The organism is Pseudoflavonifractor sp. (assembly GCF_050943825.1).
GTDB lineage: Bacteria > Bacillota > Clostridia > Oscillospirales > Oscillospiraceae > Pseudoflavonifractor.
The window spans coordinates 1-41990 of record NZ_JBMNPX010000023.1 but is presented as its reverse complement, the minus strand read 5'-3'; the positions used below and the strand labels follow the sequence as shown (position 1 = coordinate 41990).

The 41990-nt window shown below is 57.7% G+C and carries 37 protein-coding genes, 1 tRNA gene and 3 pseudogenes; 28 read left to right on the top strand and 13 right to left on the bottom strand.

Features of this window, described 5'->3' with window-relative positions; genetic code table 11:
- The first annotated feature begins 178 nt into the window (after positions 1–178).
- Positions 179–517: a helix-turn-helix domain-containing protein gene (locus ACOX7T_RS13640; RefSeq protein WP_341349256.1), complete on the top strand. Its 339-nt coding sequence runs from the start codon at positions 179–181 to the stop codon at positions 515–517.
- A gap of 363 nt (positions 518–880) precedes the next feature.
- On the opposite strand, the gene ACOX7T_RS13635 is transcribed toward ACOX7T_RS13640, so the two are convergent.
- The gene (locus tag ACOX7T_RS13635; RefSeq protein WP_033117929.1) at positions 881–1522 is read right to left on the bottom strand and encodes a hypothetical protein; all 642 of its coding nucleotides are present in this window, start codon (positions 1520–1522) and stop codon (positions 881–883) included.
- A 383-nt stretch (positions 1523–1905) separates the two neighbouring features.
- On the opposite strand from ACOX7T_RS13635, the gene ACOX7T_RS13630 reads away from it, so the two are divergent.
- The 10 genes and pseudogenes from ACOX7T_RS13630 to ACOX7T_RS13585 form a co-directional block, all read left to right on the top strand.
- Entirely contained in the window at positions 1906–2169 is a 264-nt protein-coding gene (locus ACOX7T_RS13630; RefSeq protein ID WP_349231755.1) for a hypothetical protein, read from the top strand.
- A gap of 128 nt (positions 2170–2297) precedes the next feature.
- The gene (locus ACOX7T_RS13625; protein ID WP_433443707.1) at positions 2298–3038 is read left to right on the top strand and encodes a recombinase family protein; all 741 of its coding nucleotides are present in this window, start codon (positions 2298–2300) and stop codon (positions 3036–3038) included.
- A 359-nt stretch (positions 3039–3397) separates the two neighbouring features.
- Positions 3398–4117 carry a LytR/AlgR family response regulator transcription factor gene (locus ACOX7T_RS13620; RefSeq protein WP_058962749.1) on the top strand — a complete coding sequence of 240 codons (720 nt, stop codon included), beginning with the start codon at positions 3398–3400 and terminating at the stop codon, positions 4115–4117.
- On the top strand, positions 4114–4479 hold the full coding sequence (locus ACOX7T_RS13615; protein WP_058962748.1) for a hypothetical protein: 366 nt from the start codon (positions 4114–4116) through the stop codon (positions 4477–4479). The genes ACOX7T_RS13620 and ACOX7T_RS13615 overlap by 4 nt, the downstream gene beginning before the upstream one ends.
- A 344-nt stretch (positions 4480–4823) precedes the next feature.
- Positions 4824–6290 (top strand): helix-turn-helix transcriptional regulator, encoded by a 1467-nt coding sequence (locus ACOX7T_RS13610; RefSeq protein ID WP_087389012.1) that lies wholly within the window; start codon positions 4824–4826, stop codon positions 6288–6290.
- Between the two features lie 423 nt (positions 6291–6713).
- Positions 6714–7676 carry a hypothetical protein gene (locus ACOX7T_RS13605; protein WP_204704451.1) on the top strand — a complete coding sequence of 321 codons (963 nt, stop codon included), beginning with the start codon at positions 6714–6716 and terminating at the stop codon, positions 7674–7676.
- 60 nt (positions 7677–7736) lie between these two features.
- Positions 7737–8087 (top strand): hypothetical protein, encoded by a 351-nt coding sequence (locus tag ACOX7T_RS13600; protein WP_087389011.1) that lies wholly within the window; start codon positions 7737–7739, stop codon positions 8085–8087.
- Positions 8080–8967: a mechanosensitive ion channel family protein gene (locus tag ACOX7T_RS13595; protein WP_433443703.1), complete on the top strand. Its 888-nt coding sequence runs from the start codon at positions 8080–8082 to the stop codon at positions 8965–8967. Before ACOX7T_RS13600 ends, ACOX7T_RS13595 begins: the two co-directional genes overlap by 8 nt.
- Before the next feature lie 3 nt (positions 8968–8970).
- A complete protein-coding gene (locus tag ACOX7T_RS13590; protein ID WP_195607910.1) occupies positions 8971–10155 on the top strand; it encodes a hypothetical protein in 1185 nt (394 codons plus the stop codon).
- 183 nt (positions 10156–10338) lie between these two features.
- Positions 10339–12888: pseudogene (locus ACOX7T_RS13585) on the top strand (DUF6273 domain-containing protein); the annotation flags it as partial.
- Here the strand turns inward: ACOX7T_RS13585 and ACOX7T_RS13580 are convergent.
- From ACOX7T_RS13580 to mtaB, 3 genes are all read right to left on the bottom strand, one after another.
- Positions 12843–14144: a hypothetical protein gene (locus tag ACOX7T_RS13580; RefSeq protein WP_433443700.1), complete on the bottom strand. Its 1302-nt coding sequence runs from the start codon at positions 14142–14144 to the stop codon at positions 12843–12845. The pseudogene ACOX7T_RS13585 and the gene ACOX7T_RS13580 sit on opposite strands and share 46 nt — an antisense overlap.
- A gap of 130 nt (positions 14145–14274) precedes the next feature.
- A complete protein-coding gene (locus ACOX7T_RS13575) occupies positions 14275–15141 on the bottom strand; it encodes a helicase-related protein (RefSeq protein WP_433443698.1) in 867 nt (288 codons plus the stop codon).
- Between the two features lie 345 nt (positions 15142–15486).
- A complete protein-coding gene (gene mtaB, locus ACOX7T_RS13570; RefSeq protein WP_433443695.1) occupies positions 15487–16791 on the bottom strand; it encodes a tRNA (N(6)-L-threonylcarbamoyladenosine(37)-C(2))-methylthiotransferase MtaB in 1305 nt (434 codons plus the stop codon).
- 207 nt (positions 16792–16998) lie between these two features.
- Between mtaB and ACOX7T_RS13565 the strand changes: the two genes are divergently transcribed.
- The 7 genes from ACOX7T_RS13565 to ACOX7T_RS13535 all read left to right on the top strand — a co-directional run bounded on the left by ACOX7T_RS13565 (position 16999) and on the right by ACOX7T_RS13535 (position 23586).
- Positions 16999–17244, top strand: coding sequence for an HPr family phosphocarrier protein (locus ACOX7T_RS13565; protein ID WP_433443693.1), 246 nt, complete (start codon positions 16999–17001; stop codon positions 17242–17244).
- A gap of 119 nt (positions 17245–17363) precedes the next feature.
- Entirely contained in the window at positions 17364–17942 is a 579-nt protein-coding gene (gene yfbR, locus ACOX7T_RS13560) for a 5'-deoxynucleotidase (protein WP_433443691.1), read from the top strand.
- Between the two features lie 21 nt (positions 17943–17963).
- Positions 17964–18233 carry an ACT domain-containing protein gene (locus ACOX7T_RS13555; RefSeq protein WP_294549206.1) on the top strand — a complete coding sequence of 90 codons (270 nt, stop codon included), beginning with the start codon at positions 17964–17966 and terminating at the stop codon, positions 18231–18233.
- Positions 18234–18243: 10 nt separating this feature from the next.
- A complete protein-coding gene (locus ACOX7T_RS13550) occupies positions 18244–19602 on the top strand; it encodes a PFL family protein (protein WP_433443689.1) in 1359 nt (452 codons plus the stop codon).
- Between the two features lie 356 nt (positions 19603–19958).
- Positions 19959–21293 carry a glucose-6-phosphate isomerase gene (locus tag ACOX7T_RS13545; protein WP_433443687.1) on the top strand — a complete coding sequence of 445 codons (1335 nt, stop codon included), beginning with the start codon at positions 19959–19961 and terminating at the stop codon, positions 21291–21293.
- 401 nt (positions 21294–21694) lie between these two features.
- A complete protein-coding gene (locus ACOX7T_RS13540) occupies positions 21695–22108 on the top strand; it encodes a hypothetical protein (protein ID WP_433443685.1) in 414 nt (137 codons plus the stop codon).
- 116 nt (positions 22109–22224) lie between these two features.
- A complete protein-coding gene (locus ACOX7T_RS13535; RefSeq protein ID WP_433443683.1) occupies positions 22225–23586 on the top strand; it encodes an MATE family efflux transporter in 1362 nt (453 codons plus the stop codon).
- A gap of 46 nt (positions 23587–23632) precedes the next feature.
- Here the strand turns inward: ACOX7T_RS13535 and ACOX7T_RS13530 are convergent, their stop codons facing one another.
- From ACOX7T_RS13530 to ACOX7T_RS13510, 5 genes are all read right to left on the bottom strand, one after another.
- Positions 23633–23998 carry a hypothetical protein gene (locus ACOX7T_RS13530; protein ID WP_433443681.1) on the bottom strand — a complete coding sequence of 122 codons (366 nt, stop codon included), beginning with the start codon at positions 23996–23998 and terminating at the stop codon, positions 23633–23635.
- A 121-nt stretch (positions 23999–24119) separates the two neighbouring features.
- Positions 24120–24215 (bottom strand) — tRNA-Sec (locus ACOX7T_RS13525).
- 25 nt (positions 24216–24240) lie between these two features.
- The gene (gene selB / locus ACOX7T_RS13520) at positions 24241–26130 is read right to left on the bottom strand and encodes a selenocysteine-specific translation elongation factor (protein ID WP_433443679.1); all 1890 of its coding nucleotides are present in this window, start codon (positions 26128–26130) and stop codon (positions 24241–24243) included.
- Positions 26127–27524 (bottom strand): L-seryl-tRNA(Sec) selenium transferase, encoded by a 1398-nt coding sequence (selA, locus tag ACOX7T_RS13515; RefSeq protein ID WP_433443677.1) that lies wholly within the window; start codon positions 27522–27524, stop codon positions 26127–26129. Before selA ends, selB begins: the two co-directional genes overlap by 4 nt.
- Positions 27525–27830: 306 nt before the next feature.
- A complete protein-coding gene (locus ACOX7T_RS13510; RefSeq protein WP_433443675.1) occupies positions 27831–28106 on the bottom strand; it encodes a helix-turn-helix domain-containing protein in 276 nt (91 codons plus the stop codon).
- Between the two features lie 181 nt (positions 28107–28287).
- Here ACOX7T_RS13510 and ACOX7T_RS13505 point away from each other — a divergent pair, with 181 nt between their 5' ends.
- The gene (locus ACOX7T_RS13505; RefSeq protein ID WP_433443673.1) at positions 28288–30075 is read left to right on the top strand and encodes a stalk domain-containing protein; all 1788 of its coding nucleotides are present in this window, start codon (positions 28288–28290) and stop codon (positions 30073–30075) included.
- A gap of 57 nt (positions 30076–30132) precedes the next feature.
- Here ACOX7T_RS13505 and ACOX7T_RS13500 read toward each other — a convergent pair whose 3' ends face one another.
- On the bottom strand, positions 30133–30621 hold the full coding sequence (locus ACOX7T_RS13500) for a phosphatase PAP2 family protein (protein WP_433443671.1): 489 nt from the start codon (positions 30619–30621) through the stop codon (positions 30133–30135).
- 79 nt (positions 30622–30700) lie between these two features.
- Positions 30701–31117 carry a hypothetical protein gene (locus ACOX7T_RS13495; RefSeq protein ID WP_148316414.1) on the bottom strand — a complete coding sequence of 139 codons (417 nt, stop codon included), beginning with the start codon at positions 31115–31117 and terminating at the stop codon, positions 30701–30703.
- 222 nt (positions 31118–31339) lie between these two features.
- Between ACOX7T_RS13495 and murI the strand changes: the two genes are divergently transcribed.
- The 3 genes from murI to argS all read left to right on the top strand — a co-directional run bounded on the left by murI (position 31340) and on the right by argS (position 34485).
- Positions 31340–32155: a glutamate racemase gene (gene murI / locus ACOX7T_RS13490; RefSeq protein ID WP_433443668.1), complete on the top strand. Its 816-nt coding sequence runs from the start codon at positions 31340–31342 to the stop codon at positions 32153–32155.
- 84 nt (positions 32156–32239) lie between these two features.
- Entirely contained in the window at positions 32240–32683 is a 444-nt protein-coding gene (locus tag ACOX7T_RS13485; protein WP_006575270.1) for a DUF1934 domain-containing protein, read from the top strand.
- Between the two features lie 53 nt (positions 32684–32736).
- Positions 32737–34485, top strand: a complete 1749-nt coding sequence (gene argS / locus ACOX7T_RS13480) for an arginine--tRNA ligase (RefSeq protein ID WP_433443664.1) — start codon at positions 32737–32739, stop codon at positions 34483–34485.
- Positions 34486–34533: 48 nt separating this feature from the next.
- Here the strand turns inward: argS and ACOX7T_RS13475 are convergent, their stop codons facing one another.
- Positions 34534–34812, bottom strand: a complete 279-nt coding sequence (locus ACOX7T_RS13475; RefSeq protein ID WP_433443661.1) for a hypothetical protein — start codon at positions 34810–34812, stop codon at positions 34534–34536.
- A 268-nt stretch (positions 34813–35080) separates the two neighbouring features.
- Here ACOX7T_RS13475 and ACOX7T_RS13470 point away from each other — a divergent pair, with 268 nt between their 5' ends.
- The 3 genes from ACOX7T_RS13470 (at position 35081) to ACOX7T_RS13460 (ending at position 37887) form a co-directional block, all read left to right on the top strand.
- A complete protein-coding gene (locus ACOX7T_RS13470; RefSeq protein WP_433443659.1) occupies positions 35081–35932 on the top strand; it encodes a transketolase in 852 nt (283 codons plus the stop codon).
- A 1-nt stretch (position 35933) separates the two neighbouring features.
- Positions 35934–36884 carry a transketolase family protein gene (locus tag ACOX7T_RS13465; protein ID WP_433443656.1) on the top strand — a complete coding sequence of 317 codons (951 nt, stop codon included), beginning with the start codon at positions 35934–35936 and terminating at the stop codon, positions 36882–36884.
- Between the two features lie 175 nt (positions 36885–37059).
- Positions 37060–37887 (top strand): HAD family hydrolase, encoded by an 828-nt coding sequence (locus ACOX7T_RS13460; protein ID WP_433443653.1) that lies wholly within the window; start codon positions 37060–37062, stop codon positions 37885–37887.
- Positions 37888–37962: 75 nt separating this feature from the next.
- Here the strand turns inward: ACOX7T_RS13460 and ACOX7T_RS13455 are convergent, their stop codons facing one another.
- Positions 37963–38826 carry an AraC family transcriptional regulator gene (locus tag ACOX7T_RS13455; RefSeq protein ID WP_433443650.1) on the bottom strand — a complete coding sequence of 288 codons (864 nt, stop codon included), beginning with the start codon at positions 38824–38826 and terminating at the stop codon, positions 37963–37965.
- Between the two features lie 450 nt (positions 38827–39276).
- Between ACOX7T_RS13455 and ACOX7T_RS13450 the strand changes: the two genes are divergently transcribed.
- The 3 genes and pseudogenes from ACOX7T_RS13450 to ACOX7T_RS13440 all read left to right on the top strand — a co-directional run.
- Positions 39277–40644 carry a carbohydrate ABC transporter substrate-binding protein gene (locus tag ACOX7T_RS13450; RefSeq protein WP_433443647.1) on the top strand — a complete coding sequence of 456 codons (1368 nt, stop codon included), beginning with the start codon at positions 39277–39279 and terminating at the stop codon, positions 40642–40644.
- 115 nt (positions 40645–40759) lie between these two features.
- Positions 40760–41647: pseudogene (locus ACOX7T_RS13445) on the top strand (carbohydrate ABC transporter permease).
- A gap of 13 nt (positions 41648–41660) precedes the next feature.
- Positions 41661–41990: pseudogene (locus ACOX7T_RS13440) on the top strand (carbohydrate ABC transporter permease); the annotation flags it as partial.

The following is a 41990-nucleotide window of genomic DNA, read 5'->3' as shown; positions in this document are numbered from 1 at the left end:
GCATTCAGCAGTGAGAACCGCTCAATATCCTGATAAAAGTCTGTTTGTTTCAACGAACGCCTCCTATATGACAATCTCATTACAAATGTTCAAAATCGCTTGCCATTCCGAAATATATCGGGTATTCTGAAATACTCCGCTGCGGCGGAAATCATCCTGATGAATGGAGGCGATCCATATGTCCATGATTCAGTTCCCTGTGATCGATCCTGTGGCCACTGGGGCGAATATTTGCCGGCTCCGAAAGGATCGCGGCCTGACAGTCCGAGATCTCCAGCACTATTTCGGATTTGAGGAGCCGCAGGCCATCTACAAATGGCAGCGAGGGCAGAGTCTTCCCAGCGTAGATAATCTCTACGCACTGAGCGCTTTGCTCCAGGTGCCAATGAACGAAATCATCATCCCCACTTCTCATATCGTCTCTTTCGAGCAGCAGGCAGCCGTCTGCTGCTCGGGTCATTTTATCGGAGGATTTCTTCAGGTGCAGTGGGCATGGCAGAACTTCAAAACCGCTTAGACCCTTATCCACTTGTCCAACCTGGGGCCCACCGCGACCCAGCTGAGTCACAGGCCTCCCCCAGGTGAGCAAGCGACTTGAAAAAAGATTTTCACATCATTACTATGTGTACCAAGGGAGCGTAAGATTGAATTCTGCATTTAAGGGTAAACGTGTGGAAGAAATGGTGGCAATGCGCTGAACGCAGAGGGAAACGCCTGGCGTTCCTTTCATCATGAGTTATGAGCTCATTTCACATTCATGCAAATGCTGTCCATAATCTGCTGGAGTTGCGCAGCCTCATAATTCATCTGCGCCTGAACCGATCATCACGACCTATCCATTCTGCCACGCCCACCACACCCGAAAGTGTGGTTCTGAAAGTTATGCAACTGCCGCCTTTTCAATGAAGTCGTTGAGGATCTCCTCAAAGCTGTCGTTGATATCGAAAGGAGCTTCGTAGGCCACCTCGGTATTGACCAGGCACTTATCCAAGGCCATGGAGATCTCGTCTGCCTTCTTGCTCAGCGCCGTGGCCATGCCCCGGATCTTATTCCGGTCGAAGTCGATGGTGGTGACCTGGGTGGCGTCACACCGATAAGAAACCTGGTTGCCCTCACCATTGAAGCGGAATCCGGATCCGCCGCCGGCGATGGTCTTTTCGCTGTTGCGGAGCGTGGTCATATGCCGGAAAACTTCGGCCAGTTCCTGGCGCTGCCGGTTCAGGCCGACCTCGTTGTCCATATCCAGATCCAGTCCGCTCTTGGCCGCATGAATGGCCTTGCTCAGCTTCTCCCGCTCCTCCATCAAAAGCATAATGAAGGCCGCCACTTCGTTGGCGTGCCCGGCATACTCGCTGGGCGCAGTTTCCTCCACCACGGCATCCAGAGCATCCGACATGACCTTACTGCGCAGATGGGTGGTTTTGACTTTGACAATGTTGCGCCGGTCCTGCAGGATGCTGGTGGCCTCACACATCAGGTTTTTGAGTTTGTTTTGAAAACGGAATGCATCTTTCATGTTCATGGATCATACCCCCTATGTCATGTCCGACGGAACGATTTGATGGGTTAAGCATACCGCGAACGCGCTTCGTTGTCATTGAACTGCTGGTTGAATCGCTCCCTCACAGTATCAAAATAAACCTACCTTTGAAGTGTCTCAGTCTTTGTTGCTGAAAGATCGATCTCGGCGTAAATCATAGTACTAGTTAAAACGATGGTTTAATCTAATACTCCAGCAAATAGGAAACAGGCCCGCCTGCGTATTATCGCAAGGCCGGGCCTGTTTCTATAAACTACAGTTCTCCTTTTATCACACCACAACATCACACCACGCAAACAACACCACGACTTACGGATTGACGATGCTTGGAGGAGATGCGATAATGAACCCGGGAGGTGCTTAACGTGAATGATGAAATTTTGTGGGCTAAAATTCAACAACATCAAGGTGAAACCTTTTATACAGTCCGAAAAAAGGAACTCGTGTATGAAGTAGTTGGCGATATGTTATATCACAATCTTACTTCAGCAGGAATCCCACGGAGTGATTTTGTCAAGGCTGCTTCGCTTAATCCAAAGAACACGGCAGCATTACATTCAAAAGTGCGTGGTCCATCCTATGTGTATGCCATTATAACGGATCCTCGCATTAAGTGTGATGCTGAGTAACTCTTATCCGGAAAGGTTATGTTGCATATTTGCTGGCATTCTCGTATTACTAATTAGAGTTCAATGGGCGTGAGGAACGAAAATATGCGATATGGATATTGCCGGATTACAGGGGTGAAACAAAGCATATGAGATATGGTTATTGTAGGACATCGAAACCCAAGCAGAGCATCGAGAGGCAGATCCGAAATATCAAGGTTGCCTACCCTGATGCTGTCATTGTGCAGGAGGTTTTTACCAGGACGCGGCTGGATCGGCCAGAATGGCTGAAACTGATGCGCAGAATCCAGCCTGGGGATGAGATTGTCTTTGACAGTGTTTCCCGTATGAGCGGAGATGCCAAAGAAGGGTTTGCCGCCTATGAAGAGCTGTATCAAAAAGGGGTAAACCTTGTTTACCTCAAAGAACCCCACATCAATACTGAGACCTATAAGAAAGCATTGGAAAACAACATTCAACTGACCGGCAGCAATGTGGACTACATCTTGGAAGGTATCAATCGTTACCTGTTGGAACTGGCCAAGGAACAGATTCGACTGGCCTTTGAGCAGTCCGAAAAGGAAGTCCAGGATCTGCATCAGCGCACACGGGAAGGAATTGAAACTGCACGCCTGAATGGGAAACAGATTGGACGTCAGAAGGACAGTATCGTCGTCACGAGGAAAAGCATCGAATCGAAAGAAGTGATCAAAAAACTCTCCATGGAATTTGACGGTAATCTCAGTGATGTGGAAATCATGCGCTTGACCGGCCTGGCTCGGAATACTTATTACAAATATAAAAGTGAACTCCGGGATGAGAATATACTCTCCAGGCACTCCCGGCAAAGATCTTCCGCCGACACAATCCGGCGGCCAGTATCCACATAGAGCGGTTCGAGACCAATGGCCAGCCAAACATAGCCGACTTTATCCGACCATAACAGTTCATAATCCGGGCACTGCCGAAGATGTTCTGCAAACACCCGCTGGACTTCATCAAGTTCCTTTTTTTCAACTTCTGTGTAGATCATAGCTTTCTGCCTCCCAAATTCATTTTAGTGTATCCAATTTTTACAGCCAATTGCGAAGTGCTGGCAGACACAGTATAATAAAAAATCAAGGCAGCGTCTTGGCAAAAGAACAAATTTCTTTGTACTGGTGGTCCTCAGCTTTTTCTCAGCAAACAAAGTGCTTTTTGCAAATAGTTTATTATGTTGCGTTATATTGGTGCGGAAAGGTGGGGAAAAATGATACGGATTGCGATATGTGACGATGAAGAACGGGCCGTTGCTTCGACTGAAAAAATCGTCAAGACTTGCTTACAAGCGCAAGGCATCGGCTGTGAAATAACGACCTATACCCAAAGCCGGAACTTGCTTTACGACATAACCGATGATGGCTTTTTCTATGACCTGATTTTGCTGGACATTGAAATGCCGGGGATCAGCGGCATGGAAATCCCTCAGCAGGTCAAAGGGTTTCTGCCCAATGCCAGAATTATCTTTGTGACCTCACATACGGAGTATGCGATTGATGCATTTGAACTGTCCATTTTCCGCTATGTGCCGAAAAATAATCTGGAAACGAAGCTGACCGCCGCTATAACTGATGCCGCAAAACTGATTGAGTTGGAGGCTGGACAGGAATACACGATTCAGACCGCAAACCACATGGAGAAGATTCCCTACAAGGATATTTTCTATATCCAACGGGACGGCAAGAATTCCAGTATCGTGTCCAGCGTTGGAACTTCAAAAGTACGAAAGAGCTTGCAGCGGGTATTTGATGAACTGAATGCACCGGAATTTATTTTTATTGACCGTGGTTATATCGTCAATATCGTCCAGATTATGAAGGTCAGCGATAGCATTGCCATACTGAAAAACGGCGATCAGCTACCCATCAGCCGCTCCCACTTGCAGGAAGTCAAGCGACAAATCAATCAATTTTGGGGGGCGCATATATGATGGATTGGGTACGGGTGGTTTCTTGCCTTTTCACCAATGAACTGCGCCTGTTTTTAGGGGTTTATCTCGTGGCAAGGCTGACGGATTTTTCTTTGGAGCGGAAAGCATTGTTGCTGACCGGTGCTGGTGGATGCCTTGCCACCATTCTGCAAGCGGCGTCGTTACCCACCATCGGCGTAATGGCCGTTGAAGTATTGGTTATCACTGCGGTTGCATGGTATTATCAACGGAAAAAAATGAATTATAAGATAGCGTTGTTAGCGTATCTTTTTGACTGCGTTGTGGTCTTTTTTGATTTGTTTTCGGGAAAAGATCATCCGCTGTTGTGTTGGATTGTACCGCCGCCGAAAGACCTGTGTTAAGCGCGTAAGGGAAACTATAAGGGAAAACTTTATGGCCGATACGCACGGACCACACAGCCCCGGGACACCAGCGGGAGGCCATTTTTCGGATCGGCTTTGATCTTTGAAAATCACTTTTCTGACGTTTCTTGTTGTGGTATAATATTTCCTCCCGTATTATGTGTTTGGAATCAGTTGTAGTTCCCTGACGTTTCTTGTTGTGGTATAATGGGCCGTCAGAAATTACAATAAAGTATAGCCACTTGGACAACAAACAAGAAGTAAAACGAGAACGGCCCCTAAGATGGTTACAGGTGCCAGAGCAATGATATGAGTGCAGTATACTCATGCCATATGGAGGAGCAATGGAGAGAAGGAAAACGCAGGCTATGGCGTCGCATAGCGCCATATTTTTATTGCTGAGTATTTTTACATTTGTGTTTCTTGGTTCGGAATATCTATATGTCAATATGGTCTCCCGCATTGTCGAGGAAAGCCAGACGGTCATTGCACAAAATTATGCGCTGGGCGTCAATGCCCTTGGATTTCTTATATACCCGCTGATAAACCGCTCTGTCCGCGAGAGGAACAAGACGATCCTTATATTTTCCCTATCGTTCCTCTCCATTATCTGCATATTTTTGATCCAACAGCACATCTCGTTTTCCGTCACGCTTGCGGCAGGCGTGGTTCTGTTTCTGTTGCTGGGCGTTTTTGGCGGCTCCGTTCATTATCTGGCTGCCTGCACGATCCGGACCGAACGCATAGCCGGCCTGGTGGGAATCTCCTACGCGGCCGGCATCCTGCTACAGTACGCAAACAACAATTTGGTAAATATAGAGATCGCGGAGGCCGCGGTACTCTCTGTTTCCCTTGCGGTACTGAGTGTTTTGATCATGCGCACACGCCGCATCCACAAAGAAGCACTCGCATCGGATGAAACGGCGCCGCTCCGAACCGCGCTCCGCCCCGATGAAATGTCCAGAAAGAAAATACCGGCGGGACTGCTCCTGGTACTTCTGGTGGCCCTGATGGCCTGCGTATTCAGCACATTGGATAACGCGATCACCCTGGGCCATGCGGCGGGCACGATGGACATCGGGCAATGGCCCCGTATGCTGCTGGCCCTGAGCGGCCTGGCTGCCGGTTTCCTCTTTGATATCCGGAAAAGAAAATATATGACGCTGATGATGTACTGCGTGATGGTGCTCTCGGTGCTGTGTGTGATTGTTCTCCGGTGGGGCGGGCCATTCCTGACCGGAGTAGCGGTCGCCTATGTGGCCTCCGGATTTTTTGTCGTGTTTTTTACCACCAGTTTTTTGGAGCTCGCTGCCTGTATGCGCCTGCCGGACCTCTGGGCCGGCATGGGACGGGCGGTGAATAATCTCGTGGCGGCGCTGGTTACCAACGGCTCGGTGACGCTGCTCCTTGCCGGCAGGAGTATTACGCTGATCGTCCTCATGCTGGTGCTGTTTGTCGCGGCCAGCATCCTGATGTTTGCCTACACGGTCAAGGCTCATGCCGTATTGGCGCCGCCCCCGGCTCCGGCGGCGGGCTACACGCCGAAGGAAAAGTTCTCTTCCTTTGCCAGCCTCTATTCATTGACTGACCGGGAGCGGGATGTGCTGCAGTATTTACTGGTCTCGGACGGCAGCGTGCAGGATATCGCGCAGCAGATGGCCCTTTCCCGTCCTGTGCTGTATCGCCATATCAGAAGCCTGAATGAAAAGACCGGAACCCAGAGCCGGATCGGCCTGCTGCAGTTCTATTATGAGTGGATGCCGGAGAACAAGGGCGTTACCCCTGAAAAAAGCCCGGATTTCAAGGCGTGAGACAAATGTACCCCCCCTGTCATTCGAAAAAAACGATGTAAAATAAAAAAAGAGACAAATGTAACCTTATATTTTAAGGCCATCTATGCTACGCTTTCCACAGATACTGGCGCAGCATCCCGGCCTACGACAAACCGCGTCAGGATCTCCTGGCGCGGTTTTTTGCGTCCACCCCGTCCGCAGCGGTGTGGGACGCTCAGGCCAGGCAGTCGCTGTATAAGGAGGAAATGAAATTTGAGAAAAACAGGATCTATTTTAGTGGCCCTGCTGCTCCTGTTTGGCCTGACTGCCTGCGGCGGTCCGGGAAACGAACCGGAGAGCGAAAGCGTGCCGAAGGGAGATGGTCAGATAACATCGGAGCCTGCCCCATCTTCCCGGGAACCCGCGGTGTCGATCACGGAAACGGCGGCCAGGACTGTGGATTTGGAACTGTATGAAACCCCAGATTTCAGCATCCAGATTCCCAAGGGCTGGACGGTCACCAGCGGCGGTACAGGGATGTATCACTCCATCCGGATTCAGGACCCCGCTGAGCCCCTCAATCAGATGTTCGTTCTCTTGAAGGCGGATATCCTGCTCCACAGTCAGGAGGGAAAGGACGCCTGGACCTATTATTCCGGCGTGACCGGTATGCCTGATATGCAGATATTTGCCCAGGCTCCCGTGCTGTCCAGCCCATCTACAGAGAATTTTTATCAGATCTTCCCGCAGTACGCCGACTTTGCCGCCCAATATGGCCCCGGCTATGCCGGCTATACCTTCCCCCAGTTTGAGGCCTTCACTGTGACCGAGCGTTTCCCGTCCACCGGCAGCCTGAGCGCCTACGCGCTGGGCGATGAGCTGCTGCGGGCCACCTTCACCGAAGACGGCAGAGAGGGAGAGGGGATGTTTGCCGCGTCGGTCGTGGATTTTGGCAGTGTTCCCATCGCGGCCGGCCCGCCGGTAGGCTACCAGCTCCCCCAGGCGGACGGCGGGTATTATATGGCGTATAACATCATGGCGGTCACAGCGGCCAAGGACACCTTCGTTGAGTGGGAGGGCATTTTGACCGAGAGCCTCGGCACACTGGAGTACTCGGAAAACTTTGTAAACGCCACCATCCAGGCGGGGCAGGAAGTGGTACAGCAGGCCATGGACTTCAGCCGAAATGCAAACGAGGTGCTGAACGGGATCATGTCTTCCTGGAAGGCGCGAGACACCAGCGTGGACATCCAGAGCCAGAAGCAGAGCGACGCCACATTGGGATATGAGCGCGTTTACGACACGGAAACAGGTGATATCTACCGGGCGGAGAACGGCTGGAGCGACAGCTATTCTGGGGAGCGCTATCAGCCGGTGACGGAAGACGAGATGTACGTACAGCCCATCAGCGGCTATATTGAGTGAAAACTGCCCTGCTTACAACGACAGGTAGCTGCATTTTTTTAACGAACAGGAGGAGCGTGAATGAATTATAGCATCTCGAAGATCATCCCATATGTCCGTCGGTATGTGCTCCTTGGAATTTATGACGTGCTGGACGGCGAAAGAGTGCCTTATCAAAAGAAAGAGGACACGGTCGTGGCCAAAGCGGAGGTATACGGCAATCTCAGCACCTTTTCTATCTCTGCCGAGGAGCAAGAGATGGGGACCGAGCTGAAGGTCACCATGCTGCAGTCCTGCGTGGGATTGTCTGAGCAGGGAAAAGAGCGGGCCATGACCGCTGTGATGGATCGAATCGTACAATATCTGGAAAACGAGCTTTTGATGAATAATCGCGCTGCTATAATAATGCCGCAGGAGGATAAATATGGATAAGAAACGTGCAGGAGTAATAAAGCTTTTGATCTTGGCAGTGGTACTAGTCGCTGCGATAATTACCGGTTTTTTAACTGGGGCAATACAACCAGATGCGCTTGCTTCCAGTTGGGCGTTTAGTGCCGATGTGTTGCTGCGCCTTGTTATCATGATGGCAGGGGTACTGTTCGTGGAATACCTGGTAGAGCTTATCTTGGGATATTGCAAGCCAGAGGCACATCGTGCCCGGTCGGTGATTACAATTATCCGCAGCCTGTTGAAATACGCAGCTGCCATCGTTATACTCTGTTGGGGCCTGACGATCATTGGAGTAAATATTACGGTGGTATTGGCCAGCGTAGGGGTACTGACGTTGATCGTTGGGTTCAGTGCAGAGAGTCTTATTGCTGATCTTGTAACTGGCCTATTTATGCTCTTTGAAAATCAATACAACGTGGGAGACATTGTGGAGATAGGGGGATTTCGTGGGACAGTGACCGATATTGGCATTCGCACGACATCAATTACCGATGCCAGCGAGAACATCAAAGTCATCAATAACGCGGATATGCGCAACATTTTAAATCGATCTGATCGCGTCTCAAAGTCTATTTGCGATATACCTATTCCCTACAAGACCGACTTGGAAGACTTGGAGGCAGCTCTTCCAGGGCTGCTTGATGAGATCTACAAAGCACATAGTGATGCAATGAAAGCGGGGCCTGTCTACTTGGGTGTGCAAAGTCTGGCCGACAGCGCTGTTATACTGCGTTTTTGTGTGGATGTGAGAGAGGAAGATATCTACTCAGCAATCCGAATCCTCAATCGAGAGCTGTTGCTAGGCTTCCGTCGGCTGGGAGTGGAGTGCCCCTTCCCGCAGTTGGATGTTCACAGCAGATAGGCTATGAAAAGGAAAGATGTGCGGCATGAGCCGCCTTTAGAGCATAAGCTTCCGTCAGAGGATACTTTACCTGAACAATTTCCTCTGCCAGAGGAGTATATGATCCCGCCGGAACCTTCTCCTGGACCAGAACGCGCACCGTTACCTCCTGAGTTTCACAGCAGCGGAAAAAACAATTCGTTTAGGATGAAGCGCAAGAACATATGGCGTATGGCAACTATGTTGTTCTCGCTGATATTGTTGGCCGTTGCGGTGTATGAGGCCGGATTGCCAGAAGCTGGAGATATGACCTCTTCTATCCCACCCGACGATGCAACGCAAGTACAGCCTAATGATAATTCTATGCAGGTTCCGCCATCAGCAGAGGAACTGCCCCCAGACCCACCCGACGATGCAACGCAAGTACAGCCTAATGATAATTCTATGCAGGTTCCGCCATCAGCAGAGGAACTGCCCCCAGAGCCTAAAGAGGAAAGCTCCATTTACACCGCTACCATAGGCGGCTCTTACGGCCTGATCGATGTGACCCTGGCGGATCCTGAGACCATTTCATCGGCCAAGATCACCATGTTCGATCAGATTTCAGGAGAAACATACTATGAAGATCAATTTGGTGCCGGTATTCCCCAGGAGGATATTAAGACCGGGCATTATAGCACTACATATTATAATTATGTACCGGATTTTGAAGCCTACTGGGCGGCCAACGGCGAGGGCGCTTTCCCTGACTTTGCGTTCACACTGACCATCGAGCGGACAGACGGAGAAAGCGAGGAATACGCGTCCGAGCATATGGGAGACGGCCCGAGCTCCATATCCGTGCGGTACGAAAAGGATGCCGGCGCGGTGAAGGTCCGGCTGTATAACTTGCTGGGCGAGGATTTCATCCCCGTGGTTTGCGGCGCGCCGGAAGACGCTGCGGGCGAGACGGTCAGCGTGACGGTGTTCGTGGACGGCCAGCCCATCCCACAGGAAAACTACACGGTTGCGGATGAAACAGAGGAAAGCCAGGTGTCCCATATGGATACTCCGGATGAGGTGGAGACTGTCACAGATTATATCCGAGTGATCACCGCCACACTGCCGCAGCCCATTTCCGCCGATGCCAAGGCGACTGTCGCGCTGGATATGGAGTTGAACGGGCACCGGTTTACCTACAAAAATCCGATTATAGATCCGCTGGTCTGACACTGAAATTGACAGAAAGGAAGGAGTGGAGAAAATGGTAAAAAATGGGGCAGGAAGCTGCTAAGGTATATGGGAACTTTGTCTTGACGAAAGCCCCGAAAAGAGAGAAAAGGGATATTACGGGAGAAAAACCCGCGATAGAATAAAATCAAAGGTGTGAAGAAAAGGACAGGAGGACAGACCATGAAACCAAAAAGCAAACTACTAAGTTTACTGCTTACAATCTGCCTTGTTGTAGGACTTATGCCGACAGCGGCGTTTGCGGCAGGAACAGATACAGGAAAGGCGATCCAGCTTGTAGACAGCGGAACCGCCGCAAATATCGGCGGCGGACAGGCAGACAACATTTATTTTGGCACCTATCAGCAGAGCAGCGACGGAAGCGGCGGCTATAACACCGACCCGATCAAGTGGCGGGTGCTGGAGAATGCAGACGGGCAGCTGTTCCTGCTTTCCGACCAGAATCTGGACGTATTTCAATATCATACAGATAATGAGAGCGTAACATGGGAAACCAGCACCATGCGCTCCTGGCTCAACGGGTACGACGCGTCGCATAATACCGGCGGCGATAGCGGGATTGATTATACCAGCGATAACTTTATCGGCACCGCCTTTTCTGCCAAAGAGCAGGCGGCCATCGCAGATACAGAGGTTTTCAATGACGATAACCCAACTTATGGCACAGAGGGCGGCAACAACACCACCGATCAAATCTTCCTTTTGTCGATTGCGGAAGCGCAGAACAGCAGCTATTTTGCCGATAACAGCAGCCGTATTGCGACCAATACAGCCTATGTAGCAGGCGGCGGGAAACTCGGTTCAAGCTATATGAACGGTGTCGGCGAAGCCGGCTACTGGTGGCTGCGCTCCCCCGGCGACCTTGATCACCGCGCGGCGGGTGTGAGTGTCGACGGCGGCGTGGGTAGATACGGCCATAGTGTGCGCATCGCTTACAACGCCGTTCGTCCCGCTTTTAATTTAGATCTGACATCTGTCCTCTTCACATCTGCCGCCGTAGGCGGCAAAATCCCCGCCGCTTCCAGCGGCGGTAATCAAGGCGGCGAAGCCGCCGACGCGATTTTTGAAATTGGCGATTATGACGGCAGCGAATGGAAGCTGACGCTTTTGGATAATAGCCGCAATTTTGCCGTAACGGAAGAAGCCGCCAGCGGCAAGCCCGGCGATACCATTACGCTGAATTACACCGGGGCAACCACCGGAACAAATGAATATATCTCCGTTATCATTGCGGATAGCAGCGGCGCACAGTATTATGGCAGAGTGGCGCAGCCGACCGCTACGGACGGCAAAGTGGAGATTACCATTCCGAGCGGACTTGCAGACGGAACCTATACCCTATATGTGTTCAGCGAGCAGTACAACGGCGGCGAACAAGACGATACCAAACTGACTGATTACGCCAGCGCGTTTGAAACAGTTGCACTTACCGTTTCCAGCGATACCACCGCGTCCCCGGCTGCGCTGGACTTTGGCAGTAAAACAGTAGGCTATACGGAAGCCCCCGCCGCGCAGACGGTAACGCTCACAAATACGGGAAACCAAAATGTAACGGTAACTTTGCCCGCCAGCGCGAACTATACCATTACGGCGGGAGAGGGCTTTGCGAATAGCACCGCCACCCTTGCCCCGAATGGGACAGCGGCCTTTACCGTCCAGCCGAACACTGGGCTTACCGCGGGCGACTATGATGAAACGCTGACCGTTTCCGGCGGCAGCGATGTGAGCGCCAGCATAGAACTCTCCTTTGAAGTGCTTGAAACCTATACCCTTACGGTCGATCTGAACGGCGGCAGCGGCAGCACGATAGGCGGCGAATATACCGCGGGCGAGGTTGTCAATATCGACGCGGGGAGCCGCAGCAATTACCGCTTTGACGGGTGGACTTCCTCAAAGGGCGGCAGCTTTGCCGACGCTTCCAGCGCAAGCACCACCTTTACCATGCCCGCAGCCGACACGACGATTACGGCAGCTTGGAGTTATATTGGCGGCGGTGGAAGTACGACGGATTATTACCGCCTGACCTTTGAAACAAACGGCGGCAGCGAGATTAGTTCCATTCGACGCGCCGAGTATACGACAATCGACCTCACCGACTATACCCCGACCCGCGAGGGCTACGAGTTTACAGGCTGGTATGCAGACGAGAATTTGACGGAAAAAATCACGAGTATACGCCTTACCCGCAACACGACGGTTTATGCGGGCTGGGAAGAAATCAAGGAAAATCCAAGTACAGGCTTTGAAAATCCGTTTACCGATGTTTCCGAAAGCGACTGGTTTTTCAATGATGTGAAGTTTGTCTACCAAAACGGCCTGATGAATGGAACGAGTGCCACCACGTTCAGCCCGGAGGGTACTACCAGCCGGGGCATGATCGTCACCATCCTCTGGCGTATGGCAGGAAGCCCCGACATGGAGGACAAGATTTGGGGCTACCCCTTTGCCGATGTGGACGCCACGGCCTATTACGGCACAGCGGTCTACTGGGCGCGGCTAAACGGCATTGCGGGCGGCTATGACGATGCTACCTTCGGCCCCAATGACCCCATCACCCGGGAGCAGATGGCCGTCATGATGTACCGCTATGCCCAGTACATGGGCTATGACACCACCCAGGGCGGCATGGCCATCCGGGAATATGCGGACTACGGCCAGGTTTCCTCTTATGCGCTGGAGGCCATGGACTGGGCCAACGCCACGGGTATTGTGACCGGCACCAGTGAAAGCACCCTCTCCCCGCAGGGGCAGGCCACGAGAGCGCAGGCGGCAGCTATGTTCACGCGGTTTTGTGAGCAGTACGCAGAAAAGTGAATCATTGAGAGCAAAGGAGAGGGGAGCGGTTCGCCGTCCCCCTTTCTCCGTATGAGGAGGCGCCTATGACGAGCAATAACCAACGCCGCCTGCTCCTGCTGCTGAAGCTGCTGTATGAACAGACGGATGAAACCCATTTCGTATCCGGTGCGGACATTCTGAGATATTGGGAGGATGCGGGCATCCGTGCCAACCGGAAGAATGTGTACGGAGATGTCCAGCTCCTGCTGGACGCCGGCCACGATATTATCCGCGTGAAAAGCAAACAGAACCGCTACTTCATCGGTTCCCGTATTTTTGAACTGCCGGAACTGAAGCTGCTGGCGGACGCTGTGGCGTCCTCCCACCTTGTCACGGAGAAGAAGAGTGCGGCCCTGCTCCAAAAGCTCGGCCGGCTTACCAGCGTCCACAATGCGGGACATCTGAACCGCCCCGTCTATATGGAGGGTACAACCAAGCCGGACAACGAGGCCATCTACTATGCCATTGACGCTATCCAGACCGCCATCCATATGCATTGGATTTCCCGATACCGGGTTTTCCGACGTTGGATTATCCGATGTTGGATTTTCCAACACCGGGTTTTCCAATCCCGGCTGTTCTCCCTGTGCTGCCTCTGGCCGGGGCTGGGGCTGTTCGTAGATGGTATAAACCATGTCGGCCATCTTGCCCCTGCCGTCCCGGTTCTGCTGGCGGGTGATGTACCTGGCCTTTTCCAGCTCCCACACCGCTGTCCGTATGGCGTCGATGCTTTCCCGGTTGATAAGGGACAAGCCTTTCAGCGTATAGTCCCAATCTTCCGGCAGGGACAGCATTTGCGAAAGCAGGCCCTTGGCTTTCAGGGACAGGTCTTTGTTCCGCAGGTGATGGTTGGACATCACCGTGTAGCCCCGGTTTTTCTCTACACGAAAAACTGCCATCTCGTCGTCAACTCCTTTCACTTGGAATAAAACCGCGTCGTAGGCGGTCAGCTTGCCCGGCTGGTAGGGACACTCTGCATACACGCAAAACTGATACTTCCAGCCGGGGCGGTAGAAACGGCAGTCGCCGCAATCCTCCGGCGCTCCGGCCTCGCCGCTGTCGTAGTGGTCGAAACCGGGCTTGCCTTGCATGAGATGTTCAAAGGCGCGGTCGCTGCCGGAAGTGAAATACATGGCGTCGCCTCCTTTCTGGTTTTGGGCGCAAAAAAGCGGCGTCCTTTTCTCCCTCAAGGGGATCAGAGAACGCCGCTTCTGCGGTGTCGTATTCAATTTTAATCTGATGTGCTGTCTGGGACGGAGCATTTCACGGGAAGTAGTAAGCGTGTCGAGGCTCATTCCAAAAGTAGTAATTTGCAAAGTGATTCTCCCAGAGTTCCCCCATTTGAACAGAATAAATCTTACCATGATTTCTGATTCGGATGTCTGATCCTCGTGAGGGGTTACGGCTCGCCTCAACCCGATCACTGACAAAACCAAGCGGGGTTGCATAATTACCGAACGCAGCAAGAAACTCCTGTTCAATCTCTGGCGGGACATTTACATAGTTTTTTGTGAGCATTGCTTTGGGACGAACGATCAAAATAGGGATGCCATACTTGTTCTTAAGATCCTTGGCTAAGAGAATAAAACCGCTTTTCGTTCTGTTTTCCAGATCGCTGTCTTCAAAGAGATAAGCGAAAGAATCTGGAGCCACAAGTAGATTCCTGTGATTTTTAACACTGTATATACTATACAACTTCTTTAACATTTCACGAAGCTGATATTGCTTCATTTCGGAAATGCCATTCAAGCTCTTTACATAGCGCATATCACTGCTGAAGAAATCCATGTGTGCTAAGCCAACAATACTATTATCACGAGCTGCACGACCCACTTCCTGCACATAATCAGAGAGGTTTCCCGATGGTGCAAAGTGGATAATGTGCTTTATATCTTTGACATCTATGCCCATTCCAAAGGCTTTCGTACAAATCAATGCAATTGCTTTGCCATCTCGATAGTCCCGTTCTGTTATTTTGCGTTCAGCGTCATGGATCTTTGAATGATACCTCCGGATCTTGATCTTATATTCGGTTGGCAACGCACCATAAATGGAATCTACTTGCGAACGGTAGGGACAATAAACAAGAGTTTTTTCTCCTTTAGAAACATATTTGATTATCCAAAACATTCAAATATTACGCATATTTAAGTAATGCTGTTGATGAATGGATACTTGCGAAAAGCTCAGCACGATGAAAATAACCTCAATATTGAGGTTACAGTAGAGGTTATTTCAGATTTCAAAGTGAAAAAAGCCAGTGTTTTCAATGGTTTCAAACGACAGACTACAAAAAGTACGGTCTGAAGGCCGCCCGTCGCGCTCCCCAGTTCAGCAAGCGCTGATTTTATATCTGCAGCTTCAAAAGCGCCGCCCATACGGGCGGCGCTTTTTTCATGAAACAGGCAGAGATTCAAAACACGGCGACTGCCTGTTGAGACAGCCGCCGTCGTGTTTATACATTAATATAATGATTCAGAGAAGTTCGCCCAGCAGGCCGTCTCCATGAAGCCCAGTTATTTTTACATCCCGGATTACATTGTGTAGTCTCTCGCCCTGGGCCATGACCTCCACATAGTTGGGGGCGTGGCCACGCCACAGGCCGTTCTTCTCCTCCTCAAAGAGGACGGGGAGGGATGTGCCCACCCACTGCTCCAGGTAGGTGGTCTTGAGCCGGGCGGCCAGGGCACCGGCACGGGCGGCCCGCTCCTCCTTGACGGCGTTGGGCACCTGGTCGGCCATCTTGGCGGCGGGAGTTCCGGTGCGGCGGGAGTAGGGGAAGATGTGCATGGCGGAGAAGGCGCACTTTTCCACAGATTCCAGGGTGGATGTGAATTCCTCCTCGCTCTCGCCGGGGAAGCCCACAATCAGATCCGTGGTGATGGCAGGGCGGTCGAAGAATCCGCGGAGTAATGTGACACTCTCATAATACCGTGCGGTATCATATTTCCGGTTCATACGCTTCAAAACGGCGTCGCAGCCGCTCTGCATGGACAGGTGGAAGTGGGGGCACAGATTGGGCAGGGCGGCGGCACGGCGGCAGAAATCCTCCGTGATGGTGCGGGGCTCCAGGCTGCCCAGCCGCACCCGCAGCTCGGGTACAGCGCGGCAGATGCCCTCCACCAGGTCGATGAGGCTGGTGCCGTCCTTGAAGTCATGGCCCCAGGAGGAGATCTCAATGCCGGTGAGGACAATCTCCCGATAGCCGTCCCGTGCCAGCTTCTCCGCCTGCTCCACGGCGGCGGAGAGGGGCAGAGAACGCACCGGTCCCCGGGCGTAGGGGATGATACAGTAGGTGCAGAAGTTGACGCAGCCGTCCTCCACCTTGAGCATGGCCCGGGTGCGGCCCTCCAGGCCGCCGGCGGGCAGCTGCTCAAAGCTGCGGTGGGTCATGATGTTGTCCACCAGCATCTCGGGGACCAGCTCCGCCTCCGCCCTGACCAGGCCGGAGAGCCGCTCCACCTCGTTGAGAAAGACCAGCCGGTCGCCGGTGCCGGAGACCAGGTCCACCCCCAGGGCGGCCACGTCGTCGGGCGCGGTCTGGGCGTAGCACCCGCAGACCGCCACCACCGCCGCCGGATTGCGCTTTTTGGCCCGGCGGATGGCATTGCGGGACTTCCGGTCGCTCACCGCGGTGACGGTACAGGTATTGATGATGTAGGCGTCGGCCTCGTCCTCAAAGGGGACCAGGGTGTGGCCCCGGCGGAGCAGCTCTGTCTCCAGGGCCTGGGTCTCGTACTGGTTGACCTTGCAGCCAAGAGTGTAAATTGCATATCGCATGGTTATCCCTCTCAAGATTCCGGCTCTCCGGCCTTTCTAACTCTGGTGCAAACGGCGAAAATATCGGAGAAACGGAATTTATGTTTGTAATTTTCGGGGGTGGTGCTATAATGGTAGCGGATTCCGTAAGCAGAATCTGCCGTTCAGACTATTTTATCAGTCCGGCGGCGGATTGTACAGACCAAAAGCACAGGAGGCAAAAATACCATGCAGACCTTTTTTGTTTCGCTCACTTCCATCTCTGATGTAAAGAAGTTCGTGGACGCGGCTACCCGCTGCGCCGCTGAGATTGACGTGCTGTCCGGCCGCTATGTGATCAACGCCAAGTCCATCATGGGCCTGTTCTCCCTGGATCTGGCCAAGCCCGTGAAGGTGGAGTTCCACGGCACCGACGCCGAGAGCGAGACCTTCCGTAAGGACATCGCCGCACTCATCGCGGAGGACGGGGAGTAATCCCCAGCCTCCGGAGCCGCTCCGCGCTCTGCTTCCGCAGGGATGCCGGAGCCGACCGGGCGGAGCCCCCAACATGGGGACTCCGCTTTTTGATAACTGAGACAGAGGGAGGGAAAGGCATGTCCTACAACTTTTTCGCCTATATTGCCCGGATGAAGTATATCAGCCGCTGGGGGCTCATGCGCAATGCGGTGCAGGAGAACATCCAGGAGCACTCCCACATGGTGGCGGTGCTCGCCCATACGCTAGCGGTCATCCGCCGGGACGTGCTGGGCGTGGACTGCGATCCGGGCGCTGCCGCCGTGGCGGCCCTGTACCACGACGCGCCTGAGATTTTTACCGGAGACCTTCCCACCCCTGTGAAGTACTACAACCCCGAGATCCGGGACGCCTATAAAGCAGTGGAGGCGGTGTCGGCGGACAAGCTGATGTCCATGCTGCCGCCCGAGCTGCGCCCCGCTTACGCCCCCTGGCTGAGAGAGGACTACGACCCGTCCCTCCATGCGCTGGTAAAGGCGGCGGATAAGCTCTCCGCCCACATCAAGTGCGTGGAAGAGGTCAAGGCAGGCAACAATGAGTTCCGCCAGGCCGCCGGGCAGACACTGGAGGCCGTGGAGGCCATGAGCCTGCCGGAGGTGGACTATTTTATTGAGCATTTCCTGCCCGCGTTCGGGCTTACACTGGATGAACTGCAATAATTGAGAGAGGTTGTGAAGCAAATGCGAGCCATCGTCACCGTCATCGGCAAGGACCAGGTGGGCATCATCGCCTCGGTCTGCGCCCTGCTCTCCGAGCACAACGTCAACGTTCTGGACATCAGCCAGACCATTCTCCAGGGGTACTTCACCATGATCATGCTGGTGGACGCCTCCCAGACCACCGTCCCCTTCGCCCAGCTGGTCACGAACCTGGAGCAGGCCGGCAAGGAGAAGGGTGTGGTCATCCACGCCCAGCGGGAAGAGATCTTCAACGCCATGCATACCATTTGAGGTGCCCGCCATGCTGAATCAACACGACATTCTGTCCACCATCAATATGATCAACCAGCAGCACCTGGATATCCGTACCATCACCATGGGTATCTCCCTGCTGGACTGTGCCGACCCCGACCCCAAGGCCGCCTGCCGTAAAATCTATGACAAGATCACCCGCCGGGCAGAGAAGCTGGTGTCCACCGGCGAGGATATCGAGCGGGAGTTCGGCATCCCCATCGTCAACAAGCGTATCTCGGTGACCCCCATGGCCCTGGTGGCGGGCGCCTCCGAGACCGAGGACTTCGTCCCCTTCGCCAAGGCCATGGACGACGCGGCCAAGGCGGTGGGCGTCAACTTCATCGGCGGCTTCTCTGCCCTGGTGCAGAAGGGTGCCACCTCGGGCGACCGGCGGCTCATCGCCTCCATCCCCGAGGCCCTGGCCACCACCGACTTCGTCTGCTCTTCCGTCAACGTGGGCTCCACCAAGGCGGGCATCAATATGGACGCGGTGGCCGAGATGGGCCGCATCATCAAGGCTACGGCGGAGCGTACCGCCGACCGGGGCGGCTTCGGCTGCGCCAAGCTGGTGGTGTTCTGCAACGCGGTGGAGGACAACCCCTTTATGGCCGGCGCCTTCCACGGCGTGGGCGAGGGGGACTGCGTCATCAACGTGGGCGTGTCCGGCCCCGGCGTGGTGTACCACGCCCTCCAGGACGTGAAGGGCCAGCCCTTCGATGTGGTGGCCGAGACCATCAAGAAGACCGCCTTCCGCATCACCCGTATGGGCCAGCTGGTGGCCCAGGAGGCCAGCCGCCGGCTGGACGTGCCCTTCGGCATCGTGGACCTGTCCCTGGCCCCCACCCCCGCCATCGGCGACTCTGTGGCCCGCATCCTGGAGGAGATGGGCCTGGAGGTCTGCGGCACCCACGGCACCACCGCCGCCCTGGCGCTCCTCAACGACGCCGTCAAGAAGGGCGGCGTTATGGCCTCCTCCCATGTGGGCGGCCTGAGCGGCGCCTTTATCCCCGTCAGCGAGGATGAGGGCATGATCGCCGCCGCCGCCTCCGGCGCCCTCCACCTGGACAAGCTGGAGGCTATGACCTGTGTCTGTTCCGTGGGCCTGGACATGATCGCCGTCCCCGGCGACACCAGCGCCGAGACCATCTCCGCCATCATCGCCGACGAGGCCGCCATCGGCATGGTCAATTCCAAGACCACCGCTGTGCGCATCATCCCCGGCCCCGACACCAAGGTGGGCGACACTGTGGAGTTCGGCGGTCTGCTGGGCTCCGCGCCGGTGATGCCGGTGCACCCCTTCGGCTCGGAGAAGTTCGTCCAGCGCGGCGGCCGGATTCCGGCTCCCATGCAGAGCCTGAAGAACTGAGACGGCCGCTGCGGGGCCCCATCAAGGATGGGGCGGTGCTTGCGCCGTACAAGCGTTTTCCCCGGAGGGGAAAACCTTGGCGCAGGCGGAATTCACTTCCGCCGAGCATGTGAAATGAATTCAGGGTTCCCGGCCGGGCAAGCCCGGCAGGGATGGCCGTATCCCGGCCCCCATGCAGAGCCTGAAGAACTGAAGAAACAACCCGCTCTAACGGGATGCACTCCGGCGCGGCGCTGAAAATGCTCCGCGCCGGAGTGCTATTTTCAGCTCATTTTCCTCTAGGAAAATGAGCCGGTTTGGTGTATACTTTTGCCACTGGGAAATCCCATGTGATACTGATGAGGAGGCTGTTTGATATGCCCAAGGTTGACGCATCCAACGCGCTGAGTTTCCTGCCCGAAAACTGGCTGACTGGCCGGGAGGCCGCTCTGGCCGAGGCCCATGCCATGCTCCAGGAGGGCCGTGGCCCCGGCTCCGATTTCCTGGGCTGGGTCCACCTGCCCGAGAACTACGACAAGGAGGAGTACGCCCGCATCAAGGCCGCCGCGGCCAAGATCCGCTCCGACTCCCAGGCCCTGGTGGTTATCGGCATCGGCGGTTCCTATCTGGGCGCCCGCGCCGTCATCGAGCTGCTGGCCTCTCCCAACTATAACCTGTGCAAGAAGGACGGCCCCGAGATCTACTTCGTGGGCAACGGCCTGTCCACCGACGCCATGCTGGAAGTGATGGAGCTGCTCAAGGGCAAGGACTGGTCCATCAACGTCATCTCCAAGTCCGGCACCACCACCGAGCCCGCCGTGGCCTTCCGTATCTTCAAGGCTCTGCTGGAGGAGAAGTACGGCAAGGAGGGCGCCAAGGGCCGCATCTACGCCACCACCGACGCCCACAAGGGCGCTCTGAAGGGTCTGGCCGACGCTGAGGGCTATGAGGAGTTCGTGGTGCCCGACAACGTGGGCGGCCGCTACTCCGTCCTCACTGCCGTGGGCCTGCTGCCCATTGCCGCTGCCGGCATCGACATCGACGCCATGATGGGCGGCGCCCACAAGGCCATGGAGATTATGTCCAAGCCCGGCCTGGACAACCCCGCCTGGCAGTACGCCGCTGCCCGCAACGGCCTGTATGACGGCGGCAAGAAGATTGAGCTGCTGGCCTGCTATGAGCCCTCCTTCCGCTTCTTTGCCGAGTGGTGGAAGCAGCTCTACGGCGAGAGCGAGGGCAAGGACGGCAAGGGTATCTTCCCCGCCAGCGTGGAGTTCACCGCTGACCTGCACTCCATGGGCCAGTATATCCAGGAGGGCGAGCGCCACCTGTTTGAGACCGTGGTCCGCTTTGCCGAGTGCGACGGTGAGATCACCATCCCCAACGACCCCGACAACGTGGACGGCCTGAACTTCCTCTCCGGCAAGCCCCTGTCCTTTGTGGCTGAGAAGGCCTTCCAGGGCGTGGTGCTGGCCCATGTGGACGGCGGCGTGCCCAACCTGTCCGTCACCGTGCCCAAGCGCACCCCCCGTGCTGTGGGTCAGCTGATCTACTTCTTCGAGTACGCCTGCGGCCTGTCCGGCCACCTGCTGAAGGTCAACCCCTTCAACCAGCCCGGCGTGGAGGCCTACAAGAAGAACATGTTCGCCCTGCTGGGCAAGCCCGGCTATGAGGACCGCAAGGCCGAGCTGGAGGCCCGTCTGAACGGCTGAGCCGCATTCGGCCTTGCGAGCGCCGCGGATGCGGCGTCCCAAGCGTTTTGCGGAGCAAAACCTTGATGCGAGGGCGGATTCACTCCGCCCCGCAGATGGAAGAAACGGGGTCCCCGCGGAATCGGGGATTCCGTGGGGCCGAGCTGGAGGCCCGTCTGAACAAGGACTGAGCATAGCTGCCTGAACAAGGGTTAAAAGGAAAAAATTGTGTCCAAAATGATACTGCCCGGACGGATTTTCCTCCGTCCGGGCAGTATTGGTTAAGCATGCCAATGCGGGCACGGGGAAACATGAAATTTTAGTGAACTTGTGCAAACTGGTTGCAATCCGACCGGATAAATGGTAACATAGAGGCACAAGGCCGGAGGCGTTCCGGCGTACAATGTAAGGAGTGATAAACTATGGTGAGAGTGATCATGGGTGTCAAGGGCACCGGCAAGACCAAGCAGATGATCGAGCTCATTAACTCTGCCGTGCATAGCGAGAACGGAAACGTGGTCTGCATTGAGCGCGGCCCCAAGCTGACCTACGATATTCATTATAAGATCCGCCTCGTGGAGGCTTCCCACTACGAAATGAAGTCCTATGACTTTATGAAGGGCTTTATCAGCGGCCTGTATGCCGGCAACTACGATATTACCCATGTCTTCATCGACAGCCTGACCAAGATCGTCCCCTCCGAGCCCAATGATGCCGCGGTGGAGGACTTCCTCGACTGGCTCAACAGCTTCAGCGAGAAGAACAACATCAAGTTCACTGTCACCATCAGCGCCGATGCCGACCTGGCTACCGAGGGCGTGAAGAAGTACTTCTAAGCACACCGTATGCCAGCGCCCCCGGAGGGCTTTCCCTCCGGGGGCTTTTCCACGCCCAACGGAACCAAAAAACGGAAAAAGTGCCCGATACAGCGGGCCGGAAAGGGGAGAAAACCATGCAGCAGGATCTGACCAAGGGCCAGGTCACCCGATCCATGCTCCTCTTTGCCCTGCCCATGATATTGGGCAATCTGCTCCAGCAGCTCTACAATGTGGCGGATACCCTGATTGTGGGCCGCTGCCTGGGGCCCGGGGCCCTGGCGGCGGTGGGCTCCTCCTACACCCTGATGACCTTCCTCACCTCCATTCTCCTGGGGCTGTGCATGGGCAGCGGGGTGTACTTCTCCATCCTCTTCGGAAGCCGGGAGGAGGAACAGCTGCGGGAGAGCATCTTTGTCTCCTTTGTTGTCATTGCCGCTGCCACAGCGCTTCTCAGCGGGGTGGTCATAACCCTGACAGACCCCATCCTCCATGCCATTCAGATTCAGACCCAGGTGTATGACATGACCCGGGCCTATGTCCGGGTTATCTTCCTGGGCATTCCTTTCACATTCCTCTACAACTACTTCGCCTCGCTCCTACGGGCCATCGGCAATTCGGTGGTCCCCCTGGTATTCCTGGGGGTGAGCGCGGTGCTGAACATCATTCTGGACCTGGTGTTTGTGATGGTCCTGAGCCGGGGTGTGGCCGGTGCGGCTGAGGCCACGGTCATCTCCCAGGCTGTCTCGGCGGCCTGCATTGCCCTGTATGCCTTCCGCAAGGCGCCCCAGCTCCGTCCCCGCCGGTCCAACCTGAAGCTGCGGCGGCGGACTGTGGGGAAGATCTTCTCCTACTCCTTCCTCACCTGCGTCCAGCAGTCGGTGATGAACTTCGGTATCCTGATGATCCAGGGCCTGGTCAACAGCTTCGGCGTGGATGTGATGGCCGCCTTTGCCGCGGCGGTAAAGATAGACTCCTTCGCCTACATGCCTGTCCAGGACTTCGGCAACGCCTTTTCCACCTTTATTGCCCAGAACTACGGCGCCGGCAGAACAGACCGCATCCGGGCGGGCATCCGCTCCGCCGTAATCACCGCACTGGCCTTCTGCGTGGTCATTTCGGTGCTGGTGTTTGCCTTTGCCGGACCGCTGATGACCATCTTTGTGGAGCCGGAGGAGACCGGAATCATCGCCATCGGCGTGGAGTACCTGCGTATTGAGGGGGCCTGCTACTGCGGCATCGGCTATCTTTTCCTGCTCTACGGCCTCTACCGTGCCCTGGGCCGCCCCGGCATGTCAGTGGTACTCACCGTCATCTCCCTGGGCACCCGGGTGGCGCTGGCATACCTGCTGGCCCCCATCCCCGCCATCGGTCTGCCCGGTATCTGGTGGGCCATCCCCATCGGCTGGGTGCTGGCTGACGCGGTGGGCTTCGGGTTTTACCGGCTCAGAGAGAAAAAGCGGCTGGAACAACTGGAATATGCGTCCCCGGCGGTGTAAAAAAAGCCCGGCCCTGTATGACAGGGCCGGGCTTTCTGTATGCAGATTAGAACATGGGGCGGGAATTTTCGCTGAGGACCGCGTTGATATAGGACTCCAGGGGAGTGGGCATGGCGGCGCGGATCTGCTCGTAGAGACGGGTGAGGGTGGAGTCCCCCGACTCACCGAAGGGGACGGGAGACAGGCCGGAGGCGGGGATGATCTGGCAGACGGCCTCTTCCGTCTCCTCATCCAGGAGGAGGAAGATGGTGCCGCCCTTGTAGTCGGCCTGGAAGGACTTTTCGGCGTTGACGTCCTCAAACCAGCGGTAGCTCTCCGGCGTGAGCCGGCTCCAGGAGAGGGCACCGTCCTTGGTCAGAGCGGAGATGGTGGAGAAGAACTTGTTGGAAACCACGTTTTCACTATGGGTCATCGTTCCATTGCTCCTTTCAAGCGGGGCTGCTGCCCCGGCAGAATCACCATTGGCACCAAACAGTATAACATAAAAATCGGGCGTTTTCTATAAAACATTTGCCCACTTGCGGAGAAAGCGGTGGCGGGGGCAGGTGAGGATCGAACTCACCGGGGCGGGACCGCCGCCCCCAGCGGTTTTGAAGACCGCGGGGCTCACCAGATACCCTTCTGCCCCCATGGTGCCGCTAAATATAAATTATATCACAGATTGCCGTCCCGGAGAACCCTGTAATTTCCCTCCCGGCGGGTGAGTCCCTCCTGGTCCCAGTGCTCCAGCAGGAGCAGGGCGTATTTCCGGCTGACGCCCGCCCTGTCCCGGAACCGGGCCAGAGTGAGGGTAGGGGAGGCCTGAAACAACTCCAGCAGCAGGACGCGGGCCTGGCTCAGGGGGCGGCGGTGGATGCGGCAGCCTGCTCCCAGGGGAATCAGAATCCCCTGCCGGGTCATGGCGGCCATGACCTGACGGCAGGCGGGGGCGTCGGGGCCGAAGGTGGCCTCCACGGCGGCGTCCTCCGGGGCCTCCAGCCCGGCACGGCGGTACAGGACCTCCAGCCTGTCCCGGATTTTGGCCAGCTCAGGGGTGTATCTGGGCCGGAACCCGGGGTGGAACACCAGACCGTTCCGCCGGCGGAGTACGCCTCTTGCCTCCAGGACGGCCAATAGGGACTGAGACAGAGGACTGTCCTCAGGGAGCAGCCGGGTACACAGTGCCTGTTCCGCCATGCCGGGCTCCAGGGGCCGGGCGGCGTGCCAGTTGTCCAGAAGGGCCGCGGCCCGGTGTTCCAGCGCCTCCATAGCGGCGGCGGACAGCCAGAACGCCCCCAGGGGCACGGCTTCCCCCGCCTGCTCCAGGCGACTCAGCACCGCCAACCCCTCGGCCTGGGACAGCCCTGCGGCCATGGCCAGCTCCTCCAAAGGCTGTGGGAAGGCGCGGCCCTCCAGCGCCGCCGCCATGCGGCGGAGGGGGTCGGGGGAGGCCAGGCCGGACAGCCGCTCCGCCAGGCCGGGGTCCTTTTTCCTGTGGCGGGGGGACAGGTCCAGCAGTACGCCGCCCCCCACGGTGGTCACCGGGGAGAAGAAGCGGACCACGAACCGGTCCCCCGCCCGGGCGGCCATGGGGGCGTCCAGCCTGAGCTGGGCAAAGCAGGTCTGGCTGGGCAGCAGCTCCGCCCGGTCAAAGAACACACACCGGCACAGCTGGGCGGCGGCACCGTGGTGGAGGTGGAGCCGGGCGCCGTGCTTCACCGAAAAGGGGGAGTCCGCCAGCAGGGTCAGCTCCACGTCCGCCCGGTCGGTGAGAACCATGGAGCCGGGGGCGGCCAGGGTAGCCCCCTTCCGGATGGCATCGGCGTCCCCGGTCAGCAGCAGGGCAGCCCGGCTGACCGCCTCCAGCCGCTCCGCCCCCGCGCCGTGGCACTGGAGCTCCCGCACCCGCACCGTCCCAGGTCCGGGGTACAGCGCCAGGGTATCGCCGGTGGAGACCTGTCCGGCGGACACAGTACCCGCCGCCACAGTTCCGCGGCCCTGGGGGGAGAAGAGCCGGTCCACCTCCAGCCGGAAGGGAAGGTCCGTCCGCCGTCTGCGGGGGGGCAGGGCGGCGATGGCCGCCCGCAGTTCCTCCAGCCCCAGACCAGTTTTGGCCGACACGGGCAGGATGGGCGCACCCTCCAGAAAGGTGCCCGCCGTCAGGGTGGCGCACTCCGCTTTGACTTGAGTCAGGCGGTTTTCGTCCGCCAAATCCGCCTTGGTAACGGCCACAATGCCCCGCTCCATGCCCAGCAGGGCACACAGGGCCAGATGCTCCCTGGTCTGGGGCATGACCCCTTCGCCCGCGTCCACGGTGAGGAGCACCCCGTCCGCCCCCGCCGCCCCGGTGAGCATGTTGCGGATAAACTTCTCATGGCCGGGCACGTCCACCAGGTCGGCCGTCCCGCCTCCCGGCAGAGGGAGCACCGCAAAGCCCGGCTCAATGGTCAGTCCCCGGCGCTTCTCCTCGGCCAGGGTGTCGGTGTCCGTGCCGGTGAGGGCCTTCACCAGAGCGGTTTTTCCGTGGTCCACGTGGCCCGCCACCGCCAGAATTAGGTGACTCACCGGTTCCTCCCCCTTACAGCCTCTGCCGCCCGGAGGATTTCGCCCTCATCCTCCGCCGACAGGGTGCGCACGTCCAGCAGAAGGGCGCCGTGGTGGATACGGCAGAGGATGGGCACCGCATGGCGCCGGAAGGCAGTCTCCAGTCCCTCGGGCACACCGGGCCCGGCGGTGACAGCGGCGCAGAAGCCGGGCAGCTCCTCGTTGGGCATGGAGCCGCCTCCCACCTGTCCAGTGCAGGGGAGGACGGACACGGTATAGTCCTCCCCCAGGGCCTTTCTCAGTCCGGCAGCCAGACCCTCGGCACGAGCGCGCAGCTCCTCAGGCCGGGCACCCAGCATGGACAGCAAGGGCAGGGCCTCCCTGGCGCTCTCCGGGGCCCGGAGAAGGAGCAGGGTGGCCTCCAGCGCGGCCAGGGACAGCTTGTCGATGCGCACCACCCGGGCCAGCGGGTGGCGCTTCATGGCGTCGATGTACCGCTTTTTTCCAAGCACGATGCCCGCCTGGGGGCCGCCCAGCAGCTTGTCACCGGAGAAGCACACCACGTCCGCCCCGTCGGCCAGAGCTGCCGCCGCGCTGGGGGCGGCGGGGAGGGAGGGCAGGCTCTCAGCTGTGAGGACACAGCTGCCCAGGTCGCAAAGCAGGGGCAGGTCATGGGCCGCCGCCAGCCCGGAGAGCTGGGACAGGGGGGTGTCCTCGGTAAAGCCCACAATCTGATAGTTGCTGGTGTGGACCTTCAGCAGAGCCTGGGCCTCACCGGAGAGGACGGCCCGCTCATAATCGGACAGCCGGGTCTTGTTGGTGGTGCCCACCTCCCGGAGCACGGCGCCGCTGGCTGCCATAATCTCAGGCACCCGGAAGGCGCCGCCGATCTCCACCAGCTCACCCCGGGATACCGCCACCCCTTTGCCCGCCGCCAGAGCGGAGAGCATGAGGAATACGGCGGCAGCGTTGTTGTTCACCGCCATGGCCGCCTCTGCCCCGGTGAGGGAGCAGAGCAGAGCCTCCACATGGCTGTGGCGGCTGCCCCGGCAGGCGTTGTCCAGGTCGTACTCCAGGTTGGAGTAGCCCTCCGCAACCGCCATGACCGCCTCCGCCGCCCGAGGGGCCAGGGGGGCACGGCCCAGGTTGGTGTGGAGCACCACGCCGGTGGCGTTGATGACCCGCTTCAGCCCCGGGCGGCTCATAGTCTGGGCTGCCGCGGCAATCTCACCGGCCAGGGCTTCCAGTGGCGGCACCCCTGCCCCGGCCAGGGCGGCCCGGCGGACTTCCTCCAGCTTGTCCCGGGCGGCCTGTCGGACGAGGGTATAGGGAATGCGCTCCCGGGCGGAGAGAAGAATGGGGTGGGACAGCAGCACGTCCATTTTGGGCAGGGCGCGGAGCGGATTTTCACACATGGACAGCACCTCCGGCAGGTGATTTTTACAGCTTGGATTTCTATATTATAATGGCTGCGGAATAAACCGTAAATCGGTTTATTCCCGCGGCGGAAGCCGCGCAATTCCATAAAAACGGCGCAAAGGAGCCGCTTTTATGAAATTCAGCCATTGTTGCAATGCGTATTTCCGCTGGTGCATCTCAATACACCAGCGGAAGGTGCAAGGGTTTTGGATAATTTTATCCAAAATCCTTGCACCGGAACAAAGCCAAGTGGCCTTGAAAACTTTGGTTTCAAGGCTTTCGGCTTTGTTCCGTACGCATTATTATAGCACAGATGTATCCCCGGCGGGCCAGGATTTGTCCTCATCCAGCAGGGCGAGGGGGGAGGTGTTCAGGGCGGCGGCCAGGGCCAGAAGCTCAAAGTCGGCCACCACCCGGATGCCGGTCTCAATCCGGCTCACCGCCTTCTGTTCCAGGGCGAGACCGGCCACCTGGAGCCGGGCGGCCAGCTGCTCCTGGGACAGGCCCAGATCCACCCGCAGCCGGCGGACCTGACGGCCGCAGAGGTTGGCTTTTCCGCGGTATCGGTACAGTTTCATGGGAGCCCTCCAATATGCCAAAGATGGATAATATCCTTGACAGTATCACGGAGGACGGCTATAATTATTCCAAAGATGACTAAATAAAGAAAAGGGAAAGAAAAAGTGGACATATGAGGGGAAAAGAGCTACACTAAACCTGAAGAACCCTGAAAGCCCGGGACAAAAAGGAGGAAGAACCATGAGAAAGCTGGCAGTTGTGATGGCAGTGCTTCTGCTCCTCTCCTGCGTGCCCGCCGCGGCGGCCGAGGAGACGGCGCTCACCGGAGTGGAGGCCTATCAGCAGTACGGCCCCTGGTACACCTGGACCCAGGAGCAGAAGGACAGTGCGGTGGCGGACTGGAGCGAGGAATTCTGGAGCGACTACTGGGACGCCTATTTTATCCAGGTATACGCCGACGACGAACAGTACTACGCGGACCTGGACGCCTGGAATGCGGCCTTCTACGGAGAGACCTGGAACGACTATCTGGAGGTGGAGAAGGAGGCACTGGGCATGCCCTACCCCGACGGCATCAACGTGTCGGTCAACGGGGAATGGCTGACTTTGGACGGCGTACAGCCCTGGGCCATGGACGGCCGCATCATGGTGCCGGTGCGTCCCTTCCTGGAGGCCCTGGGTGCCACGGTGGACTACTCTGAGACCGTAGTTACCGCCAAGCTGGCCAACGGGGACAGCCTGGAGCTGACGCTGGGGAGCACCACCCTCACCAGAGTGTCCGGGGGCAGGATTGACAAAATCGAGATGGACGTGCCCATGGTGGTCTCGGCGGGCCGTACCTACATCCCCGCCCGCTTTGCCGGCGAGGCGGTGGGCATGACGGTGGAGTGGGACGACTACTATCAGGCGGCCTGTTTCACCGACTGGGACAGCATTGCGGCTCAAATCGATGAAAACTTCTCCATCCTCAACACCATTCTGGCTCTGGACGGGGACCGGTGGGACCCGGAGCAGACTTACCGGGTGAAGGAGCTGGTGTCCGGTTCCATGACCCTCTACGGTGAGACCGAGGCGGAGAACGATACCGCCGCCATGTCCCTGGCTGTGGACGGCCTGGTCCGGGGCGGTCAGGCGGATCTGGACATGAAGCTGGATCTGGACCTGGGAGAGCTGAAGGAACTGGTCACCGCCAGCATGCTGGAGGAGGATACGGCGGCGCTGGACCTGCTGTCGGACTTTGAGATGGAGGTCCGGGGCGATCTGGGCCAGGGCACCCTCTACATGACCGGCAACAAGCTGGGGGATATCCCCGGCAGTACCGTGGGCAGCGGCGAGTGGCTGGCCCTGGACCTGGGCCAGTCCATTGACGTGGCCGCCCTGGTGGAGGCGCTGGAGGCGGCACAGTCGGAGCCCCTCACCGTGGGCGCCCTGCTCGCCGTCGGGCCGCGGGAGAACGGTACCGGATGGTATTGGGCGCCTCCCTGTACCCAGGTGCTGGACAAGGCGGAGAAGCTGGCCCTCTTCCTGGGCGACGACTGCTTCACCGTCTCCACCTCCGGCAGTACCACTACCTACACCCTGAAGGTGGACACCCTGAGCCTGGCGGACAAGCTGTCCGGCCTGACAGACGAGGATGAGACAGGTGAGCTGTCCCTGCTGCTGGACTATCTGAAGGGCGACCTGAAGGTGGATTGCAGCGGTACCATCAAGGTGCGGGACAACAAGCTGGTGGACATGGATGTGCGCTTCACGGTGAAGCTGCCCGCCTCTGTTACGGCCAGTATGCCTGTGGATATTACCTTTGCCATCAACGGGAACAACACCAAGGCGGAGTGCACCCTGACCGCCAAGGCCGCCTATGGCGGAAAGATGGAGCTGAAGGCAGAGGCTTCTGTGGAAAAGACCAGCGGCACGCCTGCCACCACGCCTCCTGAGGGAGCGGTAATCCACACCCAGGACGAGTATCTGGATTACGGCGAAGAATACCTGACGGATGCCGCATGGGGACTGATGAGTGCCATCCGGTAACAAACGAAAAAATCCACCTTCCCGGCCGGGAAGGTGGATTTTTTATGCGTCGGGTACTTATGGAATGAGCCAGAAGCCCACCGCGCCGCAGGCCGCGCCCATAATGGCGCCTGCCAGCACGTCCCTGGGGAAATGGACGCCGCCGATGACCCGGATAAGCGCGATGAGCACCCCAACGGCCAGGAACACCCCGCCCAGAGGGGGAAATATCCACCAGAAGGCCATGTCGATGACAAAGACCGAGAACACATGGCGGCTGGGGAAGGAGTTTCCCCTGGTGTCCTTGAGAATGAGCGGGGTGATGTCCAGCACCTCGTAGGGCCGGGGGGCGTTGCACCGCTTGCGGAAGAAAGTGAGAGCCACAAAGGAAACCGCCGGTGTAATCACCGCCCGCAGCAGCCGGTGGTCCCGGGTGAGGAGCAGGAAGAGAAGCAGGGCAGGGTAGGCGATATAGACGGACAGGGTGAGCAGCTTGTTCACCGCCCGGACTGCCCCGGCGTAGGGGCGGAAGGGGGCGGACAGGCGGGCGTAGAGAGAGGCTGTCATGGAAACCTCCTGAACAAATGGGATACATACAAAACCGCACCCGCCCGGCGGGCGGGTGCGGAAATGGCGCTGGCTGATATCAGGGCAGGTCGGCGTCGATGAGGATGTTGTCCGTGCCGTGCTCCTCAAACTCCGCCATATAGCCGTCAATGCGGCGGTTGAGCTCCTCGTAGTTGGTCTCGTCAATGGGGGGATCGTCCATGTCCCGGCGGGCCAGATCCTCGGCGAGAATCTCGAAAAACACGTTGTTTTCGTACTCCATGATGGCCTCGTGTATGCCGCCGTCCACAAAGGCCCGGGAGGGCACCACCTCGCCCTGCCACAGCTCGGCCAGGCTGGGCATTCCCTCTTCAGCGGCTTTGGAGAAGAGCAGGCTCTCCACCTCGTCATAGTCGGCAAAGCGGTCGTCGCCCCGGGTGGAATTGAGGATCCAGTTGCCGATATAGACCATGTCAAGCAGCCGGCGGTACTGCTTTTTTGTCAGTTCCAGCTTCATGCGCGAAACCTCCTCGCTGTCGTGACATCGCGGAGCATGGGGCAGAGCCGCTCCGCTTGCACATATTATATTAACAAGATGGGGAAAAGTCAAACCCGGCCAAAGGAGAAATCCGGTGAAAATTCCCCTTGTGTTCCGCCATGGTTTCGCATATATTATATAAGATGAAGCGGCAGGCGGAGTAATTCCGCCCCGCAATTGTTTTGTCTGGAGGTTGTTGCTGTGGACCGTCGGCCAATCGGCGTGTTTGACTCGGGTATGGGCGGCCTGACCGCTGTCCGGGAGCTGATCCATCTGATGCCGGAGGAGGATATTGTCTACTTCGGCGACACCGGCCGGGTGCCCTACGGCAGCCGCTCCCGGGACACCATCATCAAGTACGCCCGGCAGGACGTGGCCTTTCTCAACACCTTTGACCTGAAGGCCGTGGTCATCGCCTGCGGCACCGTGTCCACCACGGCCCTGGAGGTGCTGGAGCAGGAGAACCCCATTCCAGTGCTGGGCGTGGTGCGGCCCGCTGTGGCGGAAGCGGCCGCCGCCACCCGCAGCGGGAAAATCGGTCTCATCGGCACCCAGGCTACCATCCGCACCGGGGCCTATGAGAAGTACATCGCCAAGCTGCTGCCCGACGCCCAGGTCACCGCACGGGCCTGCCCCCTCTTTGTGCCCCTGGTGGAGAACGGCCGCTTCCGGCCCGGAGACAAGGTGGCCGAGATGGTGGCCGAGGAGTACCTCACCCCCCTGAAGGAGGCCGGTGTGGACACCCTGGTGCTGGGCTGCACCCACTACCCACTCCTGTCCCAGGTCATCGGCAATTTCATGGGCCCGGATGTGAAGCTCATCAACACTGGCGCGGCCTGCGCCCGGCAGGTGGCCGCCATGCTGAAAAAGCGGGACGGCCTCAACAGCCCCGACCATGTGGGCACCCGCCGCTACTTCGCCAGCGACAGCGCCGCCGACTTCGCCGCCCTGGCCTCCATCTTCCTGGGCCGGGACATCACCGGTGCGGTGGAGCAGGTGGATATTACAAAATATTGAGAAGAAACCGGCGGCAGTCCTTTACTTTTCCCCGAATTTGGGATATAATACCTTGCATTTCGGTACACATCAGAGGTCGAGAGAATGGATAAGAGCGTCATTATTTCCATCAAGGGCAAGCAGTCCTACGAGAATGTAGAGGATGAGACCATCGAGCTGGTCACCGAGGGCCTGCTGGCCAAGGAGGGCGAGGGGGCCTACACCCTCAGCTACCAGGAGAGCGAGCTCACCGGCCTGGAGGGGACCCTGACCACCTTCCAGATTGAGGACGGCCGCATCACCCTCATGCGCCACGGGGAGGTCAACTCCCAGATGGTGTTCGAGGAGGGCCGCCGCCACCTGTCCATGTACAACACCCCCTACGGTGCCCTGGCCGTGGGCATCAAGACCCACCGCATGGACTGCCGCATGGATGACCATGGCGGCAGCATTGAGATCAACTACGCCATTGAGATTGAGCACGCTGTGGCGGGGCAGAACCTGTTCCAGATTCAGGTCCGGGAGAAGCCCCCTGTGCTGATGCAGTAAGTTCACGGGCGGCGGACGCCGCCCTTTACCAGATATTGATGAGGTGATTTGAGATGTCCAACATGATCCAGTCCGCCAAGGACCAGGTGGCGTCCCTGACCCAGGCGGCCTATGAGAAGGCCGCCGCCGAGGGCCTCCTGCCCGCCGGCGCCCAGGTAAAGGCCACCATCGAGATTCCCAAGGACGTGTCCCACGGGGACTACGCCTCCTCCTTCGCCATGGCAGGGGCCAAGGCCCTCCACATGGCCCCCAGAGCCATCGCCCAGATTATCCTGGACCACCTGGAGCTGGAGGGGACCTATTTCCAGAGCGCCGAGATCGCCGGCCCCGGCTTCCTCAACTTCCGCCTGGGCAGCCGCTGGTACGGCGAGGTCATCGCGGACATCGAGCGGGAGGGCATGACCTACGGCGCCGTGGACGAGGGACACGGCGAGAAGGTCATGGTGGAGTTCGTCTCCGCCAACCCCACCGGCCCCATGCACATCGGCAACGCCCGCGGCGGCGTGCTGGGCGACAGCCTGGCCAGCGTGCTGGAGCGGGCCGGCTACGACGTGTGGCGTGAGTTTTACGTCAACGACGCCGGCAACCAGATCCACAAGTTCGCCGTGTCCATCGACGCCCGGTACCGCCAGCTCATCCTGGGTGAGGAGAACGTGCCCTTCCCCGAGGACTGCTACCAGGGCGACGACATCAAGGAGCTGGCCGCCGCCTTCCGCGCTGAGAACGGCGACAGCTGGGTGGACAAGAGCGAGGAGGAGCGCCAGGAGGCCATGGCCAACTTCGGTCTCAAGCGCAACATCCCCAAGATGCAGGAGGACCTGCGCCGGTACAAGATTGAGTACAACGAGTGGTTCCTGGAGTCCACACTCCACAACAGCGGCTATGTGGCCGAGACCGTGGGCATGCTCAGCGACAAGGGCTGGACCTATGAGAAGGACGGCGCCCTGTGGCTCAACACCACCGAGCTGCTCAAGGAGAAGTACATGCGGGAGGGCAAGACCCGTGAGCAGGTGGACAAGCTGGACCTGAAGGACGACGTGCTCCGCCGGGCCAACGGCTTCTACACCTACTTCGCCGCCGACATCGCCTACCACCGCAACAAGCTGGAGAAGCGGGGCTTCCAGACCGCCATCAACATCTGGGGTGCCGATCACCACGGCCACGTTGCCCGTCTCCAGGCGGCCCTGGACGGCCTGGGCCTGGACGGCTCCCACCGCCTGGTGGTGGTGCTCATGCAGCTGGTGAACCTGCTCCAGGACGGCAAGCCCGTCCGGATGAGCAAGCGCTCCGGCAAGGCCATCGCCCTGCGGGATCTGCTGGACGAGGTGAGCGTGGACGCCTGCCGCTACTTCTTCAATTCCCGCTCCTTCACCAGTCCCCTGGACTTCGATCTGGACCTGGCTGTCAAGGAGGACTCCGACAACCCGGTGTACTATGTCCAGTACGCCCACGCCCGTATCTGCTCCCTGGTGGCCCGCATGATGGAGGAGGGGGCCGGCGTGTCCGCTGCCTCCGCCATTGACGCCTCTGTGTTCTCCACCCCTGAGGAGCTGGCCCTGGTCAAGACCCTGTCCCTCTTCCCTGAGGAGATCCGTCTGGCCAGCCGGGACTACGACCCCTCCCACATCAACCGCTACCTGCTCACCCTGGCCGGCGATTTCCACCGGTTCTACAACGCCTGCCGCATCAAGGGCGAGGAGGAGCACGTTCTGGCCGCCCGGCTCAAGCTGGCGGACACCGTCCGCTCCGTGCTGGCCAACGGCATGGCCCTCATCGGCGTCACCGCCCCCGAGAAGATGTAATTCTGTCTTACAACAACCCCCCGCTCATCCGAGCGGGGGGTTGTTTTGTCAGTCGCATTCTACCTGGGTGTAATCCTCCGTGCCGCAGCAATCCTTGTGCTCCTCCCCGGGGAGCGGGAAGAGGGCCAGGGACGCCCCGAAGAGCAGCGCCGCCAGGATGGCGATCGCCTGCACCTTGTTCTCCTTGAGCAGATGGCCGTGCTCCTCCCACAGAGGGAGTTTGAGGCTCTCTCCCAGCTTCTCCGCGCCGTAACAGATGATCAGGGCAATGACCGCGCAGCACGCCAGCCGCACCGCCGTATCCCGCTTGCTTTCCTTCCGCTCCATCACCGCCGCCTCCTTCCATTCCTGTATCACCAGTATATGCGCCCAGGCGGCGGGCATGTGAAAAGGGGACCGAAAGTCCCAGAAAGACCGGCATGGAGCCTCATATTCTGTTTGACCCCCGCCCCGGGCCATGCTATAATCTAAACTGGATATTAATTGGCGCATTGTGCCGGAAATTTGACACAGTGTACCCTGTCCGCGGCCTGATTGTTATTTTACTTTCCCTGTTTTCTTCAAGAGAAGGGAAAATGAAGAAAGGAAGGATTCCATGGAACCCAAAGAGATCCAGGAGCTGGCGATTACCGCCACCAGGGGCCGGCTTTTGGGCCTGTCGGCCATCCACCGTGCTGCCTCCGGCCACACCGGCGGCTCCCTGTCCGTGATGGACATTCTCACCGTCCTCTACTTCCATGAGATGAAGGTGAACCCCGAAGAGCCCAGGGACCCCGACCGGGACCGCCTGGTGATGAGCAAGGGTCACTGCACTCCTGCTCTGTATTCCGTGCTGGCCCTGCGTGGCTTCTTCCCCGTGGAGGATATGCAGCTGTTCCGCAGCATTGACGGCCACTACTCCGGCCACCCCGACATGGTCCATGTAAAGGGCGTGGATATGTCCACCGGCTCTCTGGGCCAGGGACTCTCCACCGCCGTGGGCATGGCTCTGGCGGGCAAGCTGGACAACAAGGACTACCGGGTCTACGCCGTTCTGGGCGACGGCGAGCTGGACGAGGGCCAGATCTGGGAGGCCGCCATGGCGGCCGCCAAGTACCATACGGACAATCTGTGCGCCGTGGTGGACTACAACAAGATGCAGATCGACGGCATCACCGACGACGTCATGCCTCTGGGCGACCTGCACGCCAAGTGGGCTGCCTTTGGCTGGAACGTCATTGAGGTGGACGGCCACGATTACGCCGCCCTGGCCGACGCGCTGGACCAGGCCAAGACTGTGAAGGGCAAGCCCACCGTCATCATTGCCCATACCATCAAGGGCAAGGGTGTGTCCTTCATGGAGCGGGTGTTCACCTGGCACGGCAAGGCGCCCAACGACGAGCAGTACGCCCAGGCCAAGGGCGAGCTGGAAGCATACCTGAAGCAGCTGGAAGAGGAGGGGAAGTAAGATGGCAGGAAGCATTGCGACCCGTGCCGCCTATGGCGCGGCCCTGATTGAGCTGGCTGAGACCCATCCGGAGCTGGTGGTTCTGGACGCGGATCTGGCCCAGGCTGTCACCACCTGCAAGTTCGCCGAGAAGTACCCTGACCGGCACTTCGATATGGGCATTGCCGAGTGCAACATGACCGGCATCGCCGCCGGTCTGGCCTCCTGCGGCAAGCACCCCTTCACCAATACCTTCGCTATCTTCGCTACCGGCCGCGCCTGGGAGCAGGTGCGCAACTCCATCGCCTATCCCGGCCTGCCCGTCACCGTGGTGGGCTCTCACGGCGGCCTGTCCGTGGGCGAGGACGGCGCCACCCACCAGTGCACCGAGGACCTGAATAACATGCGGGTTATCTCCGGCATGACCGTGGTGGTGCCCTGCGACGGCAACGAGACCCACCTTGCCACCGAGGCCCTGCTGAACCTGAACTCCCCCTCCTACCTGCGGCTGTGCCGTATGGCGGTGGACAACGTCACCGACGAGATCCCCGGCTATAAGTTTGAACTGGGCAAGGGCTTCACCATGCGGGACGGCGGCGATGCCACCATCATTGCCTGCGGCCTGATGGTCCAGGAGGCCCTCAAGGCCGCGGATATCCTGGCTGCCGAGGGCATCTCCGCCCGGGTCATTGATATGCACACCATCAAGCCTCTGGATGAGGAGCTGGTGGTCAAGGCGGCTCAGGAGACCGGCGTCATCGTCACCACCGAGGAGCACAGCGTGATCGGCGGCCTGGGCGCCGCCGTGTGCGAGTGCCTGTCCCTGCGGTGCCCCACCCCCGTGGTGCGCCACGGCGTGGAAGACTGCTTCGGCCGTTCCGGCGCCGCCAAGAAGGTGCTGGCTGCCTACGGCCTCACCGCTGAGGTGCTGGCCGACAAGGTGCGCTACGCCCTCACCCTCAAGAAGGGCTGAAGCATAGACCACCGGGCACAGCGCGCGGACGGAGTATGCTGACGAAATCCGGAAGTGCGGAGCCGGTTCTCCACTGACGGAAGCCGGGGACGCTGTACGGACCACTCTGCGGCAGGCCGCCGACCCGCGGCCTGCCGCTTTTGTCTGAGCCCTTCAGCAGAAAGGAGCGAATAACGTGATTAAACTTATTGCAATGGATATGGACGGTACACTGCTCAACGATGACCACGCCACCATATCCCAGCGCAACCTGGACGCCCTCCACGCGGCGGCGGAGCAGGGAATTGAAGTGGTCATTGCCAGCGGGCGCACCTGGAGCCTGCTGGAGGACATTGCCCGCAATGTGGGCGTGGTGCGCTATGTGCTCATCTCCAACGGTGCAGCCATCCTGGACCTGAAGACCGGGGAGTGGCTGCTCCAGGTGGGAATGCCGGAGCAGCAGGTCCTGGATTTCATCCGGGTTCTGGACGAGCACAACACCCCCTTTGAGCTGTTCTGCGACGGCACGGCCTATATGGAGCGGCAGTACCTGGAGCGGGCCATGGGGCATGCCCTCTCTCCCGACTACGCCAAGCTGTTCCGGTCCCGCATGACCCTGGTGGATGACCTGGCCCCTGTGATTGCCGGACGGACTGTGGAGAAAATTCATGTATTCCATGTGGAGCCGGAGGAGCGGGAGATGCTGACCAAGGCGCTTCAGGCGGTGGGGCCCTTTGAGTCTGCCTGTGCCTACGCCACCAATATGGAGATTACCTCTCCCGATGCGGACAAGGGCGCGGCGCTCTCTGTGCTTTGCCAGAAGCTGGGGATTGACGCCTCGGAGGTCATGGCCTTCGGCGACGCGGACAACGATCTGGGCATGCTCTCCTGGGCGGGCTGGTCCTTTGCCATGGGCAACGGCACGGCCAAGGCCAAGGCCGCTGCAAAGCACATCGCCGATACCAATTCCGCCTCCGGCGTAGCGCAGGCCGTGGAGGCGTATGCGCTGGGCCGGCAGCCCTGACACTTGAATAGGAAAGACAAAAGCCATCCCTTCGGGGATGGCTTTTGTTGTATATAAACTGAGGCTGTTTAAAAATTATTGTATCTGATACATAAGAGAAAAGTAATTTGAGGGAGAGACACCCATTATCTCTTTAAAAATTTTGGAAAAGTGCTGCTGACTGCAAAAACCTGTGTCCAATGCCAGTGAGAGCATAGGGTATTCCGGGTGCGCATCTTTCAGCTCAATAGCTTTGGCAATCCGGACAAAATTGATATAAGCTGCCACGCCAATGCCGAAATTGCGTTCAAAGAGCTTGCTGAGATAGCTCGGAGAGACATTTGCGTGGTTGGCAATATCCTGGACATAGAGCTTTTCCATATAGTGCTGGTTGATATATAGGGTTGTATTTATTAAGTAGGGATTTTCGTACAGACGATTGTTGGAAGACAGCCGCATGTCGCGGGAGAGCATAACGCTCAACTGGGCCATGTAGAAATAGAGCATATCATCGGAGTATTCCTGTGGATTTGAGAGTTCAGCACGGATTCCCTCGATACAGGCCTGGAGAAAGGCTGTACTTTGCCCTTTGAAGTACTTTCGCTTTCCCATCATAATTTCAAGGATGAATGGAAGGGAGAGCACTGCTTGATTGACCTGTGGGAGCATCTCCAGCAGGACCTGACTGTGAAAATGAATCAGCAGAATGGAGCAGTCCTCCTCGCAGACGGAGGTGCTGTGGGGAGTATTGGAAAAAATTACAACATATTCACCGGGCTGGATGGTCTGTGTCAGATTGAGTACAGAGAAGTTCAGCGTCCCGCGGAGGCAGATAAAGAGCTCCATTGTCCGGTGCAGATGAGTGGGGCAGAGGTACCCTGCCGGCAAAGTCTGCAAGAACGCATTATCCAGAAGCTTCTTGGCTTTTGGGGGTGAATGCCAGCTGAGTGCAGAAGCCATCAAAATTCCTCCCAACGGTATGATATCAAACTGCCTTCATGAAATCCTTTGCTGTATTATAGCAAAAAAAGAGAAGGAGTACAGTAAAAATAAAAGTAATATGCTTTTTCCAGTATGAAGAAAAAAGCTAAAAATAGAATAAAACAATTAAAATGTATTGAAAAGAGAAAAGAAAATGATGCAGAAATATAAAATCGAAAAGGACACAGAGAGAAGAAAAATATATTTTGGCATACAACGAACAAAAAATTAGTGCCGAAATATATAAAAAGCGGGGAAATAGTACCAGTTTATAGAAGTGTACAAAATGAATAAATGATATAGTTTTTTTAGAAAAAATTAGTACATTCAACCAAATGAAAGCGGCGCTGATTGCTGAGCACGAGCAATGCTTCAGAATGCAGAGCAAAGGGAAGTAAGACTGAAAGATTAATTAGGAGGTCAAATGAAATGAAGGCAAAGAAACTGATGTCAATGGGACTTGCGGCAGCGCTCTCGCTGTCCCTTCTGGGCGGCTGCGCCGACAACACCACCGGCGGCCAGTCTCAGACTCCCGCTCCCAGCGGCAGCCAGTCCGGCGGCGAGCCTGCCGCCACCGAGACCATCAAGGTGGCTGCGCTGGAGAGTGCATACGGCGCAGATATGTGGCAGAAGGTGGCGGATGCCTTTACTGATGAGACCGGAATTGAAGTGGAGCTGATTGTGGATCGCAACCTGGAAGACGTCATTGGTCCTGCCATGCAGGGCGGTGAGTTCCCCGACTTCATCCACCTGTCCGCCGGCCGTGAGGACGCGCTCACCGAGGCTTTCATCCGGGACCAGAACATTGAAGAGGTGACGGATGTCCTCTCCATGACTGTGCCCGGCGAGGACGTGACTGTGGGCGACAAGATTATGGACGGCTTCACCGACTCCACCGTGACCAACCCCTACAGCGACGGCAAGACCTATTTCGCCCCCATGTTCTACTCTCCCTGCGGCCTGTTCTACAACGCCGGCCTGTTTGAGGAGAAGGGCTGGGAGGTTCCTACCACCTGGGACGAGATGTGGGAGCTGGGCGACAAGGCCATGGCTGAGGGCATCTATCTCTTTGCCTATCCCACCCACGGCTACATGCAGGAGTTCACCTTCGCCCTGGCCTATGCTGTGGGCGGCCCCGAGTTCTTCAACAGCATGGTCAACTATGAGGAAGGTGTATGGGACACTGAGGAAGGCAAGCAGCTGCTGGACATCGAGGCCAAGCTGATGACCTATACCAACCCTATGGTTCCCGCTTACGACAACAACGCCGACTTCACCAAGAACCAGCAGATGGTGCTGGACAATGAGGTCCTCTTCATGCCCAATGGTACCTGGGTCGTGAATGAGATGGCCGAGGCGCCCCGTGCCGAGGGCTTTGAGTGGGGCTTTACCGCCATTCCCGCTGTGGAAGAGGGCGGCGATGCGTACAGCGTAGCCTGGATTGAGCAGGCCTGGATTCCTGCCGGCGCCGAGCACAAGGATGCTGCCAAGCAGTTCATGGCCTTCATGTACAGCGATACCGCCGCCGAGATCTTTGCCGAGTCCGGTGCCGTTCAGCCCATCTCCGGCATGGACCAGAAGCTGGAGGGCGACAATGCTCTGTTCTACTCCGTCTATGAGAACGGCGCCAAGCCTGCCATGGGCAGCTGGGCTGCCACCGCACCTGTGGAGGGCGTGAGCATTATGGAGACCATGATGGGCGGTCTTAATGGACTGATTTCCGGCACTACTACTCAGGAACAGTGGACGGCCTCCATCGTGGAGGTTATGGATACGCTCCGCGCCAACAAGGTTTGACAAGCGGCACAGTCCATTTCTTCCCCCTGGTGAGCATATACAGAGGAAAACGGTGGGCAGGGTTGCTTGCTCACCGTTTTCCTGTGTCAAAACACATTAAAAAGGAGATGGAGACGTGAGAAAATGGAAAGGCTTCAATCGCTTTCTGATGCTTTGTATCGCGCCTGCCACGGTACTGTTCATCATCTTTATGGTCATCCCCACACTGGAAGTGTTCCGGATGTCCCTGTTCAAGCGCAGCGCATACTCTTCCACTGAAACCTTCGTAGGCTTTGAGAATTTCATCAAGCTCTCCAAGGAGGCGAATTTTATCCGCGCCATGCAGAACACGATACTCCTCATTGTCGTTGTCACCATGGTGACCTTTGCCTTTGCCCTGGTGTTTTCGGGAATTCTGACCCGGGAGAAGATTAAGGGACAAAATTTCTTCCGCGTGGTGTTCTACATCCCCAATATCCTCTCCATCGTGGTCATCGCGGCCATCTTTTCCGCCATTTATGACCCCGCCAATGGCATCCTTAACAGCCTGATCTCCATGGTTACCGGCAAGACGGTGGCTATCCTGTGGAAGGGCGAGAAGCTGGTGATGCTCAGCCTGATCATCGCCATGGTGTGGCAGGCCATCGGCTACTACATGGTCATGTACATGGCCTCCATGGCCAGTGTGCCCAAGAGCCTGTACGAGTCGGCCAGCCTGGACGGCGCCGGCCGGATCAAGCAGTTCTTCCAGATTACCATCCCTCTTATCTGGACCAACATCCGCACCACCCTGACCTTCTTCATCATCTCCACCATCAACATGGCCTTCCTGTTCGTCAAGGCCATGACCTCCGGCGGCCCCAACGGCGCCAGTGAGGTGGCCCTGAGCTACATGTACAAGTAGGCCTATACCAACTCCACCTACGGATACGGCCTGGCCATCGGCGCGATGGTCTTTGTGTTCTCCTTCATCCTCTCCGCTCTGGTGAATAAGGCCACCAAGCGGGAGCCGCTGCAGTTCTGAGGAGGCGTGTGATATGGAAGCAGTGAAAAAGCATACCTCCGGCGAGAGAATCTATAAAATCTTTATTTACATTGTGCTGATTGCGCTGGCCGTGTGCATCCTGGTGCCTGTGGCGTGGGTGTTCATGGCGTCCATCAAAGAGAACAGCGAGTTCTACGGCAATCCCTGGGCGCTGCCCATGGGCTTCCACTGGCAGAACTTCGTGGACGCGTGGAACACGGCCAAGATGGGCGACTACATGCTCAACTCCGTGATTGTGACCGTGCTGGCTCTGGCCATCCTGCTGGTTGTGGCCCTGCCCGCGGCCTACTGCCTGTCCCGGTTCCACTTCCGCGGCCGGAAG

Excerpts from the sequence above, each read along its gene's own strand:
- ACOX7T_RS13545 (WP_433443687.1), top strand. The coding sequence starts at position 19,959 with ATGCCCAAGGTTGACGCATCCAACGCGCTGAGTTTCCTGCCCGAAAAC.
- yfbR (WP_433443691.1), top strand. The coding sequence starts at position 17,364 with ATGTCCTACAACTTTTTCGCCTATATTGCCCGGATGAAGTATATCAGC.
- ACOX7T_RS13540 (WP_433443685.1), top strand. The coding sequence starts at position 21,695 with ATGGTGAGAGTGATCATGGGTGTCAAGGGCACCGGCAAGACCAAGCAG.
- ACOX7T_RS13580 (WP_433443700.1), bottom strand. The coding sequence starts at position 14,144 with ATGTATTTCACTTCCGGCAGCGACCGCGCCTTTGAACATCTCATGCAA.
- ACOX7T_RS13640 (WP_341349256.1), top strand. The coding sequence starts at position 179 with ATGTCCATGATTCAGTTCCCTGTGATCGATCCTGTGGCCACTGGGGCG.
- ACOX7T_RS13505 (WP_433443673.1), top strand. The coding sequence starts at position 28,288 with ATGAGAAAGCTGGCAGTTGTGATGGCAGTGCTTCTGCTCCTCTCCTGC.
- ACOX7T_RS13590 (WP_195607910.1), top strand. The coding sequence starts at position 8,971 with ATGAAAAGGAAAGATGTGCGGCATGAGCCGCCTTTAGAGCATAAGCTT.
- mtaB (WP_433443695.1), bottom strand. The coding sequence starts at position 16,791 with ATGCGATATGCAATTTACACTCTTGGCTGCAAGGTCAACCAGTACGAG.
- ACOX7T_RS13625 (WP_433443707.1), top strand. The coding sequence starts at position 2,298 with ATGAGATATGGTTATTGTAGGACATCGAAACCCAAGCAGAGCATCGAG.
- ACOX7T_RS13530 (WP_433443681.1), bottom strand. The coding sequence starts at position 23,998 with ATGACCCATAGTGAAAACGTGGTTTCCAACAAGTTCTTCTCCACCATC.
- ACOX7T_RS13465 (WP_433443656.1), top strand. The coding sequence starts at position 35,934 with ATGGCAGGAAGCATTGCGACCCGTGCCGCCTATGGCGCGGCCCTGATT.
- ACOX7T_RS13555 (WP_294549206.1), top strand. The coding sequence starts at position 17,964 with ATGCGAGCCATCGTCACCGTCATCGGCAAGGACCAGGTGGGCATCATC.
- selA (WP_433443677.1), bottom strand. The coding sequence starts at position 27,524 with ATGTGTGAAAATCCGCTCCGCGCCCTGCCCAAAATGGACGTGCTGCTG.
- ACOX7T_RS13510 (WP_433443675.1), bottom strand. The coding sequence starts at position 28,106 with ATGAAACTGTACCGATACCGCGGAAAAGCCAACCTCTGCGGCCGTCAG.
- ACOX7T_RS13495 (WP_148316414.1), bottom strand. The coding sequence starts at position 31,117 with ATGAAGCTGGAACTGACAAAAAAGCAGTACCGCCGGCTGCTTGACATG.
- ACOX7T_RS13610 (WP_087389012.1), top strand. The coding sequence starts at position 4,824 with ATGGAGAGAAGGAAAACGCAGGCTATGGCGTCGCATAGCGCCATATTT.
- ACOX7T_RS13455 (WP_433443650.1), bottom strand. The coding sequence starts at position 38,826 with ATGGCTTCTGCACTCAGCTGGCATTCACCCCCAAAAGCCAAGAAGCTT.
- ACOX7T_RS13600 (WP_087389011.1), top strand. The coding sequence starts at position 7,737 with ATGAATTATAGCATCTCGAAGATCATCCCATATGTCCGTCGGTATGTG.
- ACOX7T_RS13475 (WP_433443661.1), bottom strand. The coding sequence starts at position 34,812 with ATGGAGCGGAAGGAAAGCAAGCGGGATACGGCGGTGCGGCTGGCGTGC.
- ACOX7T_RS13500 (WP_433443671.1), bottom strand. The coding sequence starts at position 30,621 with ATGACAGCCTCTCTCTACGCCCGCCTGTCCGCCCCCTTCCGCCCCTAC.
- ACOX7T_RS13565 (WP_433443693.1), top strand. The coding sequence starts at position 16,999 with ATGCAGACCTTTTTTGTTTCGCTCACTTCCATCTCTGATGTAAAGAAG.
- ACOX7T_RS13595 (WP_433443703.1), top strand. The coding sequence starts at position 8,080 with ATGGATAAGAAACGTGCAGGAGTAATAAAGCTTTTGATCTTGGCAGTG.
- ACOX7T_RS13575 (WP_433443698.1), bottom strand. The coding sequence starts at position 15,141 with ATGTTTTGGATAATCAAATATGTTTCTAAAGGAGAAAAAACTCTTGTT.
- ACOX7T_RS13470 (WP_433443659.1), top strand. The coding sequence starts at position 35,081 with ATGGAACCCAAAGAGATCCAGGAGCTGGCGATTACCGCCACCAGGGGC.
- ACOX7T_RS13535 (WP_433443683.1), top strand. The coding sequence starts at position 22,225 with ATGCAGCAGGATCTGACCAAGGGCCAGGTCACCCGATCCATGCTCCTC.
- ACOX7T_RS13550 (WP_433443689.1), top strand. The coding sequence starts at position 18,244 with ATGCTGAATCAACACGACATTCTGTCCACCATCAATATGATCAACCAG.
- argS (WP_433443664.1), top strand. The coding sequence starts at position 32,737 with ATGTCCAACATGATCCAGTCCGCCAAGGACCAGGTGGCGTCCCTGACC.
- ACOX7T_RS13620 (WP_058962749.1), top strand. The coding sequence starts at position 3,398 with ATGATACGGATTGCGATATGTGACGATGAAGAACGGGCCGTTGCTTCG.
- ACOX7T_RS13635 (WP_033117929.1), bottom strand. The coding sequence starts at position 1,522 with ATGAACATGAAAGATGCATTCCGTTTTCAAAACAAACTCAAAAACCTG.
- ACOX7T_RS13450 (WP_433443647.1), top strand. The coding sequence starts at position 39,277 with ATGAAGGCAAAGAAACTGATGTCAATGGGACTTGCGGCAGCGCTCTCG.
- ACOX7T_RS13615 (WP_058962748.1), top strand. The coding sequence starts at position 4,114 with ATGATGGATTGGGTACGGGTGGTTTCTTGCCTTTTCACCAATGAACTG.
- ACOX7T_RS13485 (WP_006575270.1), top strand. The coding sequence starts at position 32,240 with ATGGATAAGAGCGTCATTATTTCCATCAAGGGCAAGCAGTCCTACGAG.